Source organism: Hahnella aquatica (SeqCode) (assembly GCF_965194505.1).
Lineage (GTDB): Bacteria > Pseudomonadota > Gammaproteobacteria > Burkholderiales > Burkholderiaceae_A > Hahnella > Hahnella aquatica.
Map to the genome: position 1 here is coordinate 1000158 of NZ_OZ239144.1, position 55536 is coordinate 1055693.

Here is a 55536-nt window from a genome sequence, read left to right on the forward strand (position 1 = left end):
TGCATTCCCGCGCTCGCCTGCAAGGTTGGATCGAGGAGGGCGCTGTGCTGGTCAATGGCCAAGTGGTTCGGCCCAGCCGCGTGCTTCGCGCACTCGACTGGATCGACGTCAACCCGCCGGCGCCGGAGCCTCAGGGCGAGTGGCTGGCCGAGCCCATGCCATTGGTCATTCTTCATGAGGACGACAGCATTCTGGTGGTCAACAAGCCCGCCGGTCTGGTTGTGCACCCGGCCGCCGGACACGCCCATGGCACCCTGTTGAACGGCCTGTTGCACCACTGCCCAGCACTGCGAGGGGTGCCGCGGGCCGGCATCGTGCACCGGCTCGACCAGGACACCACCGGCCTGATGGTGGTGGCCAAGACCCTGGAAGCCCAAACCGAACTGGTTCGGCAGTTGCAGGCGCGCAAGGTGCAGCGGCGTTACCTGGCCTTGGCCTGGGGGGTGTTGCGACAGAACCGCAGCGTGATCGGTCAGCTGGGCCGAGACCCGCGTGATCGCCAACGCATGGCCGTGCTGCCCGAGCCGCAAGGCAAGCCCGCCACGACCCACCTGCGCCCCAGGGCCGAGGGGCAGTGGGAAGGGAGGGCGGTGTCCCTCATTGAGTGCCGGCTCGAGACGGGGCGCACGCACCAGATTCGGGTGCATCTGCAGTCGATTGGGCTGCCCATCCTGGGCGACCAGACCTATCGTCAGGCCGCGCCACGGCTCCCACCTCCGCAGGGTTGGGCGCGGCAGGCCTTGCACGCCGCAAGCCTGCGCTTTGACCACCCGGTGGCCGGAACACCCGTGCTCATTCAAGCGGCCCCACCCCCCGATTTTCAGGCCTTGGTGGCCGCGGTGGGCATCTCCGCAGACGACTTGGTGCTTGTACATGATTGATCAGATCGCAGGATTTCCGGCTGGGGTTCGTGCGGCCTTGACCCAGCGCGGGGAGGGGCCCATGGGCCTGAACCTGGGCAGCCATGTGGGCGACGAGCCCGCAGCCGTCAGGCGCAACCGCTTGGCCTTTGCGGCGGCCATTGGGGCTCGGCCCGTGTGGCTTCGTCAGGTGCACGGGCATCGGGTGGTGGCCCTCACGGGCGATGAGCCCGATGACCAACTGGAATGCGATGCGGTCTGGACCCAGCAGCCTGGGGTGGCCTGCACCATCATGACGGCCGACTGCATTCCCGTGCTGGTGAGCCATGAGCAGCTTGCCCTGGTGGGAGCAGCCCATGCGGGCTGGCGGGGGCTGGCCGCCGGCGTGATCGAGAACCTCCTGGAGGCCATGTGGCAGGCTGCAGCGCTGCAGTCCTCGGGCCCGCACGCCTTTCAGGTGTGGCTGGGCCCGGCCATTGGACCCACCGCCTTTGAGGTGGGCCCGGACGTGCTGGCTGCCTTTCCCGAGGACCCCAACCGTTTTGTTGCAGGGCGTCAGGATCGCTTTTTAGCCGACCTTCACGGCCTGGCCCAAGACCGCCTGGCCCGCTGGGTGAGGGACACCAGTCAGTCGCCTGCAGCCGTATCGGCTGTATTGTCGGCCTGTTCGCCAAGGCTCACAGTAGGTGCCGATGGCCGCTGTACCGCCTCAAATCCGAAGCGTTTTTTCTCATTCCGAAAGCAGCCGCAGTGCGGTCGTTTTGCTGCTGCAATCTGGTGCACAGGCATTTGATTTCCGCCGCAGTGCCGCGCACAATGGCACGGACATAAGGAAAAGGTGAATCCCAGTCACCCAACAGAGGGAGAGATGTGCGCATGAACGAGCCCGCCTTCAAGCCGATCAACGATCGCCTGCAAGCCATCCAGCAAGACTATTTCCAGCGCCTGTCGGCCCTGATGATCTCTCCGGAAGAGGTCGGCAAGCTCACCGCCAGCGACCGCCGATTTGCGGGCAATGCCTGGCTGAACAGCCCCCCGTTCTCGGCCATGGCCGCGCTCTATTTGCTGAATTCAGAAGCCCTCATGGCCATGACCGATACCCTCGACATGGAGCCCAAGGCGCAGCAAAAGCTCAAGTTCATGGTGCAGCAGTGGGTGGATGCCACCTCGCCAGCCAATTACCTGGCCACCAACCCCGAGGCCCAGCAGAAGATGCTGGACACCAAGGGCGAGAGTCTGCGCGCGGGCATCGAACACCTGCTGCGCGACATGAACAAGGGCCGGATCTCCCAAACCGATGAGTCCGTCTTCGAGCTTGGCAAGAATCTGGCCAGCTCGCCTGGCTCGGTGGTCTATGAGAATGAAGTCTTTCAGCTCATCCAGTACGCACCCAGCACGCCGAAGGTGGGCAGCCGCCCCTTGCTGCTGGTGCCCCCGTCGATCAACAAGTTCTACATCATGGACCTCCAGCCCGAGAGCTCCTTGGTGAAATTTTCAGTCGACCAAGGCAACACGGTGTTCCTCATCTCTTGGCGCAACCCCGGTGCAGACCAGGGCAAGCTGCGCTGGGACGACTATGTGGAGAGCGGCATTCTGAAGGCCATCGAGGTCTCCAATGAGATTGCTGGAAGCGACGACCTCAATGTGCTGGGATTCTGTGTGGGCGGCACCATGACGGTCACCGCACTGGCGGTGCTGGCCGCTCGGGGGCAGAGCCCGGTTTACTCGCTCACCCTCATGACCACCCTGGTCGATTTCGACAACACAGGCGTGCTCGACATCTTCATCAACGAAGAGCATGTCCGCTCGCGCGAGGCCTCCCTTGGCAAGGGCGGCATTCTGCCTGGCCAGGAGTTGGCCACCACCTTCTCGTTCCTGCGGCCCAACGACCTCGTCTGGAACTACGTGGTCAAGAATTACTTGAAGGGCGAGAGCCCACCTCCCTTTGACATCCTCTACTGGAACTCGGACAGCACCAACCTGCCCGGCCCGTTCTTTACCTGGTACCTGCGCAATACCTACCTGGAGAACAACCTCATCAAGCCCAACAAGGTCACCATCTCAGGCGAGAAGATCGATCTGCGCAAGGTCAAGCTGCCGGTTTATGCCATGGGCGCACGCGAAGACCACATCGTGCCTTGGGAGGCGGCCTGGTCGAGCGCCACACTCTTTGGGCCCAAGACCCGTTTTGTGCTGGGGGCCAGCGGCCACGTGGCCGGCAGCATCAACCCTGCCTCGAAGAACAAGCGGTCTCATTGGGTCGCTGAAGGCCTTGGGAAGTCGGCCGACGACTGGCTCTCGCGGGCCAAGGAAATTCCAGGCAGCTGGTGGAACGACTGGGCTGCTTGGCTCTCCAAACACCAGGGCCCGGCGGTGGCACCGCCGAAGAAGGCAGGCAAGGCACCCCGTTACAAGGTCATTGAACCGGCCCCGGGTCGCTACGTGGGGGTTCGACACGGCAAATAAAACCCGCTCGCAGGCCCCCATCAAGAACAACAAGGAGACAACACATGAGCCAGAAAATCGCGTACGTCACGGGGGGCATGGGAGGCATCGGCACATCGATCTGTCGCCGACTGCATGCTGCGGGCTTTAAGGTCATTGCAGGCTGCGGCCCAAGCCGAGACCACGCCAAATGGCTGGCCGAGCAAAAGGCAGATGGCTTCACCTTCTACGCCTCGGTGGGCAATGTGGGCGACTGGCAGTCCACGGTGGATGCCTTCGACAAGGTCAAGGCCGAGCACGGCAACCCCGACGTGCTCGTGAACAACGCCGGTATCACCCGCGATGGCCTCTTCATCAAGATGTCTCGGGAGCAGTGGGATGCGGTGATCGAGACCAACCTCACCAGCCTCTTCAACGTCACCAAGCAGGTGGTGGAGGGCATGGTGGGCAAGGGCTGGGGCCGCATCATCAATATTTCGTCGGTCAATGGCCAGAAGGGGCAGTTTGGCCAGACCAACTACTCCACGGCCAAGGCTGGCATTCATGGCTTCACCATGGCGCTGGCCCAGGAGCTCGCCGCCAAAGGGGTCACCGTGAACACGGTCTCACCGGGCTACATTGGCACCGACATGGTGCGCGCCATCAAGCCCGAGGTGCTGGAGAAAATTGTGGGCACGATTCCGGTCAAGCGGCTGGGTGAGCCCGAAGAGATCGGCTCCATCGTGTCCTGGATTGCATCGGATGACAGTGGCTTTGCCACTGGCGCAGACTTCTCACTCAACGGTGGTCTGCACATGAGCTGAGGCTCGAGGGAGGGCAGAGATGGCCAAGCAAGATCAGCAACGACTCATCAAGAAGTACCCCAACCGGCGGCTCTACGACACCCGTACGAGCACCTACATCACGCTGGCCGATGTCAAAGAGCTGGTGCTGTCCCACGAAGACTTCTCCGTGATCGACGCCAAGAGCAACGAGGACCTCACCCGCAGCATCCTGCTTCAGATCATTCTTGAGGAGGAGTCTGCCGGGGCGCCCATCTTCTCGGCCCAGGTCTTGGCCAATGTCATTCGCTTTTATGGCAATGCCATGCAGGGCATGATGGGCAGCTACCTCGAGAAGAACATTCAGGCCTTCACCGACATTCAGACCAAGCTCAAGGAGCAGTCGAGTGCCTTTGTGAGCGGCAAGGGTGCCGCAGGCCAGGAGGCCTGGACACAGTTCATGGCCGGCCAGGCCCCAATGATGCAGAACCTGATGACCAACTACATCGAGCAGAGCAAGAAGGTCTTCATGCAGATGGAAGAGCAGATGCAGAACAACGCCAAGAGCATGATGGCGGGCTTTCCATTTCCGCCCAAAGACAAGGACAACAAGTAGCGCATGTCCGAGCCGACGGTTGGGTTTGTTTCACTGGGCTGCCCCAAGGCACTGGTTGATTCCGAGCGCATCCTGACCCAGTTGCGGGCAGAGGGCTACGGCATTTCGTCGGGCTACGACCAGGCCGACCTGGTCGTGGTCAACACCTGTGGCTTCATCGATGAGGCGGTTCAAGAGAGCCTGGATGCCATTGGCGAGGCCTTGGCTGAAAACGGCAAGGTCATTGTGACGGGCTGCTTGGGCAACAAGCCTGGCGCGGGCGGAAAAGACCTCATCCGAAGCGTGCATCCCAAGGTCTTGGCGGTCACAGGGCCGCATGCCACGGCCGAGGTCATGGCCGCGATCCATGCGCACCTGCCCAGGCCCCACGACCCTTTCATCGATCTCGTGCCGGAGCAGGGCATTCGGCTCACCCCGGCCCACTACGCTTACCTGAAGATCTCTGAAGGCTGCAATCATCGGTGCAGCTTCTGCATCATTCCGTCGATGCGTGGCGACCTGGTCTCCAGGCCCATTGGCGAGGTGATGCGAGAGGCCGAGGCCCTCGTGAAGTCGGGCGTGAAAGAGATTCTGGTCATCTCCCAGGACACCAGCGCCTATGGGGTGGATCTTCGGCACCGCACCGATTTCGTGGATGGCCGGCCCGTCAAGACACACATGACCGAACTGGTGAAGGAACTCGGCCAGCTCGGCGTCTGGGTGCGGCTGCATTATGTCTACCCATACCCGCATGTGGATGACATCCTGCCACTCATGGCCGAGGGCCTGGTGCTGCCCTACCTGGACATCCCGTTTCAGCATGGCCACCCAGACACCTTGAAGCGCATGAAACGCCCGGCCTCGGCAGAAAAGGTGTTGGAACGCATTACGGCCTGGCGCCGTGTCTGCCCCGACCTCACCATCCGAAGCACCTTCATTGCTGGCTTTCCCGGCGAGACCGAGACGGAGTTCCAAGGTCTGCTCAACTTTCTCACCGAGGCCCAGCTCGATCGCGTGGGCTGCTTTGCCTACAGCCCTGTGGAAGGCGCCACGGCCAATGCACTGGCCAACCCCGTGCCCGATGATCTTCGCAGGGCCCGGCAGGAGCAGGTCATGGCCCACCAGGCCGATATTTCGGCTGCGCGCCTCTCGCGTTGGGTCGGTCGGCGGGTGGTGGCCCTCATCGACGATGTCGACGAGGAGGAGGGCTGCCTGATCGGTCGCACCGCAGCCGACGCCCCGGAGATCGACGGCGTCATTCGCATTCACCGCGCCCCCGACAGCCGGCATCCGGTGTCGGTGGAGATCGGTTCATTTGTGGAGGTCGAGGTCACCGACAGTGATGACTACGACCTCGATGGTTTTTATCGGCATTCAATCAAGGAGACAGCAAATGCGTGACGTCGTGGTTCTCAGTGCAGTGCGTTCCGCCGTCGGCGGATTTGGCGGCAGCCTCTCAAGCCTCGAGCCCTCTGAACTGGGTGGCATGGTCATGAAGGAGGCGATTGCTCGTTCTGGCGCCGACCCCGCGCTCATGAACTATGTGGTGGTCGGCAATTGCGTGCCCACCGAGTCGCGCTCGCCGTATGTCTCGCGCGTGGCCTCGATCCAGGCTGGCCTGCCCATGAGCTCTGTGGCGCTCACCATCAACCGACTCTGCGGATCTGCGCTTCAGGCCGTGGTCTCGAGCAGCCAGAACATCCTGCTCGGTGACAGCGATTACGGCATTGGGGGCGGGGTGGAGGTGATGAGCCGCGGCGGCTACCTGAGCCAGGCCATGCGCAACGGGGCCCGCATGGGTGACACCAAGCTCATCGACATGATGGTGGCTGTGCTCACAGACCCCTTTGGCGTGGGCCACATGGGCATCACGGCCGAGAACCTCGCCACCAAGCACAACCTGTCGCGCGAGGACCAAGACGCCTTTGCCTTGGAATCCCAGAACCGGGCCGCCAAGGCGATTGCAGAAGGCCGATTCAAGGACCAGATCGTGCCGATCACCATCTCGACCCGCAAGGGCGATGTGACCTTCGACACTGACGAGCATCCTCGCGCCACCACCATGGAGGCGCTGGCCAAGATGAAGCCTGCCTTCAAGAAGGATGGCTCCGTCACCGCTGGAAACGCCTCTGGCATCAATGATGCGGCCGCCTTTTTGGTGCTGGCTGAAGCCGGTGTGGCCGCCAAGCATGGCCAGAAGCCATTGGCCCGCGTGGCCGGCTATGCCGTGGCTGGCGTGCCCAACGAAATCATGGGCGAGGGCCCGATTCCCGCCACCAAGATTGCCCTGGAGCGCGCCGGGCTCAAGCTCGACCAGATCGACGTGATCGAGTCCAACGAGGCCTTCGCAGCCCAGGCCTTGTCGGTCACCAAGGTGTTGGGCTTTGACCCGGCCAAGGTGAATGTCAACGGGGGCGCCATTGCGCTGGGCCACCCCGTGGGCGCCACCGGGGCGATCATCGCGACCAAGTTCATCCACGAGCTCCACCGCACCGGCAAGCGCTATGGCCTCGCCACGATGTGCATCGGTGGTGGGCAGGGGATTGCGGTGGTGTTTGAGCGGCTGTAAGACCAAGCGGTCGGATCACCCTGGGACCGGTCTCGGCCCAGGGTGGGGTGCGATGCGGAGGGGCGCTCAGATCAGATCGTCGGACGCTCAACGGTGCACCCCACAAGCCCACGCTCGAGTTTACATAATAAACATTATGCGACAGAAGCAAACCGCTCGAAGTTGACCATCGTGGCCTTGGCCACAGCCTCAAGCGGCATTCCCTTCAGGTCTGCGATGCGCTGGGCCACATGAACCACCCAGGCCGGCTCATTGGTCTTGCCCCGATGCGGCACCGGCGCCAGGAACGGTGAATCGGTCTCAATCATCAATCGATCAATGGGTGTTTTCTCTGCGACTTCATGAACTTGCGTGGCATTCTTAAACGTGACAATGCCGCTCAATGAAATGAGAAAGTTAAGCTCCATGGCCCGCTGCGCCACCTCCCAAGACTCCGTAAAACAATGCATCACGCCGCCCACCTCGTGCGCCTTCTCTTCTCGGAGGATGCGCAGCGTGTCCTCGGGGGCCTCTCGGGTGTGAATGATGAGCGGCTTGCCCAGGGTTCGGGCCGCCCGAATGTGAACGCGAAAGCGCTCGCGCTGCCAGTCCAGATTGCCCTTGAGCCGAAAGTAATCCAGCCCGGTCTCTCCAATGGCTGCAATCTTGGGGTCTGCACCACGGCGCACCAGTTCCTCCACCGTGGCCTCCTGGCCCACCGCCTCGTAGTCCGGGTGCACACCCACCGAGGCCACCAGATGGTCGTGCGGGCGAACCATGCCCACCACCTGATCGGCCTCCTCCAGGGTGGTGCAGACGTTCAGAGCCCTTCTCACGCCCGCCTGGGCCATGCGCTGCAGGACCTCATCCGTGCGCCCAGCCAGCCCCTCATAGTTCAGGTGGCAGTGCGAGTCGGCAAAGGCCAGTTCAGCGTTGGCTGGCGTCGGCGGTTCGGGGCGCAATGGCGCAGCAGAATTCATCAAAAACAGTCTCCATGAAAAGCCTGGGGTTGAGCGGATGACGCGCCTGTCGAGACCGCTGCAGCAGCAGGGCCTGCCCGTCTGAGAGGCTCGCCAGGCTCTGCTGGACGGAGGCCTTTGCGTGGGCGGTCAGCGCGGGCTGCGATGCAGGAAAGTGTTGCACAGGAAGGCCCAGCCGCAGCCGAATGACATCACTGAGCCAGAGCTGCAAGAGACCAATCACCGCGGGCGCATCACCGGCCGTGGCGGCACGTTCAGCCCAGGCCATGGGTGCAAGGCGTGGTTCCGAGAGCAGGCCCACCAGCCAGGCGAGTTGCTCGGCCTGGGAAGCTCGATGTGCAGCCACGACTGCCGGCGGCGCAGACAGGTTCAGGCGACGGCAGCGCGACAAAATGGTGGCCGGAACACCCTGCAGCCGCTCGCCATAGAGGATGTAGTGCAGACCCTCCGTGGGCTCCTCTAGGCTTTTGAGCAAGGCATTGGCCGCAGCATGGTTGAGCCGCTCGACTGGGCCAATGACTGCAACCCGGTGGCCACCGCGGTGGGCACTGGTCTGCACGAACGTGGCCAGGCCACGGATTTGATCGATGCGAATCTCATCGCTCGCGGCCGGCTGTGAGGCATCTGAGTCGGAGTCGCCGTCCTCCTCGGCCTGCTGCTCCGATGCCGGGCGAATCCAACGGAAATCGGGGTGCTGGCCCTCCTCCACCCATTTGCAACTCGGGCATGCGCCGCAGGGCGCCGCGTTTTGCTGCGGCTGATGGCAGAGCAGGCCGGCCGCCACCGTCACCGAAAAATCGGCCACCCCAAGGCCAGGCGGGGCCACCAACAGGGCGGCACCGAAGTCTCGATCCCGCAGCGACTGGGCAGCCCTCCACCAGGCCTCAAAAAGAATATTTTCTTTCATATTCAATGATTAAATATTCTTTCTTCAAGTGTTTTTTGTATCTCGGTGATGGGCTGTGTGCCGTCAATCCAGAGCGCCTTTGCACCCCGGCGGGCTGCGGCCCGTCGATAGCCCTCGCGCACCCGATCGAAAAACGCGGTGCCCTCGGCATCGAATCGATCGGGCACTGCGGGCGGCTGGCCCTGCGCTGACTGGGCACGCTGTGCACGTCGGGCCGCAGCCACCTCCGATGGACAGTCGAAATAAACGACCAAATCCGGACCCTGCCAGTTGCCCTCGACCAGGCGCGTCAGGGCAAGAATGTCTTCTTCCGCAAGCCCCCGGCCCGCGCCCTGATAGGCCAGGCTCGAGTCCACGTAGCGGTCGGAAATCACCCAGGCGCCTCGCGCCAAGGCGGGCCAGACGGTCTCCTCCAAATGGGCTCGCCGGGCTGCAAAGACCAGCAGGAGCTCGGCGATTGGATCCATCGGCGTTTGGAGAATCTCTGTGCGCAGTCGCTCAGCCAGGGGGCTGCCGCCAGGCTCGCGGGTCATGACCACCTCCGAAGCCTGGCGCCGGGCGCAGGCCTCCAGGAAATCCAGGTGGGTGCTCTTGCCCGATCCATCGATGCCTTCCAAGACAATCATCATGGCGCATCCTCCGGTGGAGGCGGTGGCCCGAGCTGCCGCTGGAAGTGATTCACCGCATGGTTATGGCGGGCCAAGGTTTCGCTGAAGTACGAGTGGCCATTGCCCTTGGCCACGAAGTAGAGCGCCTTGATGGGGTCGGGGCTCATCGCAGCCACCAAGGCCGCCCGGCCCGGGTTGGCAATGGGCGTCGGTGGCAGGCCACGAACGTGGTACGTGTTGAACTCAGACTTCAACCGCAGGTCGTTGCGGCGCAGGTTGCCATCGAAGGCAGGCCCAAGCGCATAGATCACGGTCGGGTCTGACTGGAGCGGCATGTCGATGCGAAGGCGGTTGTGGAAGACGGCTGAGACCCGATTGCGATCGGCCTCGACCTGGGTTTCCTTCTCAATCATCGAGGCCACGATGAGTGCCTCATAGGGAGAGGCCACCGCCACCCGGACGTTTCGGGCCTCCCAGGCCTCGGCCAGCACCCGTTGCTGAAGCCGAATGCTGCGAACCAGAATGGCCAGGTCGCTGCTGCCACGGTCGAACAAGTAGGTGTCGGGAAAGATCCAGCCTTCTGGGTTGGGCAGGGGCAATCCGGCCGCCTGGGCGAGCATGGGTGCCGCAGCCGCCGGGTCGGGCGGCAGGGTCACCCGCACGCCAGGGTGCGACTGAATCTGGCGCAGGGCCTGGGCAAAGGTCCAGCCCTCAATGATCGTCACCGACTCTTGCAGTGCCTGGCCACGGGACACCCGTTGCAGCACCACCCACAGGGAGTCGCCGGGTTTGAGCAGATACACGCCCGCACGAAGTTTGGTGTGAAGGTTCAGGACCCTGGCCGTTCGCGCAAAGGCCGTTGGCGTGATGTCCAGGCCGGCATCGGCCAGCAGAAAACCGATGGCGGGGGCAGCGCTGCCAGGGGGAATCACCAGCTCAATGCCGCCGGAGCGCGAGGGCCCTGGCGGCACCAATGGCCGGGACAACCAAAACCAGGCCGCCGCCGCAGCCAATGCCAGGCAGAACAACCCCAGCAAAAATAGGGCAAGGGTCCATCGCAGGGCGCTCGAGGCTCTCATCTCCTCTATATTAAAGGGGCATGAACCTTCAACGCCTCAGCCCCCCCATGGCCTTCCAAGTTCTGGAATTCAAGGGGCCAGACGCGGCCAGTTTTCTGCTGAGCCAGCTCACGAATCAGTTGCCCGAGGCCGGCCAGCATCAGTTGCAAGGCTACTGCTCGGCCAAGGGACGGCTGCTGGCCATCCTTCGGCTCTGGTCGCCGGGCCCGGAGCGATTTCTGGCCCTGCTGCCCCAGGCCCTGGCCGAACAGACTGCCAAGCGACTGCGCATGTTTGTGCTTCGGGCCAAGGTTGTCATCAGCCTGCTGCCGCACCAGGTGCATGGCGCATGGCTTGACACCGCGCAGCCTGCACCGGGGGAGGTGTTGGGCCTGGCGGATGACGGCTTTGCCCTTGGCGTCTCGGCCGGCCCATCGAGCGCCGCGCGGGCCTGGATCATCACGCAAGCCTCCAGGCTCCCTGCGGCCACGGAGCCTGCCGCAGCCAGCCAGGACGACTGGCTGGCCGAGGACATGGCCTGTGGCCAGGCCTGGATCTGGCCCGAGACGGTGGAGCAGTTCGTTCCACAAATGGTGAACCTCGAACTCGTTGGAGGGGTGAGCTTCACCAAGGGCTGTTACCCCGGACAAGAAGTGGTGGCCCGAAGCCACTACCTGGGCAAGCTCAAGACACGGATGTTCTTGGTCCGCTGGCAAGGTACAGCGGCCAGCCCCGGCCAGACGGTCTGCGATGGTGCTGGTGACGTGCAGGGCGATGTGGTCATGTCTGCCCAGCAAGGCGAGCACAGCCTTGCCCTGATCAGCGCGCAGCTCGATGCCTGGAAGGCTGGAGGCCTTACGCTCTGTGGTTCGGGAACCCCACTTGAACCCGGCAGCCTGCCCTACGAGGTGCCGCTCTCACCACCCGCGCCGAACCGCCCGCTAATCTGATCGAATCTCAGACTGCGGCCTGGACACCCGGGCCTGGTCGCGCATGCGTCGGAAGGTGCCCATCGACTGGGCCAGCAGCCGGCCGGAGCTGTCGCGCACCTCTCCACGACAAAATGCCATGCCCGTGGAATGGTGGTCGCAATACCCGAATGCCGAGAGCACGCCCTTGGCCGGGCGCAGGAAACTGGTCTTCATCTCAATGGTGACCACCCCATGGCCATCTGGGTCCTTGGCCCGAGCGGCCGCGGCCATGGCCGCATCCAAGAGCGTCATGAGAAGGCCGCCGTGGGCCACACCCAGGCCATTGAGGTGCCGGTCTTCGAGCACCAGGCGAATCTCGCTGTGGTCTGCATCGGCATGCACCATCTCCACACCGAGCTGGGCCACAAACGGGGTAAAGCGATAAGGGATTGAGGTCTTCATGGGCTCAAACCATACCAAGTCTTAAGATGCCGCATGTCCTTCATGCCGCCGCTGCCCCCCCTTGCGCCCCACCGACCCAGCCGCAGCGCCCCCGTGGTGAGCGCAGCCGACCTCGGTGTCTCCGTGGCCCCTGGCTTTGCGGCGCTGCCTGAGACCGATGACCCACTCTGGTTTGCCTGCGACCCCACACCGCTGTCGGATGCACGGCTCGTGAGCGTCTCGCGTGCGGCCTGTTCGGAGGTTGGTCTGAACCCAGACCGTGTGATGGCCTCGCCCGCCTGGCGCGCCCTGCTCTGCGCAGAGGCCACGCTCACCGAGCAGGCCAGTTACGCCACCGCCTACGCGGGCCACCAGTTCGGCGTGTTCGTGCCCCGACTCGGCGATGGCCGCGCCCTGTGCCTTGGCCAGATCAACGGCCGCGAGTTTCAGCTCAAGGGCGCGGGCAGCACGCCGTATGCCCGGCATGCCGATGGCCGGGCCGTGCTGAGGTCCTCGGTGCGGGAATACCTGTGTTCCGAGGCCATGGCAGCACTGGGCATACCCACGACCCGTGCGCTCTCCTTGGCGGTCTCCACCACGCCGGTCTTTCGTGAGCAGCCAGAGCCTGCCGCCGTGATCTGCAGAACCTCGGCAAGCTTCATTCGGTTTGGGCATTTCGAGTACTTTGCGAGCCGCGGCCAGGCCGAGACCCTTCGGCTGCTGCTCGACCACCTCACGGCACTCGACCCCCTGCTCATGAACGGTGCGCAGCCCGGTGAGCCCGCGCAGCAGGTCGAGGCCCTGGTGCTGAACCTGGCCCAACGCACCGCCCGACTCATGGCCGACTGGACGGCCGTGGGCTTCATGCATGGGGTGATGAACACCGACAACTTCTCTGTTCTGGGCCTGACCATCGACTACGGCCCGTTCGGATTCATGGAGGCCTTCGAGCCCCAGCACATCTGCAACCACAGCGATGACCGTGGCCGCTACGCCTTTGACCAGCAGCCGAGCATCGGCCTGTGGAACCTGCAGCGGCTCCTGCTGGCGTTGTGGCCAGCGGTGTCCAGCCCTCCGCCCGACCGGGCCGCCTTCGATGCCCTGCATGAGCGCATGGTGAGCGTGTATCGGGCCACCTTCGATGAGGCCTTTCAATCTCACTTCAAGGCCAAGCTCGGCCTTGATGCCCAGGGGCTTGCCCCGAAGGAGGTCGACCGGCTGCTGGGCACCCTCTTCGAGTTCATGGCGCAGCAGCGTGCCGACTTCACCCGATTCTTTCGGGGTACATCCCACATCGAGCCCGGCCAGGGCCTCTCACATGTGGGCTGGCAGCCCTTGCTCCGCAGCCTTGGCCTGCCCGGCGAGGATCACGTCTGGCTGGAACAGTATGCCGCCCTGCTCGCCCGGCCCGAGGCCTTGGCCGGCCATGGCGTGGTGCACTGGCAGCAGGCGCGCCGGGGCAAGAACCCCGCCTATGTGCTGCGCAATTGGATGGCCGAGACGATCATTCGTGCGCTCGAAGACCATGGCGATGCCGCCCCGCTGCAGGCTGCCCTTGGCGTGCTCTCGTCTCCCTTTGAGGACCATCCCGCCCATGCCGCATGGCGCGAGGACACGCCCGACTGGGCTCAGGCGCTCTGTGTGAGCTGTTCCAGTTAGCATAGAACCATGAAAACGGACGACGACTACAAACGAGAACTCACCGACATGCAGTACGCGGTGACACGGCTCAAACACACCGAACCACCCTTCACGGGGGTCTACTGGAACCACTTCGAGCCCGGCCACTACAACTGTGTCTGCTGTGGCACGCCCCTCTATGCCTCCGAGGACAAGTTCGACGCCGGCTGTGGCTGGCCGAGCTACAGCCGGGCCATTGAGGACGACCGAATTGCCGAGCATCGTGACACCAGCCACGGCATGGTTCGCACCGAGATCGTGTGCAAGGCCTGCGGTGCCCACCTGGGTCATGTCTTTCCCGATGGGCCCGCGCCCACAGGCATGCGCCATTGCGTGAACGCGGCCTCCCTCACCTTTGAGCCGAAACAGAAATGATCAAACTGCTGGCCGACTGGCTGCCCATCATTCTGTTCTTTGTGGCCTACAAACTCGCGGACCTCTATGTGGCCACTGCGGTGGCCATTGTGGCCAGCGCCCTGCTCATGGGTTGGATGCGAATCCGTGGCATGCCCATCGACAAAATGCAGTGGCTGAGCCTCGGGCTCATTGTGGTCTTTGGTGGTGCCACCCTGCTCCTTCAGGACGAGCGCTTCATCAAGCTCAAGCCCAGCCTGCTCTACGGGCTGTTTGGGCTGGGCCTGCTCATTCCGCAACTCTTCATGGGAACCCGGCTCATCGAGAAGCTCCTGGCCGACAAGGTGCAACTGCCGGAGGCCGCCTGGGCGCGGCTCAATGCCGCATGGGGGCTCTTTTTCCTGTTCATGGCGGGGCTCAACCTCTACGTGGCAGCCGCCTTCTCCACCGACACCTGGGTCGACTTCAAGCTCTTTGGCACGATTGGCCTGATGCTGGTCTTCGTTCTGGCCCAGGGGGTTTACATCAGTCGATTCCAGCCGCAAGACCCGCCATGAGCTTGTCGGAAGAAATTGAGCAGTGCCTTCGAGCCGCCCTTGCACCCAGCACCATGGAGCTCTGGGACGAGTCGGAGGCGCACAAAGGTCATGCAGGTGCGGCTGGCGGCGGTGGCCATTTTCACCTCATCATTGTGAGCCATGCCTTCGATGGCCAGGCCAAAATTGGCCGCCATCGGCTTGTGTATGATGCCGTCAAACATCTGATGCCTCACCGCATCCACGCCTTGTCCATCGACGCGAAAACCCCCTCGGAGTCCCTATGATTCACGCCCTCAAGCTCGTGCTGGTCACCACCGGTCTGGCGGCCTCTGGCCTTGTGCTGGCCCAGAACATTGCCGTGGTCAACGGCCGCCCCATTCCCAAGGAGCGGGCCGATCTCTTCGTGCAGGAGCTGGAAAAGCAGGGCCAACAGGCCACGCCTGAGCTCGCCACGCTCGTGCGTCAGGAGCTGGTGGATCGTGAGATTCTCATGCAAGAGGCCGAGCGCCGGGGCCTGCCAGCGCTGCCGCAGACCAAGTTCCAGATCGATTCCTCACGGCAGCAGATTCTCATTCAGGCCCTGGTGCAGGATGAACTCTCGCGCAACCCACTGACCGAGGCGGCGGTTCAAGCAGAATACAAGCGGCTCACGGCTGAGCCCATCGTGGAATATCGTGCACGTCACATTCTGCTGGAGACCGAGGCCGAGGCCAAAGCAGTCATTGAAAAGTTGCGCACCGGTGCCTCCTTCCAGGTCCTGGCCAAGCAGTCCAAAGATCCGGGCTCGGCAGCCCAGGGCGGCGACCTGGACTGGGCCACGCCCCAGAGCTTTGTAAAGCCCTTTTCGGACGCCATGGTCTCCCTGAAGAAGGGTGAAGTGACCAAGGCCCCGGTTCAGTCACAGTTTGGCTGGCATGTGATTCGCCTGGATGACACCCGCGAGAATGCCCACCCGGCATTTGAAGCCGTCCGGGATCAGCTGACCGAGAGCCTTCAGCGCCAGCGCCTGAGCGAATTTCAGCAGCGCCTGAAGGCCAAGGCCAAGATTCAATAAGCGGGCATCCCTTTTAGGGAGCCCCGGGGAGACGCGTTAAAGGTGGAGGTGGACGGTGGTGCACGCCTCGACGGCATCAAAGAGGGCGATGATGTCTTCGCCTGAGATGCGCACGCAGCCAATCGAGCCCGGCTCCCCCATCTGAACGGTGGGTGGACTGCCGTGCAGGTAGATGTAACGGCGCATGGTGTCGCAGGCGCCAAACCGGTTGTGGCCGGGCTCCATGCCGCAGAGCCAGAGAATTCTGGTGAGGATCCAGTCGCGCTTGGGGCCGGCCTCGGCGAGCTCGGGAGACCAGACTTCACCCGTGGGACGACGCCCCACAAACACCGTGTGCAGCGGCGCGTTTGCGCCAATCTTGGCCCGAATGCGGTGACGCCCCAAGGGCGTCTTGAAGCTGCCCATCTCCTGCCCCACCCCATTCTTGGCCGTCGACACCGCAAAGCGCATGAGGGGGCTGGCCTCTCGCAGGGCATCTGGGTTCCAGCGGTCTTGGCCAGGCTCGAGGTCATAGAGCGAGAGCATCTGCGCTCCCACCGAAATGTCGATATGCCGCATGGCGCGTCTGATTGTCTCGCTGCTCATCGTCTGGCCCGAAAGAAGGAACGAAGCAATTCAGAGGATGCCTCGGCACAGACCCCACCCACAACGCTGGTTTGGTGGTTGAGCTGAGGACTGTCAAAGAGATTCGTGACACTGCCGGCCGCACCGGTCTTGGGGTCGGTGGCGCCGAAGATCAGACCGTTTAGACGCCCATGAAGAATGGCACCGGCGCACATGGGGCATGGCTCCAACGTCACATAAATGCGGCAGTCGGGCAAGCGGTAGTTGCCGATGGCGGCAGCAGCCTCTCGAATGGCGAGCATCTCTGCATGGGCCGTGGGATCGTGCTGGCCGATCGGGCGGTTGTGGGCCACCGCCACCACCGCATCGCCCCGAACCACCACCGCACCCACTGGAACCTCACCGGCATCCGCCGCGCGGGCTGCAGCCTCGAGTGCCAAGGCCATGAAGGCCTCGTCGCTATTCCCACTCAATGGTGGCGGGGGGTTTGGATGAGACATCGAGGGTCACGCGGTTGATGCCGCGCACCTCATTGATGATGCGGTTAGACACCTTCTTCAAGAGCGCATAAGGCAGTTCGGCCCAGTCGGCCGTCATGAAGTCGCTGGTCTGCACCGCCCGCAAGGCCACGACATGCTCATAGGTGCGGCCATCTCCCATGACGCCGACGCTGCGAACCGGCAGAAACACGGCAAAGGCCTGGCTTGTGAGGTCGTACCAGCTCTTTCCTGTCTCGTCGTCGATGGCCCGGTGCAGCTCCTCAATGAAGATGGCATCGGCCCTGCGCAGCAGCTCGGCGTACTCTCGCTTCACCTCGCCCAGAATGCGAACGCCCAGGCCTGGCCCGGGGAAAGGGTGGCGATAGACCATCTCGCGGGGCAGGCCCAGGGCCACACCAAGCTCCCGCACCTCGTCCTTGAAAAGATCTCGAAGCGGCTCGAGCAGCTCCAGGCCCAACTGCTCCGGCAGGCCACCCACGTTGTGATGGCTCTTGATCGTGACGGCCTTCTTGCTCTTGGCCCCACCCGACTCGATGACATCGGGGTAGATGGTGCCCTGCGCCAAGAAGCGGGCGCCCTTGTGGCCCTGGCCAGCAGCCTTGAGCTCGGCCGCCTCTTGCTTAAAGACATCGACAAAAAGGCCTCCGATGATCTTTCGCTTCTGCTCCGGGTCGGAGACGCCAGCCAGCGCGCCGAGAAACAATTCACTGGCATCGACCCGAATAACCCTCGCATGCAGCCGTCCCTCGAACATCTCCATGACCATGTCGCCTTCGTCCAGGCGCAACAAGCCGTGGTCAACGAACACGCAGGTGAGCTGATCGCCAATGGCGCGATGAATGAGGGCCGCCGCCACCGAGGAATCGACGCCACCGGAGAGGCCCAGGATGACCTCATCCTTCCCCACCTGCTCGCGAATGCGGGCCACGGCCTCGGCGATGTAATCGCCCATCACCCAGTCGGGCTTGGCCATGCAAATGCCCAGGGCGAATCGTTCCAGAATGGCCTGGCCTTGAACGGTGTGCGTGACTTCGGGGTGGAACTGAAGTGCATAAAAGTCACGGACCTCATCGGCCATGCCCGCAATGGGACAGGTGTCGGTGGAGGCCATCAGCTTGAACCCGGGTGGCAGCTCGGTGACCTTGTCGCCATGGCTCATCCAGACCTTCAGCATGCCGTGGCCCTGCGGCGTTTCGAAGTCGGCGATGCCGTTTAACAGCGCGGTGTGGCCGCGGGCCCGCACCTCCGCATAGCCGAACTCTCGAGTCTGGCCGCCTTCAACCTTCCCGCCAAGCTGCTGGGCCATGGTCTGCATGCCGTAACAGATGCCCAGCACCGGCACGCCAAGCTCAAAGACCGAAGACGGCGCGACATCGGTCGACTCCTCATAGACACTCGCATGAGAGCCGGACAGCACGATACCCTTGAGATGACCACTGGCCGCCTGATCACGCAGCCAATCATTGGAGACATCACAGGGATGCACCTCGCAATAGACGTGGGCTTCTCGAATGCGGCGGGCAATGAGCTGCGTGACCTGGGAGCCGAAATCCAGGATGAGAATCTTGTCGTGATGCACGGCTACTCGGCCCGGTAGTTGGGGGCCTCTTTGGTGATCTGCACGTCATGCACGTGCGACTCCCGAATGCCCGCGTTGGTGATCTCCACAAAGGCCGCCCGCTGGTGCATGGACGAGATCGACGCGCAGCCGCAGTAGCCCATGCTCGATCGCACGCCACCCACGAGCTGGAAGATGATTTGTTTCACGCTGCCCTTGTAAGGCACCCGGCCCTCAATGCCCTCCGGGACGAACTTGTCTGCGCTTGGGCTCTCGTTTTCTTGGAAGTAACGATCTGCAGAGCCGTCTTGCATGGCTCCCACCGAGCCCATGCCCCGGTAAGCCTTGTAGGAGCGGCCCTGAAAGAGCACCACCTCGCCTGGGGCCTCCTCGGTGCCGGCCAGAAGGCCGCCCATCATCACGGTGCTTGCACCTGCGGCCAGCGCCTTGGCAATGTCGCCCGAGAACCGAACGCCACCATCGGCAATGAGGGGCACGCCCGTGCCCTCGAGGGCCTTGGCCACGTTGGCGATGGCAGAGATCTGTGGCACGCCCACACCCGCCACGATGCGGGTGGTGCAGATGGAGCCTGGGCCAATGCCCACCTTCACCGCGTCGGCACCATGGTCGACCAGGGCCTTGGCCGCCTCTGCGGTGGCGATGTTGCCACCCACGACCTCCACATCACTGAAGTTGCGCTTGACCCACTGAACGCGATCGAGCACACCCTTGGAATGGCCATGGGCCGTGTCCACCACGAGGACATCGACACCAGCCTCGACCAGGGCGGCCACCCGCTCTTCGGTACCCTGACCCACACCGACGGCCGCACCCACGCGCAGCTTGCCGAGTTCGTCTCGGGCCGCATGGGGATGCTCGATGCCCTTGAGGATGTCCTTGACGGTGATCAGGCCCTTCAGTTGGAAGGATGCATCGACCACCAGCACGCGCTCCAGGCGGTGGGCATGCATCAGCGCCTTGGCCTCTTCCAGGGAGGCCCCCTCCCGGACGGTCACCAGACGCTCGCGCGGGGTCATGATGCTGCGAACGGGCTCATCGAGCCGGGTCTCAAACCGCAGGTCGCGGTTGGTGACAATGCCCACCACGGTGTTGCCTTCCATGACGGGAAGGCCAGAGATCTTGCGCTCGGCTGTGAGGGCCAAGACCTGACGGACCGACATGCTGGGCGAGATGGTGATGGGGTCCTTGACCACACCGGCCTCGAACCGCTTGACCTTGGCAACCTCTGCGGCCTGGGCGGCCGCCGACAGGTTCTTGTGAATGATGCCCACGCCCCCTTCCTCGGCCATGGCAATGGCCAGCCGGGCTTCGGTGACCGTGTCCATCGCGGCCGAGACCAGCGGAATGTTCAGGTGGATGCGACGGGTGAGCTGTGTGGCGAGCGAGGTGTCGCGAGGAAGGACGTCGGAGAAGGCCGGGACCAGCAGGACGTCGTCAAAGGTGAGGGCCTTTTCAAGCAGGCGCATGGGAGCAGGAATCCTCTGTGACAAAGCCAAATTATACGGGCTTCGCAGACCCCACTCAGCCTGCCCGGCTCAAGCTTCGAACCAGGCGCTGCTTCTCGCGCTGCCACTCCCGCTCCTTCTCGGTGGCACGCTTGTCGTGCTGCTTCTTGCCCTTGGCCAGGCCGATCTCAAGCTTGATCCGCCCCCGGCTGTAATGCAGGTTGATGGGCACCAGGGCATAGCCGGCCCGCTCCACCTTGCCGATGAGCTTGCTGATCTCCTCGGCCTTGAGCAGCAGCTTGCGGGTGCGAATGGGGTCGGGCAGCACATGCTTGGATGCCGTGGGCAAGGCCGTGATGTGGCAGCCAATCAGGTAAAGCTCGGCCTGCCGGATCACCACATAGGCTTCCTTGATCTGGACACGGCCTGCCCGGATGGCCTTGGCCTCCCACCCCTCCAGCACGAGCCCCGCCTCATAGCGGTCTTCGATGAAGTAGTCGTGGAAAGCCTTCTTGTTTTCAATGATGGACATAAAATACCGAGATGTCAGAAGTCGTGAAGTCCGTGTTGGTCCCCTACGCGTCCGACAAAATGTTTGGTCTGGTCGCAGACGTGGCGTCGTACCCACTCTTTTTACCATGGTGCGGGGGGTCGACCGTGTCGCCCCAGCCAGACGGCTCCGTGCTCGCCCAGGTGCAGATCGCCTTCAAAGGCCTGCGTCAATCCTTCACCACTCGCAACCAGCACGAGCCCGGACGGGCCATTCACATGCGGCTTCACGAGGGCCCCTTTCAGGCCCTGGAAGGCCACTGGCGCTTCACGCCGCTCGACGAGGCCAGTTGCAAGGTGGCCTTCGAGCTTGAATATCACTTCTCGAGCAAGTTGCTCGAGAAACTGGTGGGGCCTGTTTTCGAGCAGATCACCAAGAGCTTCGTGGATGCCTTTGTGAGCCGGGCAGAGGCCCTCTTCGAGCCCCCGCCCAGCCTGCCCGGTCAGCCCAGCCCTTGAGCATCGAGATCGAACTCACTGCAGCCTGGCCCAATCGGGCGATTCGAGTCCGTCTGACCCTGCCCCAGCCCCTGCCAGCCGAGGCACTCGGCAGCCTCATTCCTCCTGACGCAGACTGGCAGGCCGCCTGGGCATTGCGCTCGGGCGTGGCCCGCGATGGGCGCCTGCTGGAGAGCACCGACCTGGTGCAGCACAATGACCGACTGGTCTTGCTCAGGCCCTTGCTGGCCGACCCAAAGCAGGCCCGCCAGCAGCGCGTGGAGGCACAGCGTGCGGCCAAGGCTGCTGCGGGGGCCCCAGACCGTTGGACAAAGAACCGCTAGGGTCACAGCGGACTCACGAGGACTGCGCAAAGCCTGCGCTTCGGAGTAAATTGAGGGCTGTTTCAACATCGAAGGTTCACCCTCTATCAACCACCCTCTTTCAACCTTTGCACCGCGGAGAACACCCATGACACACCTGCCCACCAAACCCATCGCCCTGGCCGTGGCGGCGCTATTTTCCTGCGCAGCCCATGCGCAGACGGTGACCGTCAAGATTGGCCATGTTGCACCCATGACCGGTGGCATCGCACACCTGGGCAAGGACAACGAAGCCGGCGCCAAGCTGGCCATCGCAGACTTGAACAAGAGCAACATCAAGATTGGCGGCAAGACCGTGAAGTTCGAGCTGCTCTCGGAAGACGACGGTGCAGACCCCAAGCAAGGCACGGCTGCTGCACAGAAGCTGGTCGATGCCAAGGTGGCCGGCGTGGTGGGCCACCTAAACTCTGGCACCACCATTCCAGCATCGAAGATTTACTCGGATGCGGGCATCCCCCAGATCTCGCCCTCGGCCACCAACCCCAAGTACACCCTGCAGGGCTTTAAAACAGCCTTCCGCGTGGTGGCCAATGACGGCCAGCTGGGCGGAACCCTTGGCCGCTACGCCATCAATGACCTCAAGGGCAAGACGGTGGCCATCATCGATGACCGCACCGCCTACGGCCAGGGTGTGGCCGATGAGTTCGCCAAGGGCGTGCAGGCGGCCGGCGGCAAGATTGTTGGCCGCGAGTACACCACCGACAAGGCCACCGACTTCATGGCCATCCTCACGAACATCAAGGGCAAGAAGCCCGATGTTGTCTTCTACGGTGGCATGGACGCCGTGGCCGGCCCCATGCTGCGCCAGCTCAAGCAATTGGGCATTCAGGCCAAGTTCATGGGTGGTGACGGCATCTGCACCACCGAGCTGCCCAAGCTTGCAGGCGATGCACTGGGCGACAACATGCTCTACTGCGCCGAGGCCGGGGGTGTGGTGGGCAAGTATGTTGAGAAGGACAAGGCCTTCCGTGCTCGCTTCCAAAAGGAGATGAAGGCCGAGGTGAAGCTCTATGCCCCATATGTGTACGACGCCACGATGGTGATGGTCGAGGCCATGAAGAAGGCCGACTCCACCGACCCGAAGAAGTACCTGCCCGAGCTCGCCAAGATCAAGTACGACGGCGTGACGGGGCCCATCTCTTTCGACAAGAACGGGGACATCAACGGCGGCACCCTCACCCTCTACACCTACAAGGGTGGAAAGCGTGATCTGGTGAAGGTCATTCAGTAAGCCGGTTGAAGGCCTTATGAAAAAAGCCCCGCGCTCAGCACGCGGGGCTTTTTCATGGGGCGCGGGAATGGATCAGGTGCGTTTGGCCAGATTCCGCCAGGTGTCGATGACCGTATCGGGGTTCAAGGACATGGACTGGATGCCCTTCTCCATGAGCCACTGGGCGAGGTCGGGATGGTCGGAGGGCCCCTGGCCGCAAATGCCAACATACTTGTTGGCCTTGTTGCAGGCCACGATGGCCATCTCGAGCATGCGCTTGACCGCCTCATCTCGCTCATCGAAGGCATCGGCAATGAGGCCCGAGTCCCGGTCCAGGCCGAGGGTGAGCTGAGTGAGGTCGTTGGAGCCAATCGAGAAGCCATCGAAATAGGCCAGGAACTCATCAGCCAAAATGGCATTCGATGGCAGCTCGCACATCATGATGAGCCGCAGCCCGCCGGTGCCATCGGGTTTGGCACCACTGCCACGGCCCAGGCCGTGCGCGGCCAGAAGGTCGCAGACGGTCTTGGCCTCCGACAGGGTTCGCACAAACGGCACCATGATCTCCATGTTCACCAGGCCCATCTCCTCGCGGACACGGCGCAAGGCCTCGACCTCCATGGCAAAGCAATCCCGGAAGTCTTGCGCGATATAGCGTGAGGCACCACGAAAGCCCAGCATGGGGTTCTCTTCATCGGGCTCGTAGCGCGAGCCACCAATGAGCTTTCGATACTCGTTGGACTTGAAGTCTGACATCCGAACAATCACGGGCTTGGGCCAGAAGGCGGCTGCAATGGTGGCCACCCCCTCGGCGAGTTTGTCGACAAAGAAATCTCGCGGGGAACTGTGCCCACGGGCAATGCGCTCGACAGCATTCTTCAGGTCTGCATCCACGTGGGGATAGGCCAGGATGGCCTTGGGATGGACACCGATGTTGTTGTTGATGATGAACTCGAGCCGGGCCAAGCCCACGCCGGCATTCGGAATGGCCTGAAAGTCGAAGGCGAGCTGAGGGTTGCCCACGTTCATCGTGATCTTCACCGGAATCTCGGGCAGATCGCCCGTCTCCAGGGTGGTGACCTCGGTCTCGAGCAGGCCCTCGTAAACGTTGCCCGTGTCGCCTTCGGCACAGGACACGGTGACCATGGTGTTGTCGGACACGCGCTCGGTGGCATCGCCACAGCCCACCACCGCGGGGATGCCCAGCTCACGGGCAATGATGGCGGCATGGCAAGTACGGCCTCCGCGGTTCGTCACAATGGCGGCAGCGCGCTTCATGACGGGCTCCCAGTTCGGGTCGGTCATGTCGGTGACCAGCACGTCGCCCGGCTGAACACGGTCCATGTCGGCGGAATCGGTGATCACGCGCACCGGGCCGGAACCAATCTTCTGGCCAATGGCTCGGCCACTGGCCAGCACATGGCCCTGCCCCTTCAAGGCATAGCGCATCTGCTGATCAGCAGCAGACTGCTGAGACTTCACCGTCTCGGGCCGCGCCTGCAGGATGAAGAGCTTTCCATCTCGGCCATCGAGGCCCCATTCGATGTCCATGGGCCGCTGGTAGTGGCGCTCGATGATCATGGCGTACTTGGCCAGATCGACCACCTGCTCACGGCTGAGCGAATAGCGATTGCGATCTTCGACGCCGACATCCACCGTTTGAACAGCCTTGCCCGTGGCGCGACGCTCTTCATCCGAGGAGAAGACCATCTTGATGAGCTTGCTGCCAATCTGGCGACGGATCACCGGCATCTTGCCGGCCTCGAGCATGGGCTTGTGCACATAGAACTCGTCGGGGTTCACTGCGCCCTGCACCACGGTCTCGCCCAGGCCGTAGGAGCTCGTGATGAAGACCACCTGGTCAAAGCCAGACTCCGTGTCGAGTGTGAACATCACGCCGGCGGCACCAAGGTCGGATCGCACCATGCGCTGAATGCCAGCCGAGAGGGCAACATCGGCATGGGCAAAACCCTTGTGAACCCGGTAACTGATGGCCCGATCGTTGTAGAGCGAGGCAAAGACATGTTTGATCTTGTCGAGCACATCCTCGATGCCCACCACATTCAAGAAGGTTTCCTGCTGGCCCGCAAAGGAGGCGTCCGGCAGGTCTTCAGCCGTGGCCGATGAGCGCACGGCCCAGGAGGCCTCGGCCCCCTCGGTGGCCACCAGCTTCTCGAATGCGGCTCGAATCTCTTCCTCGAGGGCAGGCGGCAGGGGCGTGTCGACCACCCACTGCCGAATGTCTGCCCCGCAGGCGGCCAGTGCGCGGACATCCTCGGTGTTCAAGCCTTCCAAACGCTTGGCGATGCGCTCTTCGAGCTTCTCTTGCTGGAGAAAAACCCGAAAGGCATGGGCGGTGGTGGCAAAGCCACCGGGCACCCGAACGCCCCAGGCCGTGAGCTGGCTGATCATTTCCCCGAGGGAGGCATTCTTGCCCCCCACGGCATCCACATCGGTCATGCGCAACGACTCGAATGGCACAACCAGGCGTTGGCCGAGGCCGCCAGCGGCTTTTGTGGTACTCATGGAACTTCTCCTAAGATGTTGAAAATTTGTGAGTTGAGAGGATTTTAAACGGGTTCGCCCGTGCCCTCTCGCCACCTGTAAAGGGCAGCCATGGTTGAGGTCAAAGCAGCGGGACGCACAGTCTTTTTTGTCTCAGACGGAACCGGCATCACCGCCGAGACCATGGGCAGCTCCATCCTCGCGCAGTTCGACCAGCTCCGGTTTGCCCACCGACGCCTGCCATTTGTCGACTCCATCGACAAGGCGGAATCTGCGGCTCGGGAGATCGACGCACAAGGCGTGGCCGATGGCAAACCACCCATCGTGTTCTCAACCCTGGTGAGCCCGCAGACGAGCCAGCGCATCCGAGAGACCAAGGCCCTGCACCTCGACCTCTTCCAGACCTTTGTCGAACCCCTCGAGCGTGAGCTGGGCGTGAAGTCCAATCACACGATTGGGCGCTTCCATCACTCCACCGACTCCGATGCCTACAAAAACCGCATCGAGGCCATCAACTTTTCCTTGGCCCACGACGATGGCCAGACCGCAACCAACCTGCACGAATCCGATGTCATCCTCATTGGTGTCTCGCGCAGTGGCAAGACCCCCACAAGCCTCTACCTCTCCATGCAGTACGGGCTCAAGGTGGCCAACTACCCGCTCATTCCCGAGGACTTCGAGCGAGACAAACTGCCCGGCGCCATCGAGCCGTTTAAGACAAAGTGCTTTGGCCTCACCATCGATGCGGTGCGTCTGTCTGACATTCGAAACGAACGCCGGCCCGGCTCACGCTATGCCACCCTGGAGAACTGCCGCTATGAGGTCGCCGCCGCGGAGTCGATGATGCGGCGAGAGGGCATTCAGTGGCTCTCGACGACCACGAAGTCCATCGAGGAAATCGCCACCACCATTCTCAACACACTGGCCCTTGGCCGCTGAGAAGCCGACGGCGGCGCTCAAAGAGACACACGGCTGCGGCGGCCACCACATTGAGAGACTCCACCGCGGCAGCCTGCGGAATGGTCAGGCGCAGCAGGCCCGGCCACTGCATGAGGGACTCTGAGATGCCCGACCCCTCCTGACCAAACACCCAGGCCACAGGCGCAGGCTGCGAGAGCCGGCCGCCCTGGGAGAACAGGCTCTCTGTCTGTGCAGGCGGTGCCACCGTGGCGAGCGGCGTCGCACCGATTCCCGAGACCACTGCAAGAGCCTCCCCCGCCGTGGCACCCTCGAGCACCCGAAGGCCGAAGACGCCGCCCATGCTTGCGCGAAGGGCCTTGGGTGACCAGACCTCTGCCGTGCCCTTGGTGCTGACCATCCAGCCCAGGCCAGCCGCCGCGGCCACCCGCACAAGGGCACCCACGTTGCCTGGGTCCTGCACACCATCGAGCACCATGCCATCGCCAGCAGTCGCATAGAGCCGTGAAAAGTCAGTGACGTCGGTCTCGGCCGTGGCCCAGACCAGGCCAATGCCCTGCTCCTGCACCACCTGAGACACCTTGGCAAACAGGGTGTCGGCCAACACGAGCATGGGCACCGACACTGCATGCGCCTCTGACATGAGGCGGGCCGCACGCTCAGACGGTGCGGCCGCCACCGATGCAGAGAGCACCAGCTCCACCGCCCGATGGGGCCCCGATGAATGCAATGCCGCCTGCGACAGCCCCGCCTCCACCAGCCGCAGGCCCTCGAGCCAGCATTGGCCCAGGGCACGGCGCGTCCTCGGTTCACTTACAAGGCGGCGCAGCGCCATGAAGCGCTCGTTCTGTGCGGACTCGATTCGTTCCATCAGGGCCTCGCCAACAAGGCCGCCACAGGGCCAAAAGAGCGGCGGTGGATGGATGAGGGACCCAGCCGTTGAAGGGCTGCAAGGTGCGCCACGGTGCCATAGCCCGCATGCTTGGCCAGCCCATAGCCCGGGTGCAAGGCATCCAAGTCCTGCATCAGGCGATCTCGGGCCTGCTTGGCCAGAATGGAGGCCGCAGAAATGGCCGCAACCGTCGCATCGCCAGCCACAATGGTCTGGGTCGACCATGGCCATTGCTGCGCGCCCACGTGGCGCTGGGGATGCACGCTGCCATCCACCAGCACCTGGGCATGCGCCTGCACAGCGCTGGCTGGGCCCAGCGCATTCACACAGGCCGACACGGCGCGGGCCATGGCCATGCAGGTGGCCACCAAGATGTTGTGCGCATCAATCTCCTCCACGCTCGCCCAGCCCAGGCCATGGGCGGTGGCCTCCTGAAGGATCTGCCGCTCCAAGACGTCGCGGCGGCGGGCACTCAGCCGCTTGGAATCGGCCAGCCCCCAAGATGACGCCTGCGGCGGCAAGACCACCGCGCCTGCGCACACCGGGCCCGCCAGCGGCCCGCGGCCGGCTTCATCCACGCCGATCTCCACCACCATGTTCATGCGGCCAGCAGCTCGGCGAGACGCTCGCCCACCCGAGTCGTCGCCGACTGCCTCAGGCTGGCGTGCAATCCCTCAAAGGCGGAACGCATCTCCTCCTGGCGGGCTGCGTCCTCGGAGAGGCTTCGCAGCGCAGACACCAGGGTGCTGGACTCGCACCGCGCCTGAAGGCATTCTGTCACCAGGCTGCGGCCCAGCAACAGATTGGGCAGGCCCACATGGGCCACCTGCGCCTTGCGGCGCATCAGCCAGTGCGTGAGCGGCGGCACCCGGTAGCCAATCACCATGGGCCGGCCCACCAAGGCCGCCTCGAGTGTGGCCGTGCCACTGGCCACGAGCACGAGGTCTGCCGCGGCCAGTGCCCGATGCGACAGGGGTGCTGCATCCGAGGCTGCCTCTGCGTCTGCACCCAGCAGCCGCACGCCTGCATCACGGGCGGCAGGCCAGTCGGGCAGAGCTCGGATCTGCTGGGCCACCAGCGGTGAGGCGGCCGGGATGATCACCTGCCAATCGCGCGCGAGCATGGCCGCGGCCCCAAGAAAGGCCGGGCCAATCCATTCGATCTCAGAGCGGCGCGAGCCCGGCAACACCGCCAGCACAGGCAGACGCTTGTCGAGGCCCAGCCGTTCTTGTGCCACCGCACGGTCTGGGTTGAAGGCAATGCGGTCGGCCAGGGGATGGCCCACAAACTCGGCCTGCACCCGTGTCTGTCGGTAGAGCTCGGGCTCGAAGGGAAAGAGGCAAAAGAGATGGTCCACCGCCTGCGCGATGGACGCCAGCCGCTCCGGGCGCCAGGCCCAGATGGTGGGGCTGATGAAATGCACGGTGGTCACACCCAGGGTGCGCAGCTGGCGCTCCACCCCGAGGTTGAAATCGGGGGCGTCCACGCCCATGAAGACCTTCGGTGGTGATGCCCGAAGCCGCGCCAGCAATTGGCGTCGGATGGACAAGATGGCCGGCAGCCTGGAGAGGGCTTCCACGTAGCCCCGCACCGCAAGGGCCTCGGCGGGTGCCCAGCAGTCCATGCCCAAGGCCTTCAACCGGGGACCACCAATGCCCTCGAGCGAGAGCCCTCGGGCAGCGAGCCCCTCCAGAGATGCTGCTGCAATCAGATCGCCAGAGGCCTCACCCGCCACCAAGGCCAGACGAACATCCTGCAAGCTATCGGACAATCCCGCGACCTTGCGTGTCCAAGAAGGAGATCAAGAGGTCCAGCGCCAGGGCGTCGGCCGCGGGGCAGTCTGCGCGATCGGCTCGAATGGCTTCCAATGCCTCGGCCAGGCCAAGCCCCGATTTATAGAGCAACTTATAGGCGCGGCGCAGCGCCCGCACGGCACCCTCTGAAAATCCGCGGCGCTTGAGCCCCTCGGTGTTGATGCCATGGGGTGATGCGGGATTGCCATTGGCCATGACATAGGGTGGGAGATCCTGAAGCAGCGTGGTGCCAGCGCCCGTCATGGCATGGGCGCCGATGCGCACGAACTGGTGCACGCCCGTGATGCCACCGATGATGGCCCAGTCGCCCACCTGCACATGGCCGGCCAGTTGCACCGCGTTGGCCATGATGGTGTTGGAGCCCACCTGGCAGTCGTGGGCAATGTGCACATAGGCCATGATCCAGTTGTGGTCGGCAATGCGCGTGACGCCACCGTCTTGCACGGTGCCCAGGTTCACGGTCACGCACTCTCGAAAAGTGTTGTGGGCCCCGATCTCGAGCCGCGTGGGCTCACCCTTGTACTTCTTGTCCTGCGGCGGGTTGCCGATTACCGCATGGCTAAATACTTCGTTGAATGGGCCGAGCACCGCACCACCGAGCACCTGCCCATGCGCATGGATACGACAGCCCTCGCCCAGCACCACCCCTGGGCCCACGATCGCAAAGGGCCCAACCGCCACACCCGGACCCAACTGCGCCGACGAATCAACGATGGCGCTGGGGTGGATGAGGCTCATTGCGAGGCCTCTTTTGGAACCTCTCGCAGTGCACACATGAGGTCGGCCTCGGCCGCCACCTGGCCATCGACCAGGGCCTGCGCCTTGTACTTCCAGATGCCCCGGGCATGACGCTCAATGGACACATGCAGGTGCAATGCATCTCCTGGCACCACCGGACGCTTGAAGCGCGCGTTGTCGATGCCCACAAAAAAATAAACGGATTCCGCATCGGCCTTGTTGCCCATGGTCTTGAATGACAAGATGCCCGCCGCCTGGGCCAGGGCCTCGATGATCAGCACGCCGGGCATGACCTGGTAATGCGGAAAGTGCCCGTTGAAGAACTCCTCATTGATGGTCACATTCTTCAAGGCCTCGATGCGCTCACCCGGGGTGATCGAGAGCACACGGTCGACCAGAAGAAATGGGTACCGGTGGGGGAGCGTGTCGAGGATTTGTCGGATGTCCATCTCAGTGGCTTTCGGTTGGGTCGTCGCCCTCGGGGCGACGGGTGGATTGAATGGCGGATCGAAGGGCGGGCAGCCTGCGAATGAGCGCAGCCGAGCGTTGCCAGTCGCGCTCGGGCTGCAGCGGCATGATGCCCACATACTTTCCCGGTGTGGTGATGCTCGACATCACCAGGCTCATGGGGCCGATGATGCTGCCCTCGGCAATCTCAAGGTGGCCCAGCACCCCGGCCGCCCCACCAATCTGGCAGTGCGCGCCGATCTTCGCGCTCCCGGCGATCCCGACACAGCCTGCAATGGCGGTGTGGTCGCCGATCTCCACGTTGTGGGCGATCTGAATCAGGTTGTCGAGCTTGACCCCATGGCCAATGCGCGTGGGTGCCAGGGTTCCGGCATCAATCACCGTATTGGCGCCCACCTCGACGTCATTGCCGAGCACGACACCACCCACCTGCGGAATCTTCACCCAGTGCCGCTCTGGCGTGGGCGCAAAGCCAAAGCCCTCAGACCCCAGAATGGCCCCGGACTGCAGCACGGCCCGCTCCCCGATTTCTACCCCTGCGGCAATGGTCACCCGCGGATGCAGCACACTGGCTGCACCCACCCGAGCACCCCGGCCGATGAAGCTCATGGCGCCCACATCGGTGTCATCGCCCACCCAGGCATCGTCCTCGACCACTGCGCCCGCGCCAATGCGGACTCGCTGGCCCAGATGGGCGCGGTCTGACACGCTTGCAGCGGGGTGAATGCTGGTGGCAGGAACATCGGCAGCCCGTTGCACTGCCATCAGGTGGCCTGCCGCCCGCGCGAAATACAAGTAAGGGTCGTCTGTGAGGATCAGGGCCTGAAACGAGTGCTGGGCGGGCCGATCCTCGGGCCGAAGGACGACAAGACCCGCACGACAGGACGCCAACTGAGGACGCAGACGGCCATGGGCCAGAAAACTGGCGTCCTCGGGGCCGGCCGACGAGAGCGGGGCAAATCGACTGACCCAGTGGTCTGGGTTGCCCTCGAGCCTGCCCCCAATGGCGGCAACCAGACTGGCTGCCGAAACCCCTGCAGGCTTACTTGGCGCCTGCCGGTCCATTCAAAACCCGAATGACCTTCTCTGTGATGTCGATGCCGGGCGAGGCGTAGACCGCCTCTTGAAAAATGATGTCGTACTTCTCAGCCTCGGCGATCTGACGAATCGCCCGGTTCGCACGCTCCACCACTGCAGCGAGTTCCTCGTTGCGACGCTGGTTCAGATCTTCGCGAAACTCGCGCTGACGGCGCTGGAGATCACGCTCCATGTCGGCAATCTCGCGCTGGCGCTTGCCACGCTCGGCCTCGGCCATGACCGGAGCATCGCGCTCAAGTTTCTCGGAGATTCCGCGCAGCTTGGTGGCCAGGTCCTGGACTTCCTTCTCACGCTTGGCGAATTCTGTCTCTAGCTTTTTCTGGGCGGCCTTGGCCGGTGAGGAATCGCGCAGAATGCGCTCCGTGCTCACAAAGCCCACCTTGACGTTGGCCGCCACCGCCACGGGCGCGAGACTCAAAACAAGCGCCGAGGCCATGCCCATGCGCCCAAGGCGACGAAGAAATTCGAACGATTTCAAGGACATCCACTTACCTTTCTATCGAAATAACTTCCAGTGTCTCACAGGCGTCCCGCGCCCGCCTAGAAGCCGGTTCCAATTTGGAACTGCAGCCGCTGCGTGCGGTCGTTTGTTTCCTTGCGAATGGCGTTGCCCATGCTGAGCTTGAGCGGCCCAACCGGCGAGAGCCAACTCAGACCAGCGCCCAACGAAGCCCTTAACGAGCCGTTGTTGGACACATTTTCACCCCAGACGTTGCCCATGTCGAAGTAAGTAAAGAGCCGAATCGTACGGTCTTGGGCCATGCCAGGCAACGGGAACAGCAGTTCGTTGTTGATGACCAGGCGCCGGTTGCCACCCAACGCCGTATCGCTATTGGCGCCGGTCCCCTTTGGACCAATGGTGCTGCTGGCAAATGCCCTCACCGAGCCGATGCCACCGGCATAAAAGTTCTTGGTGGCGGGGTAGTCGTCGCCGCCCAGCCCGATGCCGTAGCCCAGTTCGGTGTTGATGGCATAGGTAATCGACTTGGTGATGGGCTTGAACCACTGATGGCCGTAGGTCAGGCGCAGGTACTCGAGGTCTCCGACCGGCGTGGCGTAATCGGCATTGAAATACTGGTAGCGGCCGGTGCTCGGGGCAATGCCCGAGTCACGCGAATCACGCGACCAGCCGATCGTGGCCAGGTAGGCAGTCGCTGCATTGCCGTGGGCACTCCTAAATGACGTCCAATTGGGGAGGTTTTCCAGAGTGCCGGACACCTCCGAGCGCTCGGCCGCCGCACCCACGAAGATCCGATCTTCCTCGGTGTAAGGGATGCCAAAGCGAAGGCCCAGGCCGGTGGACTTGATGGTGTACGCGCCGAGACTGTTGACCTCATCAGCGTTGAAGGTGCGGGTGTAGAGATCGAACGAGCGGCTCACACCGTCGTCGGACCAGTAAGGGTCGACGTGGGTGAAGGCGAGCGTGCGGCTCACCTTGCTGGTATTCACCTCGAAGGACACATTGGTGCCCGTGCCCAGAAAATTCTGCTGACTGATCGAGCCCGAAAGCACGAGCTTGTCGGAGCTTGAGAATCCCACGCCGAAGGTGAGGCTGCCGAGTGGCCGCTCCTCCACCTTGACGTTGACATCCACCTGGTCGCCCGCACCGGTCACCGCCTCGGTGTCGACATCCACGCTCTTGAAGTAGCCGAGGCGATCCACACGGTTTCGGGAGAGGCGAATTCGCTCACTGTCGTACCAGGAGGCTTCGAACTGGCGCATCTCGCGACGAATCACCTCATCCCGGGTCTTGGCGTTGCCACTGATGTTGATGCGACGAACATAGACCCGGCGGCCTGGGTCGACCTGCAGCTGGAAATCCACCACACGCTTGATGCGATCGATCTTTGGAATCGGGGAGACATTTGCAAAGGCATAACCCAACTCGCCAAGCCGATCGGTCAGGGCCTTGTTCACCGCCTGCAGTTTCTCGTTGGAGAAGGTCTCACCCGGCTTGATGCTCACCAGCTTCTGCAGGGACTCGCCCTGGCCGAGGAGATCGCCCGCCAGGCTGATGTCGCCCACGGTGAAGCGTTCGCCCTCGTTGATGGTGATGGTGATGAACACCTGGCGGCGATCGGCCGACAGCGACACCAGGGTGGAATCCACCGCGAACTCCAGGTAGCCCTGGTTCAGGTAGAAGGATTTCAGGGTCTCAATGTCGCCCGTGAGCTTCTGGCGTGAGTATTGGTCGGCCTTGGTGTACCACGACATCCAGGTGGGAGTGGAGAGCCGGAACTCATCGAGCAGGTCGTCTGCCTTGAAGGCCTTGGCGCCCACAATTCGAATCTCGGCGATGCGGGCGTCCTCCCCCTCATCAATGGCAATCGAGACCGCCACACGATTGCGCTCCAGGGGCGTGATGGTGGACTGAATCTGCACATCGTACTTGCCGCGGCCAAGGTACTGGCGCTTCAACTCCTGCTCGGCGCGGTCGAGCAAGGCACGGTCAAAAATGCGGGCCTCGGCCAGGCCGGAGTCGGCCAGGGCCTTTTTCAAGACCTCCTGGTCGAACTCCTTCGAGCCACGCACCTCCACTGCGCCGATGGCTGGGCGCTCCTCGACCAAAACCACCAACACCTCGCCGTCGAGTTCCACCCGCACATCTTTGAAGAACCCCGTGGCATAGAGCAGCCGGACGGACTCCGTGATGGTGGTGTCGGAGAGTCGATCGCCCACGCGGATGGGCAGGTAAGAGAACACCGTGCCGGGCTCGATGCGCTGCAGCCCTTCCACACGAACATCCTTGACCACCACCCCCACCGAGCCTGATGCACTCGGTGGCTGCGGAATGGCCTGTGGTGCGCGCGGCACCTGCACCTGCGCCTGGGTCGCTCCCGCAAGCACCAGCAGTGACAGACAAACCGCCTGTTGGAGCGGGGAACGGTGAAGGCGAGGAGGACGCATGCTGATGAAACCTTTTTCTATAAGCCAAAGAACCGCGATACATCGTTGAAGAGGGCCAGGCCGGTGAGACCCAAAACCAGCATCAGCCCAACCCGTTGCCCCACCGCCTGAACACGGTCCGGCAGCGGCTTGCCCCGCAAAAACTCAAAGAAATAGTACAGGAGGTGTCCGCCATCGAGCATGGGAATGGGGAGCAGGTTCAGGATGCCAATGCTCACGCTCACCAGTGCCAAAAAGCCGATGAACGCCGTCCAGCCAATGGCGGCCGACTGGCCGGCTGCGTCCGCAATCGCCACCGGGCCATTGAGCTGCCGCCATGACAAATCGCCCGTGAGCATGCGCCACAAGGCCTGCAACGACAATTGCGTCACCTCCACCGTGCGCTGCACCCCTCGCACCACGGCCTCTGCCGCACCACGATCGACGGTGACCATGGGTGTCTGTGCGCCAATGCCCACGCCAAGTCGATGCACACCATCGGGGCCAGGCTGCGCCGTGACGGTGATCAGTCGGCCGGAACCCGGCAACTCCTCTTCTGGGGCGCTCGACTGGGTTTGAACCACGCCCAGTACCATGGGCGCGCCCTGGGCCTCGCGCACGCGCGACACCAGCTCCATCGGCTGGCGCACGGGCTCGCCATCGACACTGAGTACCACCATGTCTGGCTGCAGGCCTGCCCGGGCACCAGCGCCCTCGGGCTGCACCCCCGTGAGCCGAACACCCAAGGAGACCGGTGCCAGGCCAAGCCCTGCCACGGCCTGATCAGGCTGGCCCGAGGGCACGAGCCCCACCGAAACCTCGCGGGCCGCACCACCCTCCGGGGTCACCGTGATGGCCACGGACGTATCTCCCGCGATGCTGGCCCGAAAGAGCTGCCAGCGCACGTCGGAGAAGCTGGCCACGGGCACGCCTGCCACCGCGGAGATGGTCTCACCGCCGCGAAGACCGGCCATGGCTGCAGGCGTCTGCGCAGCGGGCACCGCCATGACCGGCACCGGCTCCTGGCGGGGAAGACTCGCCACCATCGAGAAGGCCACCCATGCAAACAAGAAATTGGCCAGCGGGCCGGCCACAACCACCCAGCTGCGGGCCCAGAGTGGCTTGGCGTGAAACGAACTCGTGGGCGCGGCACCGACAGGCCTGGTCTCACCCGAGCCGGCGTCCCACATCTTCACGTAACCGCCCAGCGGGATCCAGCCCACCGCCCACTCGCAGCCACGGCGATCGCGCAGCCGCAGGATGGTGCGCCCAAAGCCCACCGAGAAACGCTCCACATGCACGCCCACCGAGCGCGCAGCCAGGTAATGGCCCATCTCGTGGACAAAGACCAGCAAGGCCACCGCAAAAAGAAAGGACATCAAACTGTTCATGACGTGAACTCCGAATGACGCATCAGCCATGCATCCGCATGGCGCCGCGCCTGAGAATCGAGGTCGATGACATCGTCCACCGAGGTGGGGTCTGCCACCTGGCCAACCAGTTCCGACAAGACATCTCCCACCAGGTTCTGAATCTGCCCAAACCGAATGCGACCCGCCAGAAAGGCATCGACTGCCTGCTCATTGGCCGCATTGAAGACATTGCCCGCGGCCTGCCCCTGCTCGAGGCAGGCCGCCACATGGCCGAGCGCAGGGAAACGAACGGGGTCGGGCTCTTCAAAGTGCAAGGCCTTGATCGCGCGCCAATCCAGCGGCGTGACCCCGCTGTCGATGCGCTGCGGCCAGGCCATGGCATGGGCAATCGGCGTTCGCATGTCTGGTGGACCCAACTGGGCGAGGGTTGAACCGTCTTCAAACTCCACCATGGAGTGGATCACACTTTCGGGATGCACGACGATCTCGATGTCTTGCGGTGGCATGGCGAACAGCCAATGCGCCTCGATCCATTCCAGGCCTTTGTTGGCCATGGTGGCGGAGTCCACAGAAATCTTTCGACCCATGGACCAGTTCGGGTGGGCCACGGCCTGCTCCACCGTGGCGGCATCCATCGATTCGCGAGACCAGGACCGAAATGGCCCGCCAGAGGCCGTGAGCAGAATGCGCCGAACATCGGTGGGCTGCTCAAAGCATCGGTAGCCCGGCCCAAGTGCCTGGAAGATGGCGTTGTGTTCACTGTCGATGGGCAGAATCGTGGCGCCAGAACTGGCAGCCTGCGCCACCATGAGGCCGCCCGCGCAGACCAAGGCCTCCTTGTTGGCCAAGAGCACCCGCTTGCCCGCAGCCACCGCCCGCCAGACCGAGGGCAGGCCCGCCACCCCCACAATGCCGGCCACCACGGTGTCCACCTCCGCCAGGCCCGCCAATTCGCACAGGCCCTCGGGGCCAGCCAGCCCAAAGACATGGCGCTGGGACGACTGGCCCAAGGCCTGCCGGAAACGCTCGGCTGCCACAGGGTCTGAGAGGCAGACCACCTTGGGCCTGAAGGCCTCGACGAGTCGCAGCAGACCCTCATGGTCTCGGTGGGCCGACAGGGCCACCACCTCGAAGCGATCGGGATGCCGGCGGACCAGGTCGAGGGTGCTCGCACCAATCGAACCCGTGGCACCCAGGATGGCCAGTCGTTGTCGTCGGATGGATTCTGTGGCCATGGCCTGCTGATCTTAGATCGACACCGAGTAAAAGAACACCGCAAAGGGCAGCACGGCCAGCAGTGCGTCGAGCCGGTCGAAAAAGCCACCATGGCCAGGCAGCAGCCAGCCGGAGTCCTTCACCTGAACCTGCCGCTTGAGCAAGGACTGGTGAAGGTCTGCCATGACCGCCACCGCCGTGATGAGCAGCGTGGTGCCCACCAGGTAACCCCAGCCCACATCCTCGCGCAGCATCCAGGCCCAACTGCCCGGCCAGTGTTCAGAGGCTGCGTAGACCAAGACCAGGTTGCCCACCACCGCACCCCCCACGCCGGCCCAGGTCTTGCCTGGGCTGATGCTTGGCGCAAGCTTGCGACGGCCAAAAGCCCTTCCAGAAAAATAGGCGGCGGTGTCCGCCATCCAGACCAGCAACGCAATCGAGAGCAAGAAAGCCAAGCCTTCCTGCCGGGCCAGCCAAATCGCAGACAAACAGCCCACACTCAGAAACACGGCGAGCACAAGGCCGGAGGCGCCGACCGGCGAGCGGCCCCTGCGCAAGGCCATGGGCAGCATGATCAGCCAGACCAGACACACCGGAAAGAGAACCCAGTCAAAGAGATGCCAGGGGCTAAAGAATGGATCGTTCACCAGCGGAACCGCCCAGGCCATCAGAAAGACACTGGCCGCCAGCCTCGGGCCGGTGCTGAGGCGCAATAGTCCTGTCCACTCCCAGAGGCACAGGGCGAGCACCGCCGCAGCAAAGACCACGAAGCCACTGATGGAGCTCCAGAGTGCATAGGGGACCACGAAACCCAGCAGGACTGCTGCGGTGAGAATCCTCAGTCGCATGTTCGAGCAGTCACCACTTGCTCAGAGGTGCGCCCGAAGCGGCGCTCGCGCTGCCGGTAAGACACGAAGGCGGCCTCGAGGGCTGCATCATCGAAATCGGGCCAGAGGGTGTCGGTGAAATAGAGTTCGGTGTAGGCCAGCTGCCACAGCATGAAGTTGCTCACGCGGGTCTCGCCACCCGTGCGAATGAAGAGGTCGGGCTCGGGGAGGTCTGCCAGGCAGAGGTGCGGCGTGAGCTGCTCCTCCCCGATGGGCTGCCCTGCGGCGGCCAGCGCTGGATTCAAATCGAGCATCTTGCGCACGGCACGCAGCATGTCCCAGCGGCCACCATAGTTGACGGCCACGGTGAGGCAGAGACCCGTGTTGTCTCGCGTGGCCAGCTGGGCACGCTCAATGGCCTTTTGAAGCTTGAGTGAGAATGCGGAAAGGTCGCCGATGATGCGCAGCTGCACATCATTGGACTTCAATGATTTCACCTCACGCTCGAGGGCGAGCAGAAAGAGGTTCATGAGGAAGCTGACCTCTTCCTCGGGGCGACGCCAGTTCTCGGAGCTGAAGGCAAAGACGGTGAGCGCCTTGACACCACGGCGGGCACAGCCCTCCACCACGCCACGCAGGGCCGCCACACCACGCTCGTGGCCAGCCATGCGAGGAAGGTGGCGGCCGGTGGCCCAGCGGCCGTTTCCGTCCATGATGACCGCGACATGCTGCGGCACCTCGTGGACCTGAGGCACGAGCAAGGTCGAACTCTGCTGGACGGGCTTGGACGACTTTGGCATCAGACCGTCATGATCTCTGACTCTTTCTGAGCCAGCGCCTTGTCGATGTCGGCCACAAAGCGGTCGGTGAGCTTTTGAATGTCGTCCTGGGCCCGGCGCTCATCATCCTCTGAGATGAGCTTGTCCTTGACCAGCTTCTTGAGCTGCTCGTTCGCATCGCGACGAATGTTGCGAATGGCGATCTTGCTGTCCTCGCCATCGGACTTCACAACCTTGGTGAGCTCACGACGACGCTCTTCGGTGAGGGCCGGCATGGGAACCCGAATGGAGTCTCCGCTGCTTGCAGGGTTGAGGCCGAGGTCGGAATCGCGAATGGCCTTCTCAACGGGGCCCACCATCTTCTTCTCGTAGGGGTTCACGCCGATGGTGCGGGCGTCCATGAGGGTGAGGTTGGCGACCTGTGAGAGCGGCGTCGGGTTGCCGTAGTAATCGACCATGATGCCCTCGAGCAGCCCCGTGTGGGCGCGGCCGGTTCGCACCTTCGCCAGACCCGACCTCAGGGTCTCGAAGGTCTTGACCATCTTTTGTTCCGTGGATTGTCGAACCTCTTGAATGCTCACCGATGCTCTCCTTCCAGATGAGAAAGATTAGACATGGACAAGGGTGCCTTCCTGCTCGCCGCGAACGGCGGCCAGCAGGGCACCAGGCTTGAATATGCTCAGCACCCGAATCGGCAGGCGCTGGTCTCGACAGAGCGCGAAGGCAGTGGCGTCCATGACCTTCAGATCTTTGGAGATGGCCTCATTGAAGGTGAGGCTTGCATACCGAGTGGCGCTTGGGTCTCGGGCCGGATCGGCACTGTAGATGCCATCGACCTTGGTGGCCTTGAGCACGACCTCTGCACCAATCTCGGCACCCCGAAGGGCCGCAGCCGTGTCGGTGGTGAAAAAGGGGTTCCCCGTGCCGGCGGCAAAGACCACCACCTTGCCCTCTTCGAGGTAGCGGATGGCCTTGGGGCGAATGTAGGGCTCCACGACCTGGTCGATTCGGAGGGCCGACTGCACCCGAGCCTCCAGGCCATGCTGCCGCATGGCATCTTGCAGGGCCAATGCATTCATGACCGTGGCAATCATGCCCATGTAGTCGGCCGTGGCGCGGTCCATGCCTTCCGCGCCCAGCGCCACGCCACGAAAAATATTGCCACCGCCAATCACCACCGCGAGCTCCACGCCCGAGGCCACCACCTGCGAGACCTCGGCCACGATGCCATCGATGGTGGCCTTGTTGATGCCATAAGCATCGGAGCCCATGAGGGCCTCCCCAGAGAGCTTCAACAAGACGCGGCGATAGGCCATTAGCCGCCCCGGGCCGCAGCCTGCTGGGCAGCCACCTCGGCTGCGAAGTCGGTGACCTTCTTCTCGATGCCATCGCCCACGATGTACAGCGTGAAGCTGGCGATGCTTGCATTCTTGCTTTTGAGAAGCTGCTCGATGGTCTGCTTGCCATCTTCAGCCTTCACGAAGACCTGGCCCAACAAGGTGACCTCTTTCAGAAACTTGGCCACGGCACCTTCGACCATCTTGCTCACGATCTCGGCCGGCTTGCCGGACTCTGCAGCCTTCTCGGTGGCCACACGACGCTCGGCGTCGATGAGCGCCTGATCGACCCCAGAGGAATCCAGCGACTTGGGCTTGGAGGCCGCAATGTGCATGGCCAGGTCGCGGCCCAGCTGGGCATCGCCACCGACCAGGTCGAGCAGGACGCCGATCTTGGCGCCACCGTGAATGTAGGCATGCAACTGGCCCTTTGCTTGCACCCGCTTGAAGCGGCGAATCGAGAGGTTCTCACCAATCTTGCCCACCAGCGCGGTTCGAACTGACTCGACCGTGCCATCGCCCAGGGGAAGACCCGCCAGACCGGCCGGATCGCTGGCCTGGCCAGACCGGGCCATGGCCGCCACGTTCGATGCGAAGGCGAGGAAGTCATCGTTCTTGGCCACGAAATCGGTTTCGCAGTTGAGCTCCAAAATGGCGCCCTGCTGGCCTTCGATGGAAATGGCCACCACGCCCTCCGCGGTCACGCGAGAGGCTGCCTTGCTGGCCTTCGAGCCCAGGCGAACCCGAAGAATCTCCTCGGCCTTGTCGAGATCGCCGTTGGCCTCCGTGAGGGCCTTCTTGCACTCCATCATGGGCGCATCGGTCTTCTCTCGAAGCTCTTTGACCATTCCCGCTGTGATCTCTGCCATCTCTTTACTCTCCGCAACAATCGTTAAAAAAAAGGGGCCCGAAAGCCCCCATGGAACAGGCGGCTGGCCTCAGCTCGCCTGCCCTTCACTGAGTTCCACAAATTCCTCGGACGCCTGGACGGCGGCCACCACATCGGCCACGGCCTCGTGCCGGCCCTCGAGAATGGCATCGGCCACACCGCGGGCGTAGAGGCGAACGGCTCGGCTGGCGTCGTCGTTGCCGGGAATGACGTAGTCCACGCCTTCGGGGGAGTGGTTGGTGTCGACCACCGCCACCACCGGTATGCCCAGCTTGTTTGCCTCCTGCAGGGCAATCTTGTGATAGCCCACATCGACGATGAACATGGCATCGGGCAGGCCGGACATGTCCTTGATGCCGCCGAGTGTCTTGTTGAGCTTGTCGAGTTCTCGACCAAAAGAGAGCGCCTCTTTCTTGGACATGCGCTCGAGTCCGCCTTCGGCCATGAGGGCTTCCATGTCCTTGAGGCGCTTGATCGAGGTCTTGACCGTTTTAAAGTTGGTGAGCATGCCACCAAGCCAGCGCTGGTCGACATAGGGCATGCCGGCGCGGGTGGCCTCTTCTTGAATGATCTCGCGGGAGGCCCGCTTCGTGCCCACGAACATGATCGTGCCGCGGCGTGAAGACAGTTGCTTCACGAACTTGAGGGCATCGGCCATGTTGGCCACGGTGCTCTCGAGGTTGATGATGTGGATTTTGTTGCGATGGCCGAAAATATAAGGGGCCATGCGGGGATTCCAGAACCGAGTCTGGTGGCCAAAATGGACACCAGCTTCCAACATTTCACGCATTGAAACAGACATAATCGCTCCAGCAAGGGTTAAGGGTTGACGGACTGGCTCGGTCTAGACACACAATGCTGCCAAGACACCCTTGCGCTCGCCCGCCTCGTGGCCCGGCAAAGGGCCACATGGATTAAGGAAAAACACGGTATTTTAACAAGTTATGGCAGTTTCTATCAAATCACCTCAAGACATCGAAGGCATGCGCCTTGCCGGGCGTCTGGCCTCTGAAGTCTTGGACTTCATCACGCCACATGTGCGGCCCGGCGTGACCACCGAAGAGCTCGATCGACTCTGCCATGACCACATGGTGTCCGTGCAAGGCACCATCCCCGCTCCGCTCAATTACTGCCCTCCAGGTTACTCGCCCTACCCCAAGTCCATCTGCACCTCGGTGAACCATCAGGTCTGCCATGGGGTGCCAGGCCCCAAGGTCTTGAAGGCCGGCGATGTCGTCAACATCGACATCACCGTCATCAAAGACGGTTACCACGGGGACACCAGCCGGATGTTTTACGTGGGGCAGCCCTCCGTGGCTGCGCGCCGCCTGAGCGAAGTGACCCATGCGGCCATGTGGATGGGCATTGAACAGGTGGCGCCTGGAAAATCGCTCGGCGACATCGGCCATGCCATCCAGCGCCATGCCGAAAGCCACGGCTTCTCGATTGTTCGAGAGTTCTGTGGCCACGGCATTGGCAAGGTCTTTCATGAGGACCCCCAGGTCTTGCACTACGGCCGACCCGGCACGGGGCTGCGCCTCTCGCCCGGCATGACATTCACCATCGAGCCCATGATCAATGCCGGGCGGCCCGAGATTCGCGAACTCTCCGATGGCTGGACCATTGTCACCAAAGACCACAGCCTATCGGCCCAGTGGGAGCACACGGTGCTGGTCACGGCCGACGGCTTTGAGGTGCTGACACTCTCCGAGGGCAGCCCCGACTGGGGACGCGCCCATGGCCGCCAGACCACTGAGCCGATCAGCGGCTGAGGCCAGCGCGCCCATCACAGCGGCCAGCGCCAAGGCCGCTGTGGCTGCTGCAAGACAACGCAACGCAGACGGTTGGGCTGCCAAGGGTCGGCCCATGGCACTCATGCGTCAGTTGGCCAGTGAGATCGACCACATCATCCTGGCACTCTGGTCGGATGCCAGCATGCGGGGCGCAAGCCTTCTGGCGGTGGGCGGCTATGGCCGCGGCGAGTTGGCGCCCTTCTCCGACATCGATCTGCTTGTATTGCTCGACGACCACACCGAGGCAGCCACCATCGAGGGGCCACTCTCCAAGTTCCTCACAAGCCTTTGGGACAGCGGCCTGGATGCAGGACACAGCCTTCGCAGCCTGGAAGACTGTGCCGTTCAGGCCTCGCAAGACCTCACCGTGGCCACAGCCCTCCTCGAGTCGCGGCTGATCAGTGGACGGCCTGAGATGCTCGAGCGGCTTCGGGCCCAGTGGCGAGGCGGTGTGGATCGGCATCGGTTCTCCGAGGGCAAGCTGCTGGAGATGCGCCAGCGGCACATCCGATTCCAAGACACCCCCTACGCCCTTGAGCCCAATGTCAAAGAAAGCCCCGGTGGACTTCGCGACCTGCAGGTGATCTCCTGGGTTGCCTCGGCCCATGGCCTTGGCAGGGGCTGGGGTGAACTCGCGCAGGCCGGGCTCATCACGGCGCATGAGGCCAGCCAGCTTCAGCAGCAGGAGCAGGTGCTGCTCACCGTGCGGGCCCAGCTCCACCTGGCCGCCGGCCGTCGGGAGGACCGACTGGTCTTCGACCTACAAACATTGGTGGCCGAGCGCATGGGCTTTGAAGCCGCTGCCGGCAAACGAAAGAGCGAGGCCTTGATGCAGCGGTATTACCGCGCAGCCAAGCTTGTGCGCCAGGTGACCTCCATGCTGCTGGCCAACCTGGAGCCCCGAATGGTTCGGCCTGAGTCGGGCCAGCTCGACGTGCCAGCCCAACCAAGGCCACTCGATGACGACTTCTTTGAGATCCGTGGCCTCATCGACATCCACGACGAGGCCCTCTTCACGCGCCGCCCGACCGCAATCCTTGAGGCCTTCGTCTGGCTGTGCAGCTCCTCGAGCCGGCGCGGCATGACGGCCCGAACCCTGCGTGCCCTCTGGAACGCCCGAGACCAGGTCAACCGGGGCTTCCGTGAGCAGCCTGCCCACCGGGCCTTGTTCCTCGAGATTCTCAAATCACCGCGGGGCATCGTGCATGCATTGCGGACCATGAACGACCTCGGCATCCTGGGCCGCCTCCTGCCGGTCTTTCGGCGGATCGTGGGTCAGATGCAGCACGACCTCTTCCATGTCTACACCGTCGACCAGCACATCCTGCAGGTGATTCGAAACCTTCGTCGATTCACCATGCCCGAGCATGCCCACGAGTTTCCATCGCTCACCGCGCTCATGTCAGGCTTTCAAGAGCCCTGGCGACTCTACCTGGCCGCCCTCTTCCACGACATTGCCAAAGGCCGCGGCGGGGACCACTCCGAGCTCGGCGAGGCCGAGGTGCGCCGATTCTGTCGGCAGTACGGGCTCGACCAGTCCACGGCCGACCTGCTCGCATTCCTGGTTCGACATCACCTCACGATGTCCTCCGTGGCCCAGAAGGAAGACCTCGCAGACCCCGAGGTGATCCGCCGTTTCGCCACCACCGTGGGCAGCGTCCATCGACTGCAGGCGCTGTATTTGCTCACGGTTGCAGACATCCGGGGCACCAGCCCAAAGGTCTGGAACAACTGGAAGGCCAAGCTGCTCGACGACCTCTTCAAGCAGACCCAGGCACTGCTGCTGCAGGCCGAGCCAGGCGGGGCCGCTGCAGTGCTGCCCGAGGACCAGACCCAGGCCAAACGTTCACAGGCCGAGCGCATCCTCATGCTCCATGCCCAAGACCTCGACCTCACTCGGCAGTTCTGGAATGGCCTGGACCTTCAATACTTCATGGCCCACTCGGCATCCGACATCGCCTGGCATGCGCGAGCACTCGCGCGCCGTGCGCCCCAGCAGCCGACTGCGTTGGTGGTCTCGGCCCGGCAGTCCGAGGACACCGATGCCATTCAGGTGCTGGTCTACCAGCGCGATGAGCCCGCCCTCTTTGCCCGCATCACCGAATACCTCGATCGGCATGCCCTCCCGATTCTCGATGCGCGCATCTACACGACCCGTGGCGGGCATGTCCTCGATTCATTCTTGATTGACAGCAGCGGACTGGATGGCCACGAGCGGACCATGCTGAGCCTCATCGAGGCCGGCCTCTCCGAACATCTCACCCGCCGTGCCCCACTCGGGCCCCCCTCCGAAGGCCGGCGGTCTCGACTCTCCAAGCACTTTCCAGTGCACACCCAAGTCTCCATTTCGGGAGACGACGCGAGCCGCTACCTCACCCTGTCGATCACGACCACGGACCGCCCTGGCCTGCTCTATCGAATTGCAAGAACGCTCACGGATCACCAGGTCGAGTTGCGCTCAGCCCGCATCACGACCCTGGGCGAGCGGGTGGAGGACACTTTCTTGGTCACACCACAGAATCTGTCGACAGAGCGCGAACGCGTGGCACTCGAGGCGGCCCTGCTCCGCCTGCTCGAAGGCCAACGCCCCTAGAGCGACTCGCGCAGCCAGGCCTCGAACTGCGGGCCCTCCTCGACATGTCGCCGGGCCAGGGTGACAGTGGCCCGAAGGTAGCCCTGCTTGGAGCCACAGTCGAAACGGGTGCCATTGAATCGATAGGCCAAGACAGGCTCGTCGGTCAGGAGCTTCTGAATGGCATCGGTGAGCTGAATTTCGCCTCCCGCCCCGGGTGCCTGCTCGGCAAGAATGCCGAAAATGCGCGGCGTCAACAGATAGCGCCCCACCACGGCCAGGGTGGAGGGTGCGACATCGGGATGCGGCTTCTCGACAATGTCCGTAAGCCGCTCGGTGTTTCGACCCCAGGCCGAGCTCGCCACGATGCCGTAGCGGGAGGTGTCCTGGCGGGGAACATCCTGGACGGCCACAATGCTGGCACGATGCTCCTCGTAGAGTGCCGTCATCTGGGCCATCACCGGCTGGCCCGCCTCACCCACATCCATGAGGTCGTCGGCCAGAATGACCGCAAAGGGCTCATCGCCCACCACGGGCCGGGCACACAGCACCGCATGGCCGAGTCCCAGGGCCTCGGGCTGACGAATGTAGATGCAATTGATGGTGGGGGGCGCCACGCTTCGAACCACCTCGAGCAGGGCCGCCTTGCCCTTGGCCTCCAGCTCTGCCTCGAGCTCATAGGCCTTGTCGAAGTGGTCCTCAATGGCCCGTTTGGATCGGCCCGTGATGAAGACCATCTCGGTGATGCCCGCCGCCGCAGCCTCCTCCACAGCGTACTGAATGAGTGGCTTGTCGACCACGGGCAGCATCTCCTTGGGACTCGCCTTCGTGGCCGGCAGGAAGCGGGTGCCAAGCCCAGCCACCGGAAACACGGCCTTGCGAACCAGGGCCGGTTGTTGTTTTGTCATGTGTACTCCTTGAGCAGTGATTCGAATTCCTCTCCGGCCATGACCCTCACACCCAGTGCGGTTGCCTTCTCGAGCTTGCTGCCGGCTGCCTCGCCGGCCACCACCAGACTGGTCTTTGAGGAGACCGAGCCGACCACCTTACCACCCAGCCGAATCACGCCATTGCTCGCCTCATCACGTGAGAGCGTGGGCAGGGTGCCCGTGAGCACCACCGTCATGCCCTGAAACGGCTGGCCAGCCACGGCCGTGGCAGTGGCCTCATCGGGCAGCAGCCGAACCGAGGTTAAGAGGCGCTCAAGCATGGCCTGCTCCGCAGGCGACCTGAAGAAGGCATGCACCGCCTCGGCCACGACCGGGCCCACATCGGGCGCCGACTGCAGCGCCTCCATGCTCGCCTGCGAGAGGGCCGACAGCGTTCCAAAGGCCAGCGAGAGGTCCATCGCAGTTCGCTCACCCACGTGACGAATGCCCAGCGCAAACAGGAACCGAGAGAGCAAGGCCTCACGGGTGCGGTCGATGGCCTCCAGCAGGTTGCGGGCAGACTTCTCACCCATGCGATCAAGGCCGATGAGGTCCTCAAACCGAAGCTCATACAGGTCTGGCAGGCTCCGCACCAGGCCAGCATCGAAGAGCTGATCAATGAGCTTCTCACCGAGACCCTCGATGTCCATGGCCCGACGGCTCACGAAATGCTGCACGGCCTCCCGTTGCTGGGCCGGGCAGGTCTGCCGAGACGGACACCGGACCACTGCCTCCCCTGAGACTTGTTCCAAAGGCCCCTGGCACGACGGGCAATGGGACGGAAACTGAAACGGCTGAAGGCCCTCGGTCCGCCGCGAGAGCACCGGGCCCACCACCTCGGGAATGACATCGCCGGCCCGGCGCACCCAGACCACATCGCCCTCCCGAATGTCTTTTCTCGCGATCTCCCCCGCATTGTGCAAAGTGGCATTGCTCACCGACACGCCGCCCACCAGCACAGGCTCTAGACGCGCCACCGGCGTGAGTGCACCGGTCCGACCGACCTGCACCTCGATGGCGAGCAGCCGTGTCGTGACCTCCTGGGCGGGAAACTTATAAGCGGTAGCGAAGCGGGGTGCACGCGACACAAAGCCAGCCATCCGCTGGGCCACCACCGACTCTAGCTTGACCACGGCCCCATCAATCTCAAAGTCCAGGGATGCGCGATCGGACTCGAGACCTGCCAAAAACTGCAGCACGTCCTGGAGGCTCGCCTGCCGCACGCGCCGATCCGCAATGGGAATGCCCCAGCCCTGCAGTTGAAGCATCCAGTCCGAGTGATTGCTGGGGTCTGTCTCTGCGGCAGTCCACTCACCCAGGCCATAGGCCATGAAGCTCAGCGGACGTGCGGCGGTGATCGCGGGGTCGAGCTGGCGAAGGCTGCCTGCGGCCGCATTGCGCGGGTTCGCGAAGAGCTTCTCACCCAGCGCGAGCTGACGCGCGTTGATCTGGGTGAAGTCGGACTTGCGCATGAAGGCCTCACCGCGAACCTCGAGCACCGATGGCCAGCCTTGCCCGGCCAGCTGCTGGGGAATACAGGCCATGGTGCGAACATTGGCCGTGACGTCTTCCCCCTGCGCGCCATCGCCGCGCGTGGCGGCCTCCACCAACTGGCCCGCCTCGTAGCGAAGGCTCAGCGCCAGGCCATCAATCTTGGGCTCAACCGCATACCGCAGCGGCCGGTGCTCTGCAGACACCAACGCAGACAGGCGGGCATCAAAGCCCAGCAACGAGGCCTCATCGAACACGTTCTGCAACGACAGCATCGGCAGCCGATGGGCAACGGTTCGAAACTCCCGCCGGGCGGGGGCCCCAACACGCTCGGCGACCGATGAGATCGAACCCGACGGTGCGCCTGAGGCATTTACACCGAGCTGCGCCTCCAGGGCAGCAAGCCTGCGCACCATGGCGTCGTACTCCTGGTCGCTGATCTCTGGGTCGTCATCCTGGTGGTAGCGCAGTTGATGGCGGGCCACCTGCTCGGCCAGGCGACGTCGCTCCTCCTCGAGGGCGGCCGTCTCCGAGCCCGCAGTCATTGAAAGAGGCTCCTGGCCAATGGACCACCCGCGGGCACACCCGCCTGCAACAGCGCCTCGGCCCGCTGCCGAACCTGCTCCCGCACCAAGGCCATCGACTGCTCCGTGAGCACAAGGCCACGGTCATCGACAATGTCGGCGCCAATCGCATCGGCGAGGCTTCGCGCAGTCATCCCCATCTCCACGAAGGCCGACTCGGGGTCGTGCACGCGCGGCAAATCCAAGAGGAATGACAGCAGCAGCCCCTGGTCGGCGGGCATCGTGCTGAAGACCACCTGGCCGTCGGCATCGAGCATGGAGAAACGACCCTCACCCCGCAGGCTCAGCCCGAGCTGCTGGCAATAGGCCGAGAGGCTCTCGGCCGATGGCGGCTCGTCGGACTGCAGGTGAAACATGAGCTGACCGTCGAGGTCGAGCAGCAGCGCCTCGGCCTCGCGCGCAGGCCGAACCAGGTCTGCGAAGCTCGGCAGTGCATCGGGGGCTTGGGCAAGGCCCTCGGCCTCCCAGGCTTGGATCTGACCCACCATGGCCTCATGGTCGTCGAGCGTGAGCCCCCCTTGGCGCGTGGCCAACGGCACGACCAGGCAGCCGGAGGAGTCCGACTCCATCAGGAGCCGGGCCGGCTTGGTGCCAATGCGCGCCGGACACACGAGGCCTTTGAGGGATTGCGAGCCCATCGGCTCGAGCCAGACCGACCATTCCAGCCTCGGGTTCGGTGGCACAAACGGCGTGGGTTCCGCGCTCGGCGGCGTCTCGACGACGGGCTCTCGTCGAACGGGTGCGAGCAGGCGAAGACTGCGGCGCTCTCGCCAGTTGAAGATCAGCACGCCGGCCACCACCGCCAGACCGAGCAAGACCAACAGCCACAACACGGCTAAGCCGCCTCTTGGACCAAGGCGTTGGCGGACTCGAGGTCGACGGCCACCAGCCTTGAGACGCCCTGCTCCTGCATGGTCACGCCAACGAGATGCTCCGCCAATCCCATGGCGATCTTGTTGTGGGTGATGAAAATGAATTGGGTCACCGCCGACATTTCCTTGATCAGGCCACAGAGCCGCTCGGTATTCGGGTCATCGAGCGGTGCGTCCACCTCGTCGAGAAGGCAGAACGGTGCCGGGTTCAACTGGAACAAGGCGAAGACCAGGGCCGTGGCCGTCAGCGCCTTCTCGCCGCCCGAGAGCAGGTGAATCGTGGCGTTCTTCTTGCCCGGGGGCTGGGCCATGACCTGCACGCCGCTGTCGAGAATCTCCTCACCGGTGAGGACCAGCCTGGCCTCGCCGCCGCCAAAGAGCCGCGGGAAGAGGTCTGAGAAGTTCTGGTTCACCGTGTCGTAGGTGGACTGCAAGAGCGCCCGGCTTTCTCGGTCGATCTTGCGAATCGCATCTTCGAGTGTCTCCACGGCCGACAAGAGGTCTGCCGCCTGCGCATCGAGAAATCCCTTGCGCTCGCGCCCTTGCTCGAGCTCTTGGAGGGCGGCCAGGTTCACCGGGCCCAGGGCCTCGATCTCACGACCCAGCCGATTGATCTCGGTCTGTAGGGTGGACGGCCGTGGGAGGTCTGGCGGCGGCAGACCATTGGGCCACTGGCCCACCACAGCCTCCAGCGAAATCGACTGATCGGCCGTCTGCTGCTCGATCTGCTCGATCGTGGCCAAGGCTCCCGCACGGGATGCATCGGCCTGCGAGAGCTGATCGCGGATGGGGATGGCCTGCCGCTCGAGCGAGAGCCGGTGCTCATCGAGCTGGCGAAGGTGGTGGGCGGCCTCATCGGCCACGCGACGCGCATCCTGCAGGGCAGCCTCTCGGGCAACGCGCTCGGAGAGCTTGTGCTGAAGGGGGCTCTGGGCCAGGGCCTGCTCAGCAGCCGCCTGCTCGGCGGCCAACTGCGCCAGCCGCTCGCGCGACTCTTCCTGACGACGCGCCAGGTCTTCGAGCTGGTCTGACAGCCGATGCGTGCGTTCCTGATTGGAGCGCTCTTGAAGCCGCTGCTCCTGCAGTTCGCGCTCAACGGCCGCACAGGCCGAGCGCAGCGAGGCCACGGTCTCGGCACTGCTGGCCTGTGTGGCAACCAGTTGACTCACCTGCGCTTCCAGGCCAGCGAGCAACTCGGACGAGGCGGACCGCTCGGCCGACAATGCGCGAAGGCGCTCGGCACAGGTCTCGAGGGCCGCCTGCCGCTCGGCCACGCCTCTGGCGAGGTCTTGCTCGGCCGACTCCAGGCGGGTTTGCTTCTCCTGCAGCCGAACGGCAGCCAGTTCCAATTCATGGGCGCGCGCACGTGCACGCGTCTCTGATTCACCGGCCTGCTGTCGACCCTGACGGGCTGCAGTCAGACGGGCCTCGAGGTCTTTGAGCTGCCGGTCTGCCTCTTGAAAATGAATCTCTGCTGCGCGCTGGGCCCGCTCGAGGGAGGCCACGCGGTCTCTCAGTGCCAGCACATTCACCTGTGTGGCCGCGCTGCTGTCTCCGGATGCACCGGACAGGGTGACATGGTGGCGAGACACCTGATCGCCAGATCGGGTGACGAGGGTGAGGCCATCGGGCAGGCTCGCGCGCTGGGCCAGGGCCTCATCGAGCGACTCCGCCATGGCGAGCCCCGCCAACCAATGGCGGGCGGCCGAGGCGGCTGCATCATCGCCGAGCACCACGCTCGCCAACGGTTTCCATGGTCCAGCAGGCTGGGCTCCAGACTGGGTCCCAGTGGCAGCGGCGGGCCCTTGACCATCGACCACATGCAGACGAGCGGGCGGCTTGAGGCCAGAGAGGGCTTGTGTGCGCTTTGCATCGGGCTGCAGCAGGGCGGCGCCCAGGCGATCGGCGAGCAGACCCCCAATGGCATCCTGCCAGCCATCGGCCACACGCAGGGCAGACCACAGCCGCCCCACCTGGCCCCAGGCCTGCTGCTCGAGCCAAGGGTCGAGCTGTTCATTGGCCTCGAGCTGCCGCAACAAATCACGCTGGGCATGCCACTGCGCAGCCGCTGCATCCTGTGCTGCTCGGGCCTGCGTCCAAGCCCCCTGGGCAGCCTCGTGGGCCAGGGCTGCTGTGTCGAGCGCTGACTGATGGCTGACCACCGCCGCAGCAGCCTGCTGGGCAAGGGCCTCTGCCTCGCGCTGCTGCGCAAGAATGGAGGCCAAGGCGGTCGGGTCGAGCCGCTCCATGGAGGCCCGCTCCTGCTCCAGGCGCTCGAGTTGTGCCTGCCAGTCGGACTGCTGCCGCTGAAGTTCTTGTTGCCGGGCATCGAGGGCCCGCGCATCGGCCTGGGCGGCCGCAAGCGTGGCCCGAGCCTCGGTGAGCCGGCCCTGCATCGCATCGAGCTCCGCCTCGTCTGGTGCCAGGGCTACACGCGCTGCCTGCGCCTTGGCATCGAGCCGCTCACAGGCCGACTGACACTCGGCCAGGGCTGCCTGTGCTTGCGCAACGGCCTGTTGAATCTGTTCGGACTCCGCCAGCATGCCCTCGAGCGTGAGGGTCAGGACCTGGATGGCCGCCACCGCCTTGTCACGGCCCTGCACATGGCCGCGGTCTTCAGTCTCTTGGCGGGCAATGTCGGTGTTGATCTCATACAGGCTCGCCTGGGCGGCCTGGGAGACCGCTTGGGCAGAATCAGCCGCCTGGCGGGCCTCTTCGAGCTGCCGCTCCTGAGAGCGGACGTCTGCCTGAAGGGCTTCGAGCGACGTTAACAGCCGCTGGCGTTCGGCCTCATGGGCCTCCAGGGCCACCTTGGACTCATGCCGACGAATGGCCAGCAGCAAAGACTGTTTGCCCGAGCGCTCCTCGGTCTTCTGTTGGTAGGTCGATGCAATCTCCGCCTGCCCCTCGAGCTGCTCGAGCCGGCCTTGCAGCTCGATGCGAATGTCATCCACGCGGGAGAGATTCTCTTTGGCATCGGAGAGGCGGTGCTCGGTCTCACGGCGACGTTCGCGGTACTTGGACACGCCAGCGGCCTCCTCCAAGAACACGCGAAGCTCCTCGGGCTTGGATTCAATGACCCTGGAGATCATGCCCTGGCCGATGATGGCGTAGGCACGGGGGCCGAGGCCCGTGCCCAGGAAGACGTCGTAGACATCCTTGCGCCGAACGGCCTGGCCATTGATCTGATAGGTGGACTGACCATCACGAGACAGCACACGCTTGACCGAGAGCTCTGCGAATCGGCCCCAGGGGCCGCCCAAGCGCCCCGCGCTGTTGTCGAAGATCAGTTCAACGCTGGCCCGACCCGCCGGCTTGCGGGCACCCGAGCCATTGAAAATGACGTCTTGCATGTTCTCGCCGCGCAGCTCGGCTGCGCGAGACTCGCCCAGCACCCAACGCACGGCATCGATCACATTGGACTTGCCGCATCCATTGGGGCCGACGATGCCCACCAGTTGCCGCGAGACCTGCAGGCTGGTGGGATCGACGAAGGATTTGAAGCCGGAGAGGCGGAGTTGGGTGAGTCGCACGGATCGTTGGTAGAAGGACGCTGCGCTATAATAGCACTCGGCAAGTCGTCCCTAAGTAGCGTCAAAAATCAGTAACTTACATTTAATTTCTACTAAAAATCAACAACGCACGGCTTTAAGGCCGATTTATGGCAACCCTACCCTCCAAAACCCTCGAGACCTTCCCCAACCCCAAACCCGAACGGCCCTACCACGTTCATTTTGAGGTTCCGGAGTTCACGTGCCTGTGCCCCCTCACGGGCCAGCCCGACTTTGCCCACTTCACCATCGACTACTTCCCGGACCAGCGCAACATCGAGCTGAAGTCGCTCAAGCTCTACATGTGGTCCTTTCGAGACCAAGGTGCCTTTCACGAGGCCGTGACCAACCAGATCACAGACGACCTCGTGGCCGCCTGCTCGCCACACTTTCTTCGGCTCACGGCCAAGTGGTTCGTGCGCGGCGGCATCTTCACCACCGTGGTGGTGGAGCATCGTGCGCCAGGCTGGCAGCCCCCCACCCGGGTCGACCTCGGCGCATTCCAGAGCGAGCCCTCCACCCGAGAACCTTAAGACCAGGAGCATGGACATGACCACCTCTCACGACACACTTGCCAACCTTCTGGATGCCGCATGGGAGAACCGCACCCAGTTCAGCCCCAGCAACTGCCCTGCAGACGTAAAGGCTGCAGTCGACACGGTGCTGGAGGGCCTGGACGCCGGCCGCCTTCGGGTGGCCGACAAGCAAAACGGCACCTGGGTCGTGCACCAATGGGTCAAGAAGGCCGTGCTGCTGAGCTTTCGGCTTGCAGACAACCAGCCCGTGCGCGCCGGCGACCTCCAATTCTTCGACAAAGTGCCCACCAAGTTTGAAGGCTGGAGCCCCGACGCCCTTCAGGCCTTGGGCGTTCGCATCGTGCCGCCCGCAGTGGCCCGCCGCGGCAGCTTCCTCGCACGAAATGTCATTCTCATGCCGAGCTATGTGAACATTGGCGCCTATGTGGATGAAGGCACCATGGTCGACACCTGGGCCACAGTGGGCTCCTGCGCCCAGATCGGCAAAAACGTTCACCTCTCTGGCGGCGTTGGCATCGGTGGCGTGCTCGAGCCGCTGCAGGCCAACCCCACCATCATTGAAGACAACTGCTTCATCGGTGCCCGTTCGGAGGTCGTGGAAGGCGTGATCGTGGAGGAGAACTCCGTGCTCTCGATGGGCGTCTTCATCGGGCAGTCCACCCGCATCTACGACCGGGCCACCGGCGAGATTCACATGGGTCGTGTGCCCTCTGGCAGCGTCGTGGTCCCAGGCAGCCTCCCCTCCGACGACGGCAAGTACAGCCTGGCCTGCGCGGTCATCGTCAAGCGCGTTGATGCGCAGACCCGCGCCAAGACCAGCATCAACGAGCTGCTGCGCGCCTAGAAGTCAGCATGACCACTCCGCGCGTCCACGGCATTCCCAACTGCGACCAGGTTCGCCAGGCGCGCCGTTGGCTGTCGTCCCACGGGGTGGCGTTCGACTTCATCGACCTTCGCAATGCGCCCCCAAATGAAGCCCAGCTGCTGGAGTGGCTCAAGCACATTCCCCATGACAGCCTGCTCAACCGGCGAGGCCTGACCTGGCGACGCCTTCCAGAGCCCACCCGGCAGGGTGTGGTGGATCAGACCACCGCACTCGAACTCTTGCTGCAGCATCCCCTGCTGCTCAAGCGGCCCATTCTGGAATGGGGTGAGCAGCTTGCCGTAGGATTCTCAGAGCCACTCTATGAAAGCCTCTTGACATGCCGGCCTCCGACTCCCGAACCGTTGCCCTCGCCAGAGAACTGATTCGCCGGCCTTCGGTCACCCCCCGAGACGAGGGCTGCTGCGAGCTCATCGCGGCCCGACTCCAGCCCCTGGGCTTTCAAACAGAGATCATGCCCTTTGGTGAGGTAACGAACCTCTGGGCCGTGCGTGAGGGCGGGCTGCCCGGGCCCACCCTGGTGCTCGCCGGCCACACCGATGTGGTGCCACCGGGCCCGCTCGAGGCCTGGTCCAGCGGCCCGTTTGAAGCCCAGGTTCATCCGGGCGATGCACTGGTGGGCCGAGGCGCCGCAGACATGAAGTCTTCGCTGGCGGCCTTTGTCACGGCCACCGAGGCATTTGTCGAGGCCCACCCCACCTTTCATGGGCGGCTGGCCTACCTGATCACCTCGGATGAAGAGGGCCCCGCGATCGATGGCACCGTTCAGGTCCTGCGCGAACTCGCCCACCGCGGCGAGCAGCTCAATTACTGCCTGGTGGGTGAGCCCACCTCCAGCCAGCAGCTTGGCGACACCATCAAAAACGGCCGTCGGGGCTCGCTGTCCGGGCAGCTCACCATCTTCGGAAAGCAGGGCCACATTGCCTACCCCCAGCTGGCAGACAACCCCATCCATCGCTTTGCACCCGCACTGGCCGAGCTGGCCAACATTCAGTGGGACGATGGCAACCAGTACTTCCCGCCCACCACCTGGCAGGTCTCGAACATGCAGGCGGGCACGGGTGCCACCAATGTCATTCCAGGCGCATTGAAGGCGTCCTTTAATTTTCGTTTCGGCAGCGTGAGCTCCCCCGATGACCTCAAGGCCCGGCTGGAGTCGGTCCTGCACCGACACAGCCTGCAGTACGAGATCGACTGGAACCTCGGTGGCGACCCCTACCTCACGCCACTGGGAACCCTGTGCGATGCCATGCGCCATGCCATCTCGTCGGTCACAGGCCTCGAGGCCCAGCTCTCCACCACAGGCGGCACCTCCGATGGCCGCTTCATTGCCAAGCACTGCCGCGAAGTCATTGAGTTCGGACCACGCAACGCCACGATCCACCAGGTCAATGAGTCCATTGGGGTGTCTGAGATCGACCAGCTGCACTCGGTCTACCAGGGCTTCATCGAGCGCCTGCTCATCCAACTGCCGGCCACAAGGCCACACGACCACCAGGCTGCCTAGCCATGGCGGGCACTGTCTTGTTGTCGAGCTCGGCCGAGGCGCGAGCATCACACCTGCTCACGGTGGCCGACTGGGTTCGCGCCATTGCATCGGACATGGCCCGTGCAGACGTGGGCCTTGGCCAGGGCGTTCAGTCGTATGTGGACGATGCACGCTGGCTGGTCCTCGGGGCGCTCAGGCTTGCGCCCGATGCGCCCGATACCTTGGACGACGCGCGACTGCTGCCCGCGGAGCAACAACTGCTCTTTGAGGTGGCCAGCAGACGAATTCAAGGCCGTGAGCCCACCGCCTATGTCCTGGGTGAGGCCTGGCTGCGCGGCCATCGTTTCAAGTCAGACCCGCGGGCCATCATTCCGCGCTCCCTCATTTCGGAGCTGCTCTGGCCGCCGAGCCTTCCCCTGCAGGGGGGCGACCCCACACATGTGCTCGACCTGTGCACCGGCGGGGGAAGCCTGGCCATCTTGGCCGCCCTGGCCTGGCCAGACTGCCGCGTTCAAGCCGTCGACCTCAGCCCCGATGCCCTCGCACTGGCCCGCGAGAATGTGGCCCTCCACGGCAAGGCGCAGCAGATCGAGCTGCACGAAGGCAGCCTCTTCGAGCCGCTGCAAAAGGGTGCCATGTTCGACCTCATCCTCTGCAACCCGCCCTACGTGCCGACCCGAAAGGTCGA

At 63.7% G+C, this 55536-nt stretch carries 55 protein-coding genes (2 of these 55 running past the window's edge); 24 read left to right on the forward strand and 31 right to left on the reverse strand.

Annotated elements, in window-relative coordinates; translation table 11 throughout:
* The 7 genes from AC8GDA_RS05175 to AC8GDA_RS05205 form a co-directional block, all read left to right on the forward strand.
* Positions 1–881: the 3' portion of an RluA family pseudouridine synthase gene (locus AC8GDA_RS05175; protein ID WP_506555478.1), read on the forward strand. 97 nt of this gene lie to the left of the window's left edge; only the last 881 of its 978 coding nucleotides appear in the window; its start codon lies beyond the left edge, outside the window; it ends in the stop codon at positions 879–881.
* Positions 874–1653 (forward strand): purine nucleoside phosphorylase YfiH/LACC1 family protein, encoded by a 780-nt coding sequence (locus tag AC8GDA_RS05180; RefSeq protein ID WP_506555479.1) that lies wholly within the window; start codon positions 874–876, stop codon positions 1651–1653. Before AC8GDA_RS05175 ends, AC8GDA_RS05180 begins: the two co-directional genes overlap by 8 nt.
* Before the next feature lie 83 nt (positions 1654–1736).
* Positions 1737–3326, forward strand: coding sequence for a PHA/PHB synthase family protein (locus tag AC8GDA_RS05185; protein ID WP_506555480.1), 1590 nt, complete (start codon positions 1737–1739; stop codon positions 3324–3326).
* 44 nt (positions 3327–3370) lie between these two features.
* Positions 3371–4108: an acetoacetyl-CoA reductase gene (phbB, locus tag AC8GDA_RS05190; protein WP_506555481.1), complete on the forward strand. Its 738-nt coding sequence runs from the start codon at positions 3371–3373 to the stop codon at positions 4106–4108.
* 19 nt (positions 4109–4127) lie between these two features.
* On the forward strand, positions 4128–4682 hold the full coding sequence (phaR, locus tag AC8GDA_RS05195; protein ID WP_506555482.1) for a polyhydroxyalkanoate synthesis repressor PhaR: 555 nt from the start codon (positions 4128–4130) through the stop codon (positions 4680–4682).
* A gap of 3 nt (positions 4683–4685) precedes the next feature.
* Positions 4686–6062: a 30S ribosomal protein S12 methylthiotransferase RimO gene (gene rimO, locus AC8GDA_RS05200; protein WP_506555483.1), complete on the forward strand. Its 1377-nt coding sequence runs from the start codon at positions 4686–4688 to the stop codon at positions 6060–6062.
* Positions 6055–7230 carry an acetyl-CoA C-acyltransferase family protein gene (locus AC8GDA_RS05205; RefSeq protein WP_506555484.1) on the forward strand — a complete coding sequence of 392 codons (1176 nt, stop codon included), beginning with the start codon at positions 6055–6057 and terminating at the stop codon, positions 7228–7230. The genes rimO and AC8GDA_RS05205 overlap by 8 nt, the downstream gene beginning before the upstream one ends.
* Positions 7231–7364: 134 nt before the next feature.
* Here AC8GDA_RS05205 and AC8GDA_RS05210 read toward each other — a convergent pair whose 3' ends face one another.
* The 4 genes from AC8GDA_RS05210 to mltG are packed head-to-tail and all read right to left on the reverse strand — an operon-like array spanning position 7365 to position 10783.
* The gene (locus AC8GDA_RS05210; protein ID WP_506555485.1) at positions 7365–8189 is read right to left on the reverse strand and encodes a TatD family hydrolase; all 825 of its coding nucleotides are present in this window, start codon (positions 8187–8189) and stop codon (positions 7365–7367) included.
* The gene (locus AC8GDA_RS05215; protein ID WP_506555486.1) at positions 8137–9096 is read right to left on the reverse strand and encodes a DNA polymerase III delta subunit-related protein; all 960 of its coding nucleotides are present in this window, start codon (positions 9094–9096) and stop codon (positions 8137–8139) included. The genes AC8GDA_RS05210 and AC8GDA_RS05215 overlap by 53 nt, the downstream gene beginning before the upstream one ends.
* A gap of 2 nt (positions 9097–9098) precedes the next feature.
* A complete protein-coding gene (gene tmk / locus AC8GDA_RS05220) occupies positions 9099–9725 on the reverse strand; it encodes a dTMP kinase (RefSeq protein WP_506555487.1) in 627 nt (208 codons plus the stop codon).
* A complete protein-coding gene (gene mltG / locus AC8GDA_RS05225) occupies positions 9722–10783 on the reverse strand; it encodes an endolytic transglycosylase MltG (protein ID WP_506555488.1) in 1062 nt (353 codons plus the stop codon). The genes tmk and mltG overlap by 4 nt, the downstream gene beginning before the upstream one ends.
* Positions 10784–10803: 20 nt before the next feature.
* Here mltG and ygfZ point away from each other — a divergent pair, with 20 nt between their 5' ends.
* Positions 10804–11712 (forward strand): CAF17-like 4Fe-4S cluster assembly/insertion protein YgfZ, encoded by a 909-nt coding sequence (ygfZ, locus tag AC8GDA_RS05230; protein ID WP_506555489.1) that lies wholly within the window; start codon positions 10804–10806, stop codon positions 11710–11712.
* Here the strand turns inward: ygfZ and AC8GDA_RS05235 are convergent.
* A complete protein-coding gene (locus tag AC8GDA_RS05235; protein WP_506555490.1) occupies positions 11704–12135 on the reverse strand; it encodes a PaaI family thioesterase in 432 nt (143 codons plus the stop codon). The two genes, ygfZ and AC8GDA_RS05235, sit on opposite strands and share 9 nt — an antisense overlap.
* Before the next feature lie 33 nt (positions 12136–12168).
* Between AC8GDA_RS05235 and AC8GDA_RS05240 the strand changes: the two genes are divergently transcribed.
* The 5 genes from AC8GDA_RS05240 to AC8GDA_RS05260 are packed head-to-tail and all read left to right on the forward strand — an operon-like array spanning position 12169 to position 15741.
* Positions 12169–13773 (forward strand): protein adenylyltransferase SelO, encoded by a 1605-nt coding sequence (locus tag AC8GDA_RS05240; RefSeq protein WP_506555491.1) that lies wholly within the window; start codon positions 12169–12171, stop codon positions 13771–13773.
* A 9-nt stretch (positions 13774–13782) separates the two neighbouring features.
* Positions 13783–14169 carry a peptide-methionine (R)-S-oxide reductase MsrB gene (gene msrB, locus AC8GDA_RS05245; RefSeq protein WP_506555492.1) on the forward strand — a complete coding sequence of 129 codons (387 nt, stop codon included), beginning with the start codon at positions 13783–13785 and terminating at the stop codon, positions 14167–14169.
* On the forward strand, positions 14169–14705 hold the full coding sequence (locus AC8GDA_RS05250; protein ID WP_506557200.1) for a septation protein A: 537 nt from the start codon (positions 14169–14171) through the stop codon (positions 14703–14705). The genes msrB and AC8GDA_RS05250 overlap by 1 nt, the downstream gene beginning before the upstream one ends.
* Complete coding sequence (locus tag AC8GDA_RS05255; RefSeq protein ID WP_506555493.1) at positions 14702–14971, forward strand: BolA family protein; 270 nt, start codon at positions 14702–14704, stop codon at positions 14969–14971. Before AC8GDA_RS05250 ends, AC8GDA_RS05255 begins: the two co-directional genes overlap by 4 nt.
* Positions 14968–15741, forward strand: a complete 774-nt coding sequence (locus AC8GDA_RS05260; RefSeq protein WP_506555494.1) for a peptidylprolyl isomerase — start codon at positions 14968–14970, stop codon at positions 15739–15741. The genes AC8GDA_RS05255 and AC8GDA_RS05260 overlap by 4 nt, the downstream gene beginning before the upstream one ends.
* Before the next feature lie 36 nt (positions 15742–15777).
* On the opposite strand, the gene AC8GDA_RS05265 is transcribed toward AC8GDA_RS05260, so the two are convergent.
* From AC8GDA_RS05265 to smpB, 5 genes are read right to left on the reverse strand one after another with little or no spacing between them, the layout of a single operon-like run.
* On the reverse strand, positions 15778–16299 hold the full coding sequence (locus tag AC8GDA_RS05265; protein WP_506555495.1) for a L,D-transpeptidase family protein: 522 nt from the start codon (positions 16297–16299) through the stop codon (positions 15778–15780).
* Positions 16300–16322: 23 nt separating this feature from the next.
* Positions 16323–16751: a tRNA adenosine(34) deaminase TadA gene (gene tadA, locus AC8GDA_RS05270; protein ID WP_506555496.1), complete on the reverse strand. Its 429-nt coding sequence runs from the start codon at positions 16749–16751 to the stop codon at positions 16323–16325.
* Between the two features lie 13 nt (positions 16752–16764).
* Positions 16765–18384, reverse strand: coding sequence for a glutamine-hydrolyzing GMP synthase (gene guaA, locus AC8GDA_RS05275; protein WP_506555497.1), 1620 nt, complete (start codon positions 18382–18384; stop codon positions 16765–16767).
* A gap of 2 nt (positions 18385–18386) precedes the next feature.
* Positions 18387–19850: an IMP dehydrogenase gene (gene guaB / locus AC8GDA_RS05280; RefSeq protein ID WP_506555498.1), complete on the reverse strand. Its 1464-nt coding sequence runs from the start codon at positions 19848–19850 to the stop codon at positions 18387–18389.
* Between the two features lie 55 nt (positions 19851–19905).
* Positions 19906–20361: an SsrA-binding protein SmpB gene (smpB, locus tag AC8GDA_RS05285; protein WP_506555499.1), complete on the reverse strand. Its 456-nt coding sequence runs from the start codon at positions 20359–20361 to the stop codon at positions 19906–19908.
* 11 nt (positions 20362–20372) lie between these two features.
* On the opposite strand from smpB, the gene AC8GDA_RS05290 reads away from it, so the two are divergent.
* The 3 genes from AC8GDA_RS05290 (at position 20373) to AC8GDA_RS05300 (ending at position 22430) form a co-directional block, all read left to right on the forward strand.
* The gene (locus tag AC8GDA_RS05290) at positions 20373–20837 is read left to right on the forward strand and encodes a type II toxin-antitoxin system RatA family toxin (RefSeq protein ID WP_506555500.1); all 465 of its coding nucleotides are present in this window, start codon (positions 20373–20375) and stop codon (positions 20835–20837) included.
* The gene (locus AC8GDA_RS05295) at positions 20834–21160 is read left to right on the forward strand and encodes an RnfH family protein (protein WP_506555501.1); all 327 of its coding nucleotides are present in this window, start codon (positions 20834–20836) and stop codon (positions 21158–21160) included. The genes AC8GDA_RS05290 and AC8GDA_RS05295 overlap by 4 nt, the downstream gene beginning before the upstream one ends.
* Positions 21161–21287: 127 nt before the next feature.
* The gene (locus AC8GDA_RS05300; protein WP_506555502.1) at positions 21288–22430 is read left to right on the forward strand and encodes a branched-chain amino acid ABC transporter substrate-binding protein; all 1143 of its coding nucleotides are present in this window, start codon (positions 21288–21290) and stop codon (positions 22428–22430) included.
* Between the two features lie 72 nt (positions 22431–22502).
* On the opposite strand, the gene ppsA is transcribed toward AC8GDA_RS05300, so the two are convergent.
* Positions 22503–24869 carry a phosphoenolpyruvate synthase gene (gene ppsA, locus AC8GDA_RS05305; protein WP_506557201.1) on the reverse strand — a complete coding sequence of 789 codons (2367 nt, stop codon included), beginning with the start codon at positions 24867–24869 and terminating at the stop codon, positions 22503–22505.
* Positions 24870–25025: 156 nt separating this feature from the next.
* Between ppsA and ppsR the strand changes: the two genes are divergently transcribed.
* Complete coding sequence (gene ppsR, locus AC8GDA_RS05310) at positions 25026–25853, forward strand: posphoenolpyruvate synthetase regulatory kinase/phosphorylase PpsR (RefSeq protein WP_506555503.1); 828 nt, start codon at positions 25026–25028, stop codon at positions 25851–25853.
* On the opposite strand, the gene AC8GDA_RS05315 is transcribed toward ppsR, so the two are convergent.
* The 16 genes from AC8GDA_RS05315 to rpsB form a co-directional block, all read right to left on the reverse strand.
* Entirely contained in the window at positions 25828–26703 is an 876-nt protein-coding gene (locus AC8GDA_RS05315) for a TrmH family RNA methyltransferase (protein ID WP_506555504.1), read from the reverse strand. The genes ppsR and AC8GDA_RS05315 overlap by 26 nt on opposite strands.
* Positions 26703–27320, reverse strand: a complete 618-nt coding sequence (gene rnhB, locus AC8GDA_RS05320; protein ID WP_506557202.1) for a ribonuclease HII — start codon at positions 27318–27320, stop codon at positions 26703–26705. The genes AC8GDA_RS05315 and rnhB overlap by 1 nt, the downstream gene beginning before the upstream one ends.
* Positions 27321–27322: 2 nt before the next feature.
* Positions 27323–28495, reverse strand: a complete 1173-nt coding sequence (gene lpxB / locus AC8GDA_RS05325) for a lipid-A-disaccharide synthase (protein WP_506555505.1) — start codon at positions 28493–28495, stop codon at positions 27323–27325.
* A complete protein-coding gene (gene lpxA, locus AC8GDA_RS05330) occupies positions 28485–29276 on the reverse strand; it encodes an acyl-ACP--UDP-N-acetylglucosamine O-acyltransferase (RefSeq protein WP_506555506.1) in 792 nt (263 codons plus the stop codon). The genes lpxB and lpxA overlap by 11 nt, the downstream gene beginning before the upstream one ends.
* Positions 29273–29725, reverse strand: a complete 453-nt coding sequence (gene fabZ, locus AC8GDA_RS05335; protein ID WP_506555507.1) for a 3-hydroxyacyl-ACP dehydratase FabZ — start codon at positions 29723–29725, stop codon at positions 29273–29275. Before fabZ ends, lpxA begins: the two co-directional genes overlap by 4 nt.
* Position 29726: 1 nt before the next feature.
* Positions 29727–30809 (reverse strand): UDP-3-O-(3-hydroxymyristoyl)glucosamine N-acyltransferase, encoded by a 1083-nt coding sequence (gene lpxD / locus AC8GDA_RS05340; RefSeq protein ID WP_506555508.1) that lies wholly within the window; start codon positions 30807–30809, stop codon positions 29727–29729.
* Entirely contained in the window at positions 30787–31326 is a 540-nt protein-coding gene (locus AC8GDA_RS05345; RefSeq protein ID WP_506555509.1) for an OmpH/Skp family outer membrane protein, read from the reverse strand. The genes lpxD and AC8GDA_RS05345 overlap by 23 nt, the downstream gene beginning before the upstream one ends.
* A gap of 56 nt (positions 31327–31382) precedes the next feature.
* On the reverse strand, positions 31383–33749 hold the full coding sequence (gene bamA, locus AC8GDA_RS05350; protein WP_506555510.1) for an outer membrane protein assembly factor BamA: 2367 nt from the start codon (positions 33747–33749) through the stop codon (positions 31383–31385).
* Positions 33750–33766: 17 nt separating this feature from the next.
* A complete protein-coding gene (gene rseP / locus AC8GDA_RS05355) occupies positions 33767–35119 on the reverse strand; it encodes an RIP metalloprotease RseP (protein WP_506555511.1) in 1353 nt (450 codons plus the stop codon).
* Complete coding sequence (dxr, locus tag AC8GDA_RS05360) at positions 35116–36336, reverse strand: 1-deoxy-D-xylulose-5-phosphate reductoisomerase (protein ID WP_506555512.1); 1221 nt, start codon at positions 36334–36336, stop codon at positions 35116–35118. The genes rseP and dxr overlap by 4 nt, the downstream gene beginning before the upstream one ends.
* 12 nt (positions 36337–36348) lie before the next feature.
* On the reverse strand, positions 36349–37164 hold the full coding sequence (locus AC8GDA_RS05365) for a phosphatidate cytidylyltransferase (protein WP_506555513.1): 816 nt from the start codon (positions 37162–37164) through the stop codon (positions 36349–36351).
* Positions 37155–37943 carry a polyprenyl diphosphate synthase gene (gene uppS, locus AC8GDA_RS05370; protein WP_506555514.1) on the reverse strand — a complete coding sequence of 263 codons (789 nt, stop codon included), beginning with the start codon at positions 37941–37943 and terminating at the stop codon, positions 37155–37157. The genes AC8GDA_RS05365 and uppS overlap by 10 nt, the downstream gene beginning before the upstream one ends.
* On the reverse strand, positions 37943–38464 hold the full coding sequence (frr, locus tag AC8GDA_RS05375; protein WP_506557203.1) for a ribosome recycling factor: 522 nt from the start codon (positions 38462–38464) through the stop codon (positions 37943–37945). Before frr ends, uppS begins: the two co-directional genes overlap by 1 nt.
* Positions 38465–38530: 66 nt before the next feature.
* Positions 38531–39238, reverse strand: a complete 708-nt coding sequence (gene pyrH / locus AC8GDA_RS05380; protein WP_506555515.1) for a UMP kinase — start codon at positions 39236–39238, stop codon at positions 38531–38533.
* Positions 39238–40128: a translation elongation factor Ts gene (tsf, locus tag AC8GDA_RS05385; RefSeq protein WP_506555516.1), complete on the reverse strand. Its 891-nt coding sequence runs from the start codon at positions 40126–40128 to the stop codon at positions 39238–39240. The genes pyrH and tsf overlap by 1 nt, the downstream gene beginning before the upstream one ends.
* Positions 40129–40197: 69 nt before the next feature.
* Positions 40198–40950, reverse strand: a complete 753-nt coding sequence (rpsB, locus tag AC8GDA_RS05390; RefSeq protein WP_506555517.1) for a 30S ribosomal protein S2 — start codon at positions 40948–40950, stop codon at positions 40198–40200.
* Between the two features lie 142 nt (positions 40951–41092).
* Here rpsB and map point away from each other — a divergent pair, with 142 nt between their 5' ends.
* Together map and AC8GDA_RS05400 are read left to right on the forward strand one after the other, a co-directional pair.
* Positions 41093–41920, forward strand: coding sequence for a type I methionyl aminopeptidase (map, locus tag AC8GDA_RS05395; RefSeq protein ID WP_506555518.1), 828 nt, complete (start codon positions 41093–41095; stop codon positions 41918–41920).
* Positions 41886–44534 (forward strand): [protein-PII] uridylyltransferase, encoded by a 2649-nt coding sequence (locus tag AC8GDA_RS05400; protein WP_506555519.1) that lies wholly within the window; start codon positions 41886–41888, stop codon positions 44532–44534. The genes map and AC8GDA_RS05400 overlap by 35 nt, the downstream gene beginning before the upstream one ends.
* Here the strand turns inward: AC8GDA_RS05400 and galU are convergent.
* The 4 genes from galU to smc are packed head-to-tail and all read right to left on the reverse strand — an operon-like array spanning position 44531 to position 51922.
* A complete protein-coding gene (gene galU, locus AC8GDA_RS05405) occupies positions 44531–45421 on the reverse strand; it encodes a UTP--glucose-1-phosphate uridylyltransferase GalU (protein ID WP_506555520.1) in 891 nt (296 codons plus the stop codon). The two genes, AC8GDA_RS05400 and galU, sit on opposite strands and share 4 nt — an antisense overlap.
* Entirely contained in the window at positions 45418–47478 is a 2061-nt protein-coding gene (ligA, locus tag AC8GDA_RS05410) for an NAD-dependent DNA ligase LigA (protein ID WP_506555521.1), read from the reverse strand. Before ligA ends, galU begins: the two co-directional genes overlap by 4 nt.
* Complete coding sequence (locus AC8GDA_RS05415; RefSeq protein ID WP_506555522.1) at positions 47475–48350, reverse strand: cell division protein ZipA C-terminal FtsZ-binding domain-containing protein; 876 nt, start codon at positions 48348–48350, stop codon at positions 47475–47477. Before AC8GDA_RS05415 ends, ligA begins: the two co-directional genes overlap by 4 nt.
* 2 nt (positions 48351–48352) lie before the next feature.
* Positions 48353–51922, reverse strand: a complete 3570-nt coding sequence (gene smc / locus AC8GDA_RS05420; protein ID WP_506555523.1) for a chromosome segregation protein SMC — start codon at positions 51920–51922, stop codon at positions 48353–48355.
* Between the two features lie 128 nt (positions 51923–52050).
* Between smc and queF the strand changes: the two genes are divergently transcribed.
* The 5 genes in view from queF to prmB are tightly spaced (at most 16 nt apart) and all read left to right on the forward strand, a layout consistent with a single transcriptional unit that may run on beyond the window.
* The gene (gene queF / locus AC8GDA_RS05425; protein WP_506555524.1) at positions 52051–52473 is read left to right on the forward strand and encodes a preQ(1) synthase; all 423 of its coding nucleotides are present in this window, start codon (positions 52051–52053) and stop codon (positions 52471–52473) included.
* Between the two features lie 16 nt (positions 52474–52489).
* Positions 52490–53320 (forward strand): 2,3,4,5-tetrahydropyridine-2,6-dicarboxylate N-succinyltransferase, encoded by an 831-nt coding sequence (gene dapD, locus AC8GDA_RS05430; RefSeq protein ID WP_506555525.1) that lies wholly within the window; start codon positions 52490–52492, stop codon positions 53318–53320.
* A gap of 8 nt (positions 53321–53328) precedes the next feature.
* Positions 53329–53724 (forward strand): Spx/MgsR family RNA polymerase-binding regulatory protein, encoded by a 396-nt coding sequence (locus AC8GDA_RS05435; protein ID WP_506555526.1) that lies wholly within the window; start codon positions 53329–53331, stop codon positions 53722–53724.
* Positions 53679–54866 carry a succinyl-diaminopimelate desuccinylase gene (gene dapE / locus AC8GDA_RS05440; RefSeq protein WP_506555527.1) on the forward strand — a complete coding sequence of 396 codons (1188 nt, stop codon included), beginning with the start codon at positions 53679–53681 and terminating at the stop codon, positions 54864–54866. The genes AC8GDA_RS05435 and dapE overlap by 46 nt, the downstream gene beginning before the upstream one ends.
* A 2-nt stretch (positions 54867–54868) precedes the next feature.
* Positions 54869–55536, forward strand: partial view of a 50S ribosomal protein L3 N(5)-glutamine methyltransferase gene (gene prmB / locus AC8GDA_RS05445; RefSeq protein ID WP_506555528.1) — the 5' portion only. 259 nt of this gene lie beyond the right edge of the window; only the first 668 of its 927 coding nucleotides appear in the window; the start codon lies at positions 54869–54871; its stop codon lies off the right edge, out of view.

Excerpts from the sequence above, each read along its gene's own strand:
- AC8GDA_RS05180 (WP_506555479.1), top strand. The coding sequence starts at position 874 with ATGATTGATCAGATCGCAGGATTTCCGGCTGGGGTTCGTGCGGCCTTG.
- AC8GDA_RS05185 (WP_506555480.1), top strand. The coding sequence starts at position 1,737 with ATGAACGAGCCCGCCTTCAAGCCGATCAACGATCGCCTGCAAGCCATC.
- phbB (WP_506555481.1), top strand. The coding sequence starts at position 3,371 with ATGAGCCAGAAAATCGCGTACGTCACGGGGGGCATGGGAGGCATCGGC.
- phaR (WP_506555482.1), top strand. The coding sequence starts at position 4,128 with ATGGCCAAGCAAGATCAGCAACGACTCATCAAGAAGTACCCCAACCGG.
- rimO (WP_506555483.1), top strand. The coding sequence starts at position 4,686 with ATGTCCGAGCCGACGGTTGGGTTTGTTTCACTGGGCTGCCCCAAGGCA.
- AC8GDA_RS05205 (WP_506555484.1), top strand. The coding sequence starts at position 6,055 with ATGCGTGACGTCGTGGTTCTCAGTGCAGTGCGTTCCGCCGTCGGCGGA.
- AC8GDA_RS05210 (WP_506555485.1), bottom strand. The coding sequence starts at position 8,189 with ATGAATTCTGCTGCGCCATTGCGCCCCGAACCGCCGACGCCAGCCAAC.
- AC8GDA_RS05215 (WP_506555486.1), bottom strand. The coding sequence starts at position 9,096 with ATGAAAGAAAATATTCTTTTTGAGGCCTGGTGGAGGGCTGCCCAGTCG.
- tmk (WP_506555487.1), bottom strand. The coding sequence starts at position 9,725 with ATGATGATTGTCTTGGAAGGCATCGATGGATCGGGCAAGAGCACCCAC.
- mltG (WP_506555488.1), bottom strand. The coding sequence starts at position 10,783 with ATGAGAGCCTCGAGCGCCCTGCGATGGACCCTTGCCCTATTTTTGCTG.
- ygfZ (WP_506555489.1), top strand. The coding sequence starts at position 10,804 with ATGAACCTTCAACGCCTCAGCCCCCCCATGGCCTTCCAAGTTCTGGAA.
- AC8GDA_RS05235 (WP_506555490.1), bottom strand. The coding sequence starts at position 12,135 with ATGAAGACCTCAATCCCTTATCGCTTTACCCCGTTTGTGGCCCAGCTC.
- AC8GDA_RS05240 (WP_506555491.1), top strand. The coding sequence starts at position 12,169 with ATGTCCTTCATGCCGCCGCTGCCCCCCCTTGCGCCCCACCGACCCAGC.
- msrB (WP_506555492.1), top strand. The coding sequence starts at position 13,783 with ATGAAAACGGACGACGACTACAAACGAGAACTCACCGACATGCAGTAC.
- AC8GDA_RS05255 (WP_506555493.1), top strand. The coding sequence starts at position 14,702 with ATGAGCTTGTCGGAAGAAATTGAGCAGTGCCTTCGAGCCGCCCTTGCA.
- AC8GDA_RS05260 (WP_506555494.1), top strand. The coding sequence starts at position 14,968 with ATGATTCACGCCCTCAAGCTCGTGCTGGTCACCACCGGTCTGGCGGCC.
- AC8GDA_RS05265 (WP_506555495.1), bottom strand. The coding sequence starts at position 16,299 with ATGCGGCATATCGACATTTCGGTGGGAGCGCAGATGCTCTCGCTCTAT.
- tadA (WP_506555496.1), bottom strand. The coding sequence starts at position 16,751 with ATGGCCTTGGCACTCGAGGCTGCAGCCCGCGCGGCGGATGCCGGTGAG.
- guaB (WP_506555498.1), bottom strand. The coding sequence starts at position 19,850 with ATGCGCCTGCTTGAAAAGGCCCTCACCTTTGACGACGTCCTGCTGGTC.
- smpB (WP_506555499.1), bottom strand. The coding sequence starts at position 20,361 with ATGTCCATCATTGAAAACAAGAAGGCTTTCCACGACTACTTCATCGAA.
- AC8GDA_RS05290 (WP_506555500.1), top strand. The coding sequence starts at position 20,373 with ATGTCAGAAGTCGTGAAGTCCGTGTTGGTCCCCTACGCGTCCGACAAA.
- AC8GDA_RS05300 (WP_506555502.1), top strand. The coding sequence starts at position 21,288 with ATGACACACCTGCCCACCAAACCCATCGCCCTGGCCGTGGCGGCGCTA.
- ppsA (WP_506557201.1), bottom strand. The coding sequence starts at position 24,869 with ATGACCGATGTGGATGCCGTGGGGGGCAAGAATGCCTCCCTCGGGGAA.
- ppsR (WP_506555503.1), top strand. The coding sequence starts at position 25,026 with ATGGTTGAGGTCAAAGCAGCGGGACGCACAGTCTTTTTTGTCTCAGAC.
- AC8GDA_RS05315 (WP_506555504.1), bottom strand. The coding sequence starts at position 26,703 with ATGGAACGAATCGAGTCCGCACAGAACGAGCGCTTCATGGCGCTGCGC.
- rnhB (WP_506557202.1), bottom strand. The coding sequence starts at position 27,320 with ATGGTGGTGGAGATCGGCGTGGATGAAGCCGGCCGCGGGCCGCTGGCG.
- lpxA (WP_506555506.1), bottom strand. The coding sequence starts at position 29,276 with ATGAGCCTCATCCACCCCAGCGCCATCGTTGATTCGTCGGCGCAGTTG.
- fabZ (WP_506555507.1), bottom strand. The coding sequence starts at position 29,725 with ATGGACATCCGACAAATCCTCGACACGCTCCCCCACCGGTACCCATTT.
- lpxD (WP_506555508.1), bottom strand. The coding sequence starts at position 30,809 with ATGGACCGGCAGGCGCCAAGTAAGCCTGCAGGGGTTTCGGCAGCCAGT.
- AC8GDA_RS05345 (WP_506555509.1), bottom strand. The coding sequence starts at position 31,326 with ATGTCCTTGAAATCGTTCGAATTTCTTCGTCGCCTTGGGCGCATGGGC.
- bamA (WP_506555510.1), bottom strand. The coding sequence starts at position 33,749 with ATGCGTCCTCCTCGCCTTCACCGTTCCCCGCTCCAACAGGCGGTTTGT.
- rseP (WP_506555511.1), bottom strand. The coding sequence starts at position 35,119 with ATGAACAGTTTGATGTCCTTTCTTTTTGCGGTGGCCTTGCTGGTCTTT.
- dxr (WP_506555512.1), bottom strand. The coding sequence starts at position 36,336 with ATGGCCACAGAATCCATCCGACGACAACGACTGGCCATCCTGGGTGCC.
- AC8GDA_RS05365 (WP_506555513.1), bottom strand. The coding sequence starts at position 37,164 with ATGCGACTGAGGATTCTCACCGCAGCAGTCCTGCTGGGTTTCGTGGTC.
- uppS (WP_506555514.1), bottom strand. The coding sequence starts at position 37,943 with ATGCCAAAGTCGTCCAAGCCCGTCCAGCAGAGTTCGACCTTGCTCGTG.
- frr (WP_506557203.1), bottom strand. The coding sequence starts at position 38,464 with ATGGTCAAGACCTTCGAGACCCTGAGGTCGGGTCTGGCGAAGGTGCGA.
- pyrH (WP_506555515.1), bottom strand. The coding sequence starts at position 39,238 with ATGGCCTATCGCCGCGTCTTGTTGAAGCTCTCTGGGGAGGCCCTCATG.
- tsf (WP_506555516.1), bottom strand. The coding sequence starts at position 40,128 with ATGGCAGAGATCACAGCGGGAATGGTCAAAGAGCTTCGAGAGAAGACC.
- rpsB (WP_506555517.1), bottom strand. The coding sequence starts at position 40,950 with ATGTCTGTTTCAATGCGTGAAATGTTGGAAGCTGGTGTCCATTTTGGC.
- map (WP_506555518.1), top strand. The coding sequence starts at position 41,093 with ATGGCAGTTTCTATCAAATCACCTCAAGACATCGAAGGCATGCGCCTT.
- AC8GDA_RS05400 (WP_506555519.1), top strand. The coding sequence starts at position 41,886 with ATGGCCGCCAGACCACTGAGCCGATCAGCGGCTGAGGCCAGCGCGCCC.
- galU (WP_506555520.1), bottom strand. The coding sequence starts at position 45,421 with ATGACAAAACAACAACCGGCCCTGGTTCGCAAGGCCGTGTTTCCGGTG.
- ligA (WP_506555521.1), bottom strand. The coding sequence starts at position 47,478 with ATGACTGCGGGCTCGGAGACGGCCGCCCTCGAGGAGGAGCGACGTCGC.
- queF (WP_506555524.1), top strand. The coding sequence starts at position 52,051 with ATGGCAACCCTACCCTCCAAAACCCTCGAGACCTTCCCCAACCCCAAA.
- dapD (WP_506555525.1), top strand. The coding sequence starts at position 52,490 with ATGACCACCTCTCACGACACACTTGCCAACCTTCTGGATGCCGCATGG.
- AC8GDA_RS05435 (WP_506555526.1), top strand. The coding sequence starts at position 53,329 with ATGACCACTCCGCGCGTCCACGGCATTCCCAACTGCGACCAGGTTCGC.
- dapE (WP_506555527.1), top strand. The coding sequence starts at position 53,679 with ATGCCGGCCTCCGACTCCCGAACCGTTGCCCTCGCCAGAGAACTGATT.